We start from the raw sequence: 57,671 nt of genomic DNA, 5'->3' as shown, positions 1-57,671 counted from the left end.
AGGTAAAAAAGTCCAGGTAGATGAATACGAGCAGGGAATGGCTCATATTGACGCAAGGAATCGTGCGGCTGTGATCGCGGTGGTTCCCGCTACTGCAAATATTATCGCAAAAATGGCGAACGGAATTGCAGACGATCTTGTAACTTCTACTTATCTTGCGGCGAAGTGTCCAGTGTTGGTTGCTCCTGCAATGAACCCGAATATGTTCACTCATCCAGCTACACAAAGAAATCTGGCACGTCTGAAAGAAGACGGTGTGATTATCATGGATCCTCAGGAAGGAGTTGTTGTCTGCGGTGACGAAGGTTATGGCAAACTTGCTGATGTTCCAGTAATGCAAAAGAAGATCCTGGAATTGTATCTGAAAACTTCTAAATAAGATGTTTGATCTTGGCTAAATATTCAAAAATTATAATCAGTTCAGGACCCACCAGGGAGTGGATCGATCCAGTACGTTTTATTTCAAATGCCTCTTCGGGAAAAATGGGATATTGTTTGGCCGAAGAAGCGGCTCATTTGGTTAAGGAAGTCGTTTATATCCGAGGATTGACTGAACCAAAATATTCAGAACCGAAAGGCGCAAGAGTTGTTAAGGTAGAAACCACTCTGGAAATGAAAGACGCGATTCTGAATGAAGTTACGTCTTCTTCCATTCTTATTATGGCCGCTGCTCCAGCGGACTTTCGTCCTAAAAATGCAAATGAATCTAAGATCAAAAAAGAAGAAGGGAGCGATACCTTGGCCCTGGAGCTGATTAAAAATCCGGATATTCTTGTTTCAGTTCAAGAAAAAATCCAGGCTCAAGACCTGAAGAATATACTAAGGATCGGCTTTTCCGCAGAAACGGATCTTCTAGACCAAAACGCTTTAGGCAAACTTAGCAAGAAAAACCTGGATTTTATAGTGGGAAATTACGTTGGCAAGGATTCCAAAGGTTTTGGGGACTTGGATACAAGTGTGATTATTTTCGGAAAAGAAGGTTCTAAAAAAGAAATCGGTCCCGCTTCAAAAGAGACCATTGCCAAAGGTATTTTAGAATATTTGGATATTCTTTCTAAACAAGAAAGTGTTAGATAAGAGCCAGTCCCCAAAGGTCCAGGCTCTTTAAGTCCGCAACTTGGTATTGACCGAAAGTCTATATCTTGGGACGGACTATATGATTATTTAAAGACCGCTTTAGCCTCGTCCAGAGTATGATAGATCGCTACCTTTTTAGGTAATTCCATCAATCGGATCACATTCTCTAAGAAGTGATTTAATCCTCCGATCACGATCTTGCCGTTATGCTGGTCTACAGTTTTGATCAGAGTTAAAAGGGTTGCAACCCCAACACTATTGATATATTCCAAAGAAGAAAGGTCTAAGATGATCTCGTAGATCCCTTCGTCGAAAACGAAATTGATCTTTCTGGAAATTTCGAAAGCATTCGAGTTCGTCACTTTTCCATTCATAATGACGACTAAAACTTCTTTGTCTCCGACAGAGTCTCTTTTAGTTTCTATGTAAAGGCCTTCGAATTCCGTTTTTGCCATTTTGTCCCGATCCGCGTTAAAGCATCAATGTTCCATCTTTGATGGTGGCTGTCAATTCCGTCCATCCGGAGACTTCTTCCGGTTTGGAATCCGTTTTGGCGGATCCACGGTAAAGTATCCTAAGTCGTCCTTTCTCTTCGATTTCGCCTTCTAAGTCCAGATAGATCCTTCTGTGATCATTCTTTCTCTGAAAAGTTATTTTCGATCCACTTTGGAGCAATTCCCAAAAAGAAGCGACTGTTCCGAAGGTGATTAGACGAGAAATTCCGTCAATATCCAAAAATAAATCCAAATGTGAATCCCCGAATCCTTCATGTAAGGATAATGTGCAGGGAAATTCGTTCATACTTTTACAATTTGTCTTCTAAGCGGATTGCTACCGAGGGTTCTAATACCACTTCGGAGGCATCTATCCTTCCTAAAGACGCAGAAATCGAAGCTTCCACACATGGATGTGTGACCACGACTACTTCTGCAGGTTCCTTTTCAGATTCGTTTTGGCGAACAGAAGAAATAGATACTCCGTTTGTTCCCAAATCTTTTGCAATTTCCGCTAAGACCCCTGGTTGGTCCAAGGTATTAAATCTAAGATAATATCTAGCTTCTGTTTGGTTCGCTTCTGATATGGAGGCTTTTGGGAATCTGTTTTTCTCCATCGGAAGATTTTTGCCCCGTCTTGAGCTGTAATAAATCAAGTCTGAAATCACTGCGGAAGCGGTAGGCAAAGCACCAGCTCCTTTTCCTACGATCAATCCTGGGCCTGCAAATGCAGTCTTGTAATATACTGCGTTTGTCTCATTCATCACACTTGCGAACGCGTGATGTTTAGGGATCATTACTGGTTGGACCCTGGCTTCTACCTTGCCGTCCAATTTTCTTACAAGGCCGAGTAACTTGATCCTATAACCGAGGTCAGAAGCGAATGCTATGTCTAGTCGCGTAATCTTTGTTATACCTTCGACCACGATATTTTGTAATGGTATCTTCTCCCCAAAAGCCAGGGAGCCTAATATACTGATTTTGTGCGCGGTATCTATACCTTCTACATCGAAGCTTGGATCCGCTTCTGCAAATCCCTTTTCCTGAGCGAGTTTTAGAGCTTCTTTATAATCTAAACCTTCTGTTTCCATTTTGGAAAGAATGAAGTTAGTGGTTCCGTTTAAGATCCCGTAAAGTCCAAGTATCTTATCTCCTGCCAAACAATTTCGTATTGCTCGGATGATAGGAATAGAACCACCGACAGAAGCTTCGAATCCAATTTCTGTTTGGTTCTCTTCTGCAGTTCTATAAATAATCTCTCCTTTTTCAGAAAGAAGAGCCTTATTAGCTGTGATTACAGTTTGTTTGGATTGTAAGGCACCAAGTACGATCTCTTCGGAGATTGTTGTACCTCCTACAAGTTCGATGATCAAATCGATTTCGGGGTTACCCACCACTTGTTTGTAATCGTCTGTTATTTTTACTTTGGAAAATAATTTCGAAATAGGGGCGATTTTAGAGGGAGTTCGGGTACAAATCGTATGTACATTAAGGGAGATACCGTATTCTTTTTCAAATCTTGCGGATTCTTCCGAAAGAATTTTAAGAACTCCTGAGCCGACTGTTCCTGCGCCAATTAATCCGATTCGAATCGTCTGCATTCTGGGACAATCCTTTCGGCTATACTGGAAACATTCGACCTTTTTTAAGTATGGATAGAGGCTTTCCTTTCGGCCTGGCGGTTTTTTCTTTACTAAATGAGCTAGTCTTGGTAGAGATTCTTTTACGGACGATTTTAAAATTCGTTTAGGACCTTTTAGAATAAATTGGTCCAAATCCATCGACTGAAAGGATAATCCACTTTATGGCGAACCGTCGTAAGCCTCCTCGCAAAACCTCCGGGAATAAAAAACAAGAATCTTCCCACAAACATCCAGGCGGAGGAAACCGCGGCCATCAGCAGAAAAAAAGACCGGAACATAGTCGTCCGAATCGCCAGCAACAACATACTGTAGCTACTAAAATTTCAGAAACGATGAAAGAACTTCCGATGAAGGCTCCTCAAGCTGGGGGAAATTCAGGCACTCTTGTAAAAGTAATAGGATTTCTTGCTGTTGCATTGATCGTTTTTTTCGGATATTTTATCGTTCAGGAATATTTGGATAAAACTCCTGTTTATGGAAAACATGGTTGGGATGAAGAAGCGGGATCTCCTGTCGCCTGGGAAGACGCCGTTCGTTATTGTTCGTCCAGAAGAAAGAGACTTCCTGACAAAGAAGAGCTTAAGACATTCTCCAAACGAGCTGATAAAAAGATTAAAACGATCGGATTGTTTTGGTCTACAAGTGCCGCTGGAGACAAAGGGGATTATATGACCGTAAACTTAAGCAGCGGAGATTTTTCTCCTAGTTCCAGCACAAACAAATTCGCAGTTATCTGTGTGAAATGATGCTTTGACCTATCATGGCTGTTTTAACTTTTTCCAGCGTCAGTTATCTTACTGGATTTCTTCTTTCCGGGCTCTGCGCTTTTTTTCTTCTAATTAGAAAGGAAAAATATGAAACAACCTTACATTTAGGCTGGGTATTCTTATACTGCTCGTTACTCGAGCTTTCCTTTTTGCTCGGGACATCTTTTTTCCATCCTCTTTCTTTTTTGCATAGATGGCTTTCTTTGCCCTCAGCGTTTTTACTTTGCGCCCATCTATGTTTATACTTTTTTCTGCTGAACTCTCAGGCATCCGAAAAGACTGGAAGGATTTTATTGGGCGCTGGATATTTTCTGGCTCTAAGTATATTGGTCCTTCATATTGTAGGAACTATATTTGCAAAACCGGTTTATGATTTTGGTGGAGGAGTTTACGATGTAATTCATAGAGCCGACGAAAGAGTGATCTTTTGGTTTGGCATCCTTTATGTTTGTGTAATATTATTATTCGGAGTTTGGAGAGGTTTCCAGGCTCATAGATCCGATGTTCAGCTAATGGCTCTTTCTCTTTGGGTGCCTTTTCTGCTTCTTCTTGGAACAACAATACTTTTCCATCTAAAGGAGATCGCTTATCCAATAGACAGAGCCATCGGACTTTCCTTTTGGAATCCTATTTTTCTAACTGCGTTATTTCTTGCATGGCTAATCCATCTAAGAGCCTCTGGAGAAGCTTTCAGTCTTAGATCTCCCATTCTGCTCGGGATCATATTATTAATATTATTCGTTTTTCAAGGAAGTAGTTGGTTATTCTTGCAGCCTGGATTGGAATCTTTTAACGAAACAGTTAAGGAAAAATTGAAGGCTCAGGATCTTTCTCCTGATTCTTATTTACTTTCCGTGCAAGACAATGAAGGATTTGTTCTAACGACATCCGGAGGATTAGAGACTTCCTTTTTTGCAGAATCTAAAAGAGATTTGATCCTTTCTTTTATTTGGAATAATCCTTCTGCTTTGAACAAGGAATTTCCTTCTTATGCAAAGGTCGCAGAGTCATTAAAAGGTACTGAAAAGTATTCTGAAAATCTAATAAACTTCTCTAAGGGATTGGAAAAAATACGTAAAAAGATACGCAATCTTCCACCTAAGGACATGCGAGAAGGTATTTTAGAGCAGATCTCTCCTGAAGTTAAAGACGAAAAACTCTCCTTATTCTTAAAGATACTTTCCGGTTCTGTAAAAAACTCTTCTGCAGAAGGGGAAGCATTACGAGGTTTTACTTTGGATCAAATGAGGGAACTTGTTCCTGAAGGAGAGCCTCATTTCAGAAGGATTCCTGGGCTTGCGATGGGAGAATATTATTATTCTATAATCCAAAAATCTCCGGGTAAAACCCAGATGAAGGAGATAGGAATCCCTTATCAGGAATTTTTAGCATTTGAGACAGGACTTTTAAAAAAACCTGTGCTTGCGTTTTTAGTTTGTATTCTTCTTTTTTCAATAGCGATTAATTCATTTTTCTCCTTCTTCGTAATTCATCCTTTGGATAGGTTATACTCTGCATTGGAGCTTGCGACCGAGGGAGATCTACAGAGAGAATTACATCCGGAAGCTTGGGATGAGATCGGAAGTTTAGCGGATCAATTTAATAGAATGATCCAATCTGTCCGAACGGAAGAAGGTTCAGAATATTCTCCTTTTAGTCGGACGGGTGTTGCTTCCGGATCGAGTGAAGGAATTTCTTCTTGGAAAGAAATTTCAGATCGAATTAAAGGGACTAGTTCAGTTTCAGAATTAAGAAAATTTCTTTCTGATCTACAGGGAAGCCAGGATTCCCATCCAGTTCGTTCTAAGTTGATTTTAAAACTTGGGCTGAAGATCAAAGATTATCAGACTGCGTATATGGCTGCTCAAGAATTAAGGAAAATGGGGATTGTAAAAGATCCTGAAATGCTTTTTATCCTCTCTTATTGCGCTAAAAAAACGGGAGATATCAAAGAGGCTATCCGTTTGTCTGAAGAGCTTAGATCTATTTCTGAGGGTCATACCCAAAACAATTTACATCTTGCGGATATGTATTATCACACAAATCGTTTAGATGAGGCCAGAGATCTTGCTATCCAAATTCGTAAGGAGCAGGGACCTTCTGCTGCAGTTACAAAACTTTTGAATGCGATAGAAAAAAAAGGCGCCTGAGATAAACTGGGCGAATGGCTCCTCAAATCCGAAAAATTTCGGGAAAATTCCAAAACTCCAAAGGTTCTTTTATAGGCACAGTGGAGTTGGATCCGAAAACAGGCCTCATACTCTCCATCCAGAAAGATAAAGTATTACAATCTTCTAATGCAGAAGAATTGGCATTTGATCCTGAAAAGATTGTGATCTTTTCAGGATTCGGTGATATTCATGTTCACGCAAGAGAAGACGAATCCGGAAAACATAAATACAAAGAAGATTTTTTATCCGCTGGAAATGCAGCGATCAATGGAGGAGTCATCCATATCGCGGACATGCCCAATAATCCGATCCCGCCTACTGACGATATTACTTATTCTAAAAAGAGGGAACTCGCAGATCATTCGCCTGTTCGGATCACTTTATATGCGGGTATTGGTCCTCATACAAAACCTCTAAAGGCTCATGTCCCATATAAAGCCTTCATGGGTCCTTCTATCGGGGAATTATTCTTTTATTCTAATGAGCAGTTAGAAGAGACAATTCGGCATTATAAAGGGTGTAACGTTAGCTTTCATTGTGAAGACCCTGAAATTTTAGAAAAGAGCCAAAACGAAACATATCATGAGGATAGAAGGCCCGCTATTGCTGAAACTTTGGCTACCGACTTTGCTTTGTATTTGATCGAAAAATATGAACTAGTCGGAAAGTTATGCCATTATTCTACGGAAGAAGGCCTTAAGAAAATCATTGATGCTCGAAAGAGGGGAGTCAAAGTGAAATGTGAAGTAACTCCTACTCATTTATATTTTGATAGAACTATGCTTACGGATGAGAACCGTCATTGGTTTCAAATGAATCCTCCTTTAAGAGGACCAGAAGATAAACATGCTTTGCTCCAAGGTGTCAAAGAAGGTTGGATTGACTACTTAGCGACTGATCATGCTCCTCATTCGATAGAAGAAAAGCTCAAAGGTACATCAGGTATTTCTCAACTGGATACTTATTCTTTATTTGTAACCTGGTTGTATAAGACAGCGGGAATCTCTTTGGAAAAAATTGCAGAGATCTGTGCTGAGAATCCTGGAGATTTTGTAGCAGAGTTTTTGCCCAAGGAATACGGAAAAGGATTCGGAAAGATAGAAGAAGGATACTGCGGCAGTTTTACGGTTATAGATTTTGAAACTCCAACTACATTCAAAAAAGAAGATATAAAAAGTAAGAGTGGCTGGTCTCCTTTCGAAGGTGTGACTTTTCCTGGAAGTATTACTTCTGTCATTCACCTCGGAAAAAAGGTAAAGTAGGGGAATCAGAAAATTTTTGCTCTAACTCCAACAGGAATTTTTTTCTCCAAAGACCACCACCATATCCTGTGAGATCTCCGCTTTTGCCTACGATTCTATGGCATGGGATCAGGATTGCGATTCGATTTTCTCCATTTGCTTTTGCTACTGCTCGGACTGCGTTTTTATCTCCAATCCGGATCGCCTGAGCCTCGTAAGAATTTGTCTTTCCATACAGGACTGAATGTAGAGCTTCCCAAGCTTTCTTTTGGAAGTCAGTGCCTAAGATTACTAGAGGAACATCGAAGTTCTTTCTTTTGCCTTCGAAATATTCCTGAAGCTCTTCTTCTAACTGATGGAAAAACTTATTTTCTCCCGGTTGGATATCCTCGCCGAAAACTTTTTTGAGCCGAGTAAGTTGTAGCTCCAACCGCTCTTTTTCGGCGAATTCCAAAAGGCAGATACCTTCTTCTACGGCACCCGCGAGAAGTATTCCTAAAGGGGATTCGATTTCTTTACTGAGGATCATTTCTTGCCTAAGTATAAAAGATTTTTTGAATTTAGCACAACCCGAAAATTGCTGTAAAATATCTAACTCTAAATTCTAAGATTTAATTAGAAGCCGACCTAAGGTCAAGTCGTAGGCGAAAACCGTTTTTGCCTAGTCTCGCGTTAGATTCGTCTAAGTAATGGAAAACAATACATGGATACCCAACTCAAAGATAAAATCGCATTAGTTACAGGATCAACCGCAGGAATTGGACTCGCAATCGCTACAGGCCTTGCTGCAGAAGGGGCACAGGTCATTATAAACGGAAGGACCAAGGCCAGGGTAGATGAAGCAATCTCTACCATTCAGAAAAAAATACCCAACGCAAATCTTCTCGGCGTAGAAGCAGATTTTTCCAATAAAGAAGAAGTAAACAAAATTGCATCAAAGTTTCCTAATGTAGATATTCTTGTGAATAATGTTGGAATTTTCGAACCAAAAGATTTTATAGATATTCCAGATGAAGATTGGATCCGATTTTTCGAAGTGAATGTTCTGAGTGGGGTTAGACTTTCTAAAGCATATTTACCTTCTATGCTTAAAAAGAATTGGGGAAGGATCTTGTTTATTTCAAGCGAGTCGGGAATACAGATCCCGAATGAAATGATCCATTATGGAGTTACAAAAAGTGCTCAGATCTCTTTAGGCAGGGGAATTGCAGAACTCACAAAAGGAACTAATGTGACTGTAAATTCTATTCTACCCGGACCCACTCGTTCAGAAGGTGTAGAAGGATTTTTAGAAGATCTTGCAAAACAACAAAACGTGTCCACAACAACTGTAGAAAAAGAATTTTTCAAAAATGCAAGACCAACTTCTCTTTTGCAAAGATTCGCAACGGTGGAAGAAGTCGCAAATCTTGCTGTTTATCTTTCTTCTCCACTTTCCTCTGCAACGAATGGTGCTGCACTTAGAGTGGATGGAGGAGTGGTTAAGTCCGCATTCTAGTATGATCCGATTAAGTGTTTTAGATCAGTCTCCAATTCGTAAAGGTGGGACCGCATCCCAAGCGGTCCAAGAGACGATCGAACTTGCGAAACTTACTGATAGGTTGGGTTATCACAGATATTGGGTTTCAGAACATCATAATATTTTGGGACTAGCTGGATCTTCTCCTGAGGTTTTGATCTCTCATCTTGCTGGCGAAACGAAAGGAATTCGTATGGGTTCCGGCGGCATCATGCTTCCGAATCATAGCTCTCTCAAGGTGGCCGAAAATTTCAGGATGCTTGAGACTTTGTTTCCTGGACGAATAGATCTTGGGCTTGGCAGGGCTCCAGGAGGGGATCGACTAACAGCTGCTATATTAAATCCTTCTAACAGTTTTGTCCAAAATGATTTTATCCAACAATTGATGGATTTAAGGGATTTTTTGACGGACAATGCAGAACCTGATTCCATTCAGGAAAAGGTAAAGGCGATTCCCGTTGCAGAGACTTGTCCTGAACTTTGGATCTTAACTTCCAGCGGGGAAAGTGCTTTGATAGCGGCTCATTTTGGAATGGCTCTATCTTTTGCTCAATTTATCAATCCTACCGGAGGATATGCAAGTATCCGGGCCTACAAAGAAAGATTCCAACCTTCAGAATCATTAAAAATTCCACATGCAAGCGTTGGCATATTCGTATTATGCGCGGATACAAAAGAGAAGGCGGAAGAACTACAGGCTGTAATGGATAGGCAACTTTTAAATATTGAAAAAGGAATTAGCGAGGGTATACTTTCATACGAAGAAATTAAACCGTATGTGTATTCGGATATGGAAAGAGTCAGGCTATTGCATAATCGAGGAAGAATGATTGCGGGAACTCCCGATACAGTTAAAAAAAGAATTTTAGATCTGACTGCCGAATATGGGATTGATGAAGTAGTGGTTTCTACGATCACTTTTGATTTTAAAGACAGAGTTCGTTCTTACGAACTTTTGGCAGAAGCTTTCGAATTGGAAAATAGATTATAAAAGCGTAAACTAGGGAAGTGAGAACTGGACTAGGTCCTGCAAACCAGCGGGACCTAGTCTTTTTTATTATGCTTCCGGGTTTTCCAGAATAATAGCGATCCCTTGACCACCACCGATACAAAGAGAAGCGACTCCGTATTTTGCCTTTCTTCTTCTAAGTTCGTAAGCTAAAGTGATGGTTACTCTTGCGCCACTTGCTCCGAGCGGATGTCCGATTGCAACTGCTCCACCATTTACATTTGTGATTTCAGGATTTAAGCCTAATTCTTTTTGAACTGCAAGATACTGAGCTGCAAACGCTTCGTTTACTTCTACAAGGCTCATGTCGGAAAGTTTTAGGCCCGCTTTTTTAAGAGCGATTGGGATTGCTAACGCAGGTCCAATTCCCATTTTTGCAGGATCACATCCTGCATGTCCATATCCTCTAATGATCGCTAAAGGTTTTTTACCAATCTTCTTAGCATAAGAAGAGGAAGTAATAATAGTAGCAGCAGCTCCGTCATTCAGACCAGATGCGTTTCCTGCGGTAACTGTTCCACCTTCTCTAAATGCAGGTCTTAGTCCTGAAAGTTTTTCGATAGAAGCGGCACCTTTGATAAATTCATCTTTTTCTAATGTAACCGGTTTTTTTCCGCCAACAGTTACAGGAAGGATCTCTTCTTTCAGTCTACCCTCTACCGTTGCTTTTTCCGCTCTGGTTTGAGAAATGCCGGCCCATTCGTCTTGCTCAGCTCTGCTGATCTTGTATTGGTCTGCAAGATTTTCTGCAGTGGCACCCATGATGAGCCCAACATATTGGTCAGTTAATCCTTGCTCTAATGAATCTTCGAATTCTGAGGAACCGTATTTAACTCCCCATCTTGCGTTACGCACAACATAAGGCGCATTGCTCATGGATTCGGATCCGCCTGCAAGAACCGCTTCTGATTCTCCCAAATAGATTTTTTTAGCTGCTTGGATGATTGCTTCCATTCCGGAGCCGCAAAGTCTGTTCAGGGTCAAAGCAGGAACTGTGATCGGTAAACCGGTTTTGAGTCCTATATGTCTGGCTAAATAGATAGCTTCTTTACCAGTAGGGACTACGTTTCCGAAAATAGACTCGCCTATATCGGATGGATTGACTCCTGTTCTTTCTAACAGGGATTTAGAAACTAATACTCCTAAATCAACTGCGCTTACATCTTTTAATGTTCCGCCGAAATTTCCGAAAGGGGTGCGGATCCCGTCCAACAATACTGCTTCTTCCATTTTTCCAGTCCTAAAAATATTTAGATTACGCAGCCTATTCGCTGCAAATTAATACGGTGTACTACCATTCCAATTTACGCCGTTTCCGAGTCATACTATTTTAATTCGAATTCGGGGCAATCAATGGAGTATGGGACTTCTTTCCCTTCTTTATTAATATAGAAGGAAGAATGTTTTAGCCTATATACTCCAGGTGCTTCATTCTTATCCGTTTCCCAAACCAATCGGATCTTATCATCGAACAAAGGTAAGAATGATTTTTTATAATAGAATTTAGTGGCCCAGCTGGAATCAGTATAGGTAGTAACCCACTTATCTCCTTCTTTCTTCTCTACATCAAAATAGGATTTTTGTTTTGGATAAGAGATGTTTGGATTTATGGAACTTACTTCACAAGAAACTGATTCTCCTTTTTTCGCAATATTCTCATTTGGAGTTTTGATTTTAGGTTCAAAAGAAGAGATCTTATCTCTATGAGGAATATCCGTGCCAATAACTGTAGAACTCAAGTCTTTTGGGAATGGCCCTTGAACACTCGTTTTGTTTTGTAAAAGATCATTTGCAAGCCTATCGTATTCTTGTCTAAAAAGATCTAAACTAAATGGACCATGAAGTGTATGGCCACCTTCATATTGTTGAGTAGAATACTCTTCTTTAGTAGTGATATATCCCGCGAAATCATTGGTCAGCCCTGAAAGCGCTATGTCTTTGATTTTAGATCCTAAAACTTTTTTGACTGTTTCTTTCATTCTTCTGCTAGACATCGTAGTGACTTCATTAGGCGATACGATTAATGCAAAATCGCCGATTGTAGCGAGTCCCAAAGGCAGAATTTGAGAAAGAGAAGGATCCGGTTTTGTTTCACCCATTGGAAATAGAATTGCTTTAGGCTTTTGACAAACTCTCAATTCGTCGCTTGGGGCTTGTAATAATCTTGCAGCTAACCAATCGATATAAAATTTCCGATCTTCATCCCTCATTCCCTCGTGGAAAAGCCAATGTCCTCCGCCTTCTTCCGTAGAGCCTGCAGCCAGAGCATATCCGTAAGCAGACAAACAAGTTCTTTCGTCTTTTCCAGTTTCTGAAAACTCCTTACGAACAATTGAGTTTGGCATATCTATAAATGACTGAGTATAATTGAGGCCGGAAGGTAATACTCTTAGATTGTCATCATTTAAGATCTTAGAACTTGCAAGATATTGTCTTTCGCCAATGATCTTGGTGCTTTCGAACATATCTTTTCCTGGTCCGGTATTATTCAGATTCAGGTTAGGAGTCACATCTCCTTCGTTTGCTTGTGCAAAGATCGCTATAAAATCTTTTTGTCCTCTTTTTGCAGCTTCCGATTCTGAAAGATAAGATGCGTATCCTTTATTATCAGTAGATACCAAATGATTGTCGAAGGTCATACTTGTAGTATGAACCCCGAACCAATTCACGATCCCGATCACACCTCTTCTGGTATTCACGGAAATTTGGATCATAGTTTTATCAGTATCTGAATTGTACTTATCTCTTTCTGCCTTAGGGTTTGCTTGGTAAGCTACTAAGGAGCGATTCACTCCTGCACCTTCTACAATAGCAGTTCCGATTAGCAGCTGAGCTATTTCTTTTTTGGAATAAGCTTCTTTGATCGCCTGATAAATACCGTTTGTGATTACCGAATAATATTCGGGAAAAAACTTAGTGGTATATATTGAATTTTGAATATAGTGGAAAAATCCTGCAGGAGCGCTATGAGTATGAGAAGCGTTTAAAAGAACGTTCGCTAAATTAAAATTAGGATCTACTTCCTTCTTCAATCTGGCCACTACATCTCTTTGCACCTCATGAGGAACTCCACCTAATTCCGCAGTTACATAAGCCAATACTTTCCCTGTTTTAGGATCTTTGATGACCAACGCTCTTGCGAATTGTCGGAGATGTATACCTTCTCCTTTTTGACCTTCTTGTGCATAACCCCAAAACATGATCCCTGTAGGAGGTCCTGTGATATCCACCTTGGACATTCCTGCCTCGAAATTAAAATCTTTAATCTGAGGTTTGGCAGTTCCAGAAAATACAGATCCGGAAAAAAACAAAAATAAGAAAGGAAGAATAATCGCTAAACGGAATTTCTTCATAGCAGGACTCCTTGCGGATTTTTATAAAGAGTATTTTATTAAATTCGAATATTCAGCTTATTCTACAAGTTCTGCAATAGGGAAGGTAAGATGAAAAGGAGAAGCTCCTATTCCGGTTTTCATTCCTCCACCTTTGATAAAGTCTGGGAAGATAGTTTCATCGGACCAAACAGATTCTATCCTTGCGAATTTTCCCTTACCTGTACCTATAAATGCAGTGCTTAGTTTTGATCCATCTTCTGCTTTTTGTAAAAGAACATAAGGAAGGATAGAAGTGTTAACTGGAAAATTAAAACCTAATGTACGAATCTTAATTTTGAAAAAAGTTTTTCCGTCTCTGGAAACTTCTACATTAGTTACCGAACCTTCTTTTTTCCAAGTAAAGTCTGCTCTCTCTTTTGGGATGGCCCAGTTACGAATTCCTTCGTCTACAGAAGTTTGGCTGGATACAAAAATACGAGTGATCCTTTTGTAATTTGTGTCTCTATATTCAAAATTTCCTGGAATATATAAAAGTTCGTAATAAGGTCCTACATCCGATCTTTCGTAATTCACTAACATCAAAGAACCGAGTCCTCCTTTAAAGGATTTACGATCTTCTTCATCCAAAAATGCCATTTCTGAATTGTAGGACTTCCTACCAAACAGTGGGAACAGGAATCCTTCTCCTGTTAATGACCAAGGAGCTGGGAAATGTCTCTTTGGCGATTGGGCCTTACCTTTCGTGTTTGTGGCTTTTTTAAGTGAATGTTGTGTAGTTTTTGAGGCTTTAGTCTTTGGTTTAACCTTGGAAGAGGCGGTTGCTTTCATTCTAGGGGTCCGTTTCTATCTTTTTTGTATCCTATACTAGGAAAATCCCCAAATTTGAAAAGGAAACTCTTGAACATCCTGCCTATTTTTGGGATAACTGGACAATGGGGACGATATTCGAGCGGTTCTCGGCTTTCGATCGTCCTGAAGGCAAAAATTATGACTGCAGTAGCTGCTCCGCGTCCTAGAAGACGCACTAGAAATAGTTTAAATAAAGAATCCATCGTCCAAGCGGCATTGGATATCTTGAACGAAGAAGGAATTGATGGGCTTTCCATGAGAAGGATCGCCGAGAAACTGGATTGCAGCGTTGCAAGTCCTTATTCTCACTTCAAAAGCCAGCAAGATATTATCAAAATTATCATTTCTCAGGGAGAAGCACAGTTAACCGAAACTTTAAGAGCTTCCAGACTCAATGGTAAAAACGCTTACGAAAAATTAACCCTCATCGCAAGGGCATATTACGATTTTTCGGGGAACAACCAAGAGCTTCATAAGGTAATGTTCAACACGGTTCATGGGCATATGCATCGAAAAGCGTTCCCTAAACTCCCAACCAGTTACCGAGTATTTTTGGAAACTATCCGAGCGGGCGTTAGATCGGGAGAGTTCAAGATTAAGGAAGAAGACTATCCTTCTCTCGCAAGAACAATGTATTCCTGGATGTATGGGATCATTGTTTTGGACATGACTGGAATGTTGAAAAAAAGAGGGATAGGCGATCCTCTAGACGAAGGCTTTCTATTTTTCCGTAAAATTCTTTTAGACAAAGAATGAAAAAGAAATATCTCCTCTCCATAGCGGTAATCGTACTCATCGTACTTACCGCGTTACCGTTTGTACGTTCGAACGAAAAAATCGAATTAAACGAATCAATCCATTCCGGAGTTTCCGGACAATTTGCGAAACTTCCTTTGGGTTGGACTCATTATGAATTGTCCGGACCTGAAAAGGGAAATCTTGTAGTTTTAGTTCATGGATTTTCCACTCCTTATTTTATTTGGGATCCTGTTCAAAAATCACTTACGGATGCAGGTTATAGAGTTTTACGTTTTGATCTTTATGGTAGAGGATACTCCGACAGACCGGATGCAGTCTATAATCTAGACCTGTTCACCACTCAGATTTTCGATCTATTAAACTTTCTGCATGTAAATGCATCTTTTGATATAATGGGACTTTCTATGGGAGGACCTATAGTTGCCCATTATGTTTCTAAACATCCGGATCAAATTAAGAAAGTTGTTTTAGTCGACCCGCTCACCGCAAAAACGAATACTTTCCCTCTTACTGTTCCTTTGATTGGAGAGTATTTAAACTCTGTGGTTTATATTCCTTCCTTACCTAAGGGGATCTCTGCTGACTTTGTGGATCCTTCTAAAGTTCCAAACGGTTGGGTGGAGAAATATGAGACTCAATTAAGCTTCATAGGTTTCGAAAGAGCCATTCTCTCCACGATCCGAAATATCATTTCTTTAGAACCTAAGTCTGAATTTGAAAAGTTAGCCTTAACTAAAAAGCAAGTATTGGTTTTTTGGGGAGATCAGGACCACACAACTCCTTTAGAAAAAGGAAAATATGTGAAAGAACTTCTGAACGCAGAATTTGTTTTGGTAAAAGATGCTGGGCATCTACCTCATATAGAAAAGCCGGATATAGTTCTTCCGGCTATCTCAAAGTTTTTATCTAAGTAGATGATAAATTTTTAATATTTAGCGAGAGAAGGATCCACTTCGTCTGAATACAAGAGGATCCCGCCATCTAAATTAAATACTTTGGAGAAACCTGTAGATTTCAAAACTCCGCAGGCATTCGCTGATCTTGCTCCCGAACGACAATATACTATAATTTCTTTTCCGGAAGATTTCCAAGAATCCAATTCTCCGATACGAGCAGGCAATTCTGAAACTGGGATCAAAAGGTCAGTTCCGTCAATAGTGCTGATCTCTTGTTCGTTAGGGTTACGCACATCCAGAAGGTAAAAATCATCGCTCCCCGATTTTCTGGCATCTAATCTGCTTTTTAATTCTTTCGGATTCATTCGGTCTCCTTTGATGGATAAATTCTTATACTACGGAAGAAAGTTCTTCCATTTCGATTTGCAGTTTTTCCCAGGTTTCGGTCAACTTTGAGATCTCTTTTTTAGTCTCGTTATAAGTGTCTAATTCCATTTGATAACTGCGCTTTTTGTAAAACTCAGGATCTGCGAGAAGTTCCTCAGAGTTGGATTTATTCTTTTCTAATAGAGCGATCTTAGCTTCGATTTGTTCTATTTCTTTTTGGATTTTTTTAACCCGATTTTTATCAGCGTTCTTCTGGGATCTGCTCTTGTTTTCGCTGCCAGCGTTTTCGGCGGGGGCTTTTACAGTAAAGCCGCCTTCCGCTTCCAGTTCTTCCGGCGGGAATTTAAGATAATCCGAAAAGCTGGTATTCAGATCCTTTACTTTCCCGTTAGAAACAGAAACGGTTCTTGTGCATAAGTCCTTTAAAAAATCAGGATCATGAGAGATTACTAAAACAGCTCCAGGATATTCTTGGAGTGCACGTTTTAAATTATCTCTTACTACTAAGTCTAAGTGATTGGTAGGTTCGTCCAAAAACAAAGTATTAGAAGAGAATCTTACTAGTAGTGCTAATCTTAATCTGCTCTGCTCTCCCCCAGAGAGAAGTCCCACTTTTTTGAAAACTCTATCGTCGCTAAAAGAAAAATAGCCCAATAGTTTTCGTGCTTCTACATCCGGAAGATCAGGATACACTGAAAGAATTGTTTCTAAAAGATTTTTTTCAGGGTCCAGGTGTTCATGGTGGTTTTGGGAGAAGTAGCCGATTTTTGTTTTAGGTCCGAATGTAACCGAACCCTCGGTTAATTTATGAATTCCTAAAATATTTCTTAAAAATGTGGATTTACCAGCACCGTTCGGGCCGATGATCGCGATCTTGTCTCCATTAGAAACATGAAGTTCTGCGTTTGAGAAAATATTCTTCCCACCTTTTTCGTAAGCAAAGGAAGCGTTCTCTATTCTAAAGGATAGATTCCCGCAAGGAGTATAGTTGAACCTATATTCTGTTTTGGAATTCCAGAAGGAATCTTCAGGTTCATCTACCTTATCCCTTTTTTCTAATTTTTTAATAACACTTTGGACTTGTTTTGCTTTTGTAGCCTTGGAACGAAAACGTTCTATCCACTCAGTCCTTTTCTTTAAATAAGCCTCTTCTTTTTTGAATTGAAGTCTTAACTTATCTAAAAGTTCGTTTTTGTGTTCGAAATAATCTTCTAATGTTCCTTTAAATTCAAGAACACCGGAAGGATTTAATTCAGCAATTGTATCAGTAGTTGCATTTAAAAACTCTGGATCGTGTGTAACCAGAACGAAAGAACGATTTGTATCCACTAAATATTCTGCAAGCCAAGCCTTAGAAGCGTGATCCAAATGGTTGGTAGGTTCATCCAAAAGAAGAAGGTTCCCAGGATTCAAAATTGCAATTGCGAGTCCAAGTCTATGTTGGTAGCCCGGAGAAAATTCTTTGACCTTCTTCTCCATTTGATCATTAGAAAAACCTAAACCACCGATGATTTTTTTAGCTTGGGCTTCTAATTCATGGACGCCGTAAGTAAATGCATATTCTTCCAAAGAGCTTTGTTCTTCTAATAAAGAAGTAAATTCTGGAGAATCATGATCCGTGCGATCCATTCTAGCATGAATGTTTTCGGCACGTTTTATATATTCATTATAATGTTTATGTTTAGAAAGTGCAGTATCGATCACCCTTGCTTCGAAATTAAAATCAGGGATCTGTTGGAATAAAGAGATCTCCGTATGTTTGGAGCGACTAACCAATCCTTCTTCAGGATTTAGTTCTCCTACGGCCATTTTGAATAGAGTGGATTTGCCAGAACCGTTTGGTCCTACTAAGGCAATCTTGGAGCCTGGTTTGATATGCCAGGAAAAGTTTTCGAAAAGGGTGGAGCTACCGAACCGGTGCTTGATATCGATGAATTGTAGCATGGTTCCTGGGAATCTTGAGGTCCCTCCGCACGAGTCCGCGGAGGGTTTTGTGGGTTTTGAAAGTAGTGCTTACTTCTTATTTGCGAGTTCTTCTTTTCTCGCTTTAAGATGTTGTACGTACTTGCTCGTTTCCCCGTTCATCTTCTCGACTGCGTTCTTTAGAGCTTGGTCAAGCTCCCCGGCGCTCATCTTGTTGATCTTTTTGTTCTTCTTTTCGGCTGTCTCTTCAGACATAGGTACCTTCCGATGCGTTCGTATTGCCAAAATTTATGGAAATACCCCTTTCGACAACCTATTTTGGGCCATAAGCAGGCTTCCGATCCCAGCACGAATAAATTAGAATGGAAATATGTCCGGATTTAGGTTCTATAGGATGCAGATTCGGCATGTTATATAATTTATTCCAAACGAAAGAAGGCCTAGGGCCTGTATTCCTAAGATTGGGTCTTGCTATTTGTATTTTTCCTCATGGAGCCCAAAAAGCATTGGGTTGGTTCGAAGGTGCGGGCTTTTACACTGCCATGGACTATTTTACGAATACACTCGGTGCTCCATATGTTTTAGGGATAATGGTGATAGGTTTTGAATTCATCGGAACGATCTGCTTTGTATTCGGATTTTTGACCAGATTCTGGGCCTTGGGACTTGCGATTACATTAACAGTCGCGGGCTTCACTCATAGAGATTACGGTTTCTTTATGAATTGGTTTGGGGATAAAGGCGGAGAAGGTTTCGAATATCATATACTGGCAGTTTCTGCAGCGATTTCCCTTTTGTACAGAGGAGCTGGGTCCTTCTCCTTTGATAAAAAATTAGGTGAATGGTCTGTATAAGGAATCTACCCTCAAGGTCCAGGCTAGACTATAGGTATAAAAAAACCCGGGAATCAATCCCGGGTCTCATTTAGAAGCTATCTATTAATTTTTCTTAATAGATAATCTTTTCAACCGAGTTCTCATCCAGGATATACGATCCTTTTAGAGTTTGAACGATCAGCTTTCCTTTCTTTTGAGAAACCACAACACCTCTGATATCGCGGCCGTCTTTCATGATAATATGTTCGATACTTTTATCATAAAGTTCTTCCAGCTCTTGCTCGGTCTTAGCAGTCTTTAAATTTTGAGTAGTTGCTAAAACTTCTTTGTCAAGACCGCTCAAGTTCTTACGCATGTCGCCGTATTCAGGGCCTTCTCCCTTAGCACGTTTTTGATCTTCGATCACTATAACTTTCTCGTTTGTGACTATGATCAATCCGCCGGTGATTAATGCTCTTTCGGATTTGTCGTGGATCAAAGGAGTTACTTCGACTGCACCTTCGACCACGAAGACAGAAGATTCTTTATCGGAAGCATTCACTTCAAAAGAAGTTCCTCGGACCGCAGCCACCACAGTAGGAGTATCTACGAAGTAGTTTGCGTTTTTCTTTTCTTTCTCGACTAGGTTCAGGATTTTACCTGACATTAGGGAAATCCTAATTTGAGAAGAGTCCGTTTGTCTTAAACTTTTAAGAATTAACTCAGAGTTTTCCTTTAAGCGGATTACACTTGAATCGGTCAGACCGATATCGATAGATCCACCTTTGCCAGTTACGATTTTATCGCCTTCGCTAAGTATATCACCTAAATGTAATGCGACAGGAGATTCTTTTACGTTCTTTGCATCGCCTTTAACGAAGACGACCGCTGCTTTAAGCAGAGCACCTTCTGCTACAGGTGCGGCTTCTTTTTTGAAAATAGTGAAATAAGTTCCGGCTCCAATTCCTACGAATAAGATTGCTGCCGCAGCTAAGAACCATACTTTATTTTTGGAGCCGCTCAGTTGAACTACATTGTCCTTAGTAGGAGATTGCATGATATTTGCCTCCACAGAGAAGCGAGGAGACATGCCGATCCATTTTGGATCGAAGTCCGGTGCCTTAGAATCCGGTAGAGACTTTTTGAGGAGCTCTGCGAATGTTTGGAATTCAGGGGTCATTCTTTCCATCCTCTTTACCGTTTCCTTAGTTCCGGGCCTTTTGACATTGTCCTGCCCGCTCAGTTGGATCAACAAACTGAAGGTTGGTACCTTGCTCATTTTTTTGAGTAGGGATGGCTTTTTTGACGAAATGAATCAATTGTTCGAAATACATATTTTGGCGAAAATCCTAAGATTTTAGAAAAGAAGAAGGTTGAATGCCTCTCTTCTTTCCTTCTTGTAAAAGCTGCTTTTCGGCTCTTTCTAAAAGCCTAGAGACCCCTGATACGGATAAATCCAATACGGAGGCTATCTCTTCCAATTTACAGCCCTGGGAATAACGTAACTCTATGGCGGTCTTTTGTTCTTCCGGTAAGGCGCTTAATAATTCGCTTATAATCTTTCCGAGGTTTTGGGCTTCCATTTCGTCCAGGACCTGGCTTTCAGGACCCTGACCTTTGGAGCCGAATAAAGAAGAAGTTTCCTCACCAACGAGAGCAACGTTCTTTTGATAATAGGACTTCCCATGGTTAATCATTAGATTCCTGGAGATCCTAAATAATATCATCCTGGAAACTTGCTCATCCGGTAATTCCTTGCCGGAATAATGTTTAAAGAAGTTCAAAAAGGTGTCTTGTAATAGGTCCAAGGCTGTGGATTCATCTTGGACAGAGCGCCGAATAAATGAAAACAAGTGATCCTTATTTTTATTGTATAGTTTTTCGAAAAACAAGGTTTCAGACACGGTAGAATAGAAATTTTTTTCTATCGGTCTTTTTTCAAGTAAATTCGGTTTTTTCTTGTAGAAAGCAATCAGTTTTAAAACGGTTATAGCCAGACAATTTTAGTGTCTGTAATCCTAAACAAAGGGATTTAAGATAAATTATGCCTTATCGTTGGCTTTTTGCAATTTCTTTCCTAATCGTTTCTCACTCCCTTTTTGGCTCTAGCCTAACCTTAAAAAACGGAAAGGTGCTACAAGGGAAAGTGGTAAACCAGACCCGCACGGAAGTTCAGATCGAAGTGGATGGAAAGGTTCTAACCATTCCAAAAACAGAGATTGCGGAATTGAACTTAAAAGATACCCCTAAGCAGGAAGTGAAAAAGGATCCTGTTAAGCCTAAAGATGAGCCCAAAAAAACCGAGGAAGAAGCGGCGGTCCAAAGATGGTACCAAAAGCCTCGCTGGGATTATTCTCTAAGATCTGCAGTTGTTCCGGGTTGGGGTATTTGGAAAGCTGATAAAAAATACAGGGCTTCTGCAACATTTGTAGCAGTTGTAGGGGCAGCTTATCTGGTAGTTAAGGCTCAAAACGATTTTAGTTCTGCTAAAAGCGCTTATGAGGAGAATGCAAGAAATTATTTCATATTTGCATTGAACGATCCAGTCCTTGCTTTACCTGCAAATACTACCCAACGTTTGATTGGAGCTTTCTTGGTGAACAAGGGTGCATTCAACCATTACCAAGGGCTTGCGGAAGAATCCAATAATTACCAATATTTGTTTGGGATTGCTTACGGATTACAGCTTTTCTATTCCTATTATTTAGGAGTAAAAGCAGAGCAAGGGATTGCAGAAGGACCGAGCTCTGGTTTCAGATTTAGCTTCGCGCCTTCTTACCAGCCAATGACCGTTGGAGGCAATGGTTTAGGTTGGAATGGGGAACTCAAATACGAGATCCGCTATTAAGGAAGGGTCTGCCGCTCTTTTATCTTAGAGCGGCATTAATTTATTGAATTACAGTAACCGGGGAATTAATCCCATTTGAATCAGTCGGATAAACGGTAGAAGTCCCACCGATATTACCGCCAAAATCTGGATCAAATAGATATATTGCGTCGCCGGATTCATCTCCTGTACTAATAAAACAAGCAGTAGTTCTGCAGGTGACTGAGGAGCCTAACGTATTCCCAGTTCCAATTTCACCAACGGAATAGTCTGTAGCAGCTCCGGCTGCTCCGGAAGATATTGTAACCGGAAGATCCGAAACCTCGTTATATACTCCCATATCCGCACAGAACAGATCATAAGAAACGAGTAAATTCGTAGAGTTTGCAATTGCAGCGGAAGGGATCATATACTGATCTCCACTACTATTTACAGGATCACATCCATAAGGATTGGTTTCGGTTCTCAGTGTGCTTGCGCTAGTGGCAAAATTTTTAGCACTTTTTAAAGTAGAAGAATTCACGTTTCCAGATCCGTCTGTATTTGTTTGGCTGAAAAATAGCCAGGTATTAGAACCTTGAGTCAGTAGAGAAGGGTAGTCTAAAGACAAAGAGTCTGACCCCGTTGATGCACTATAATTTTTCACAGAAGTAGCGGTTCCGTTTGTGAAGCTATAGGCTGCTAACGAGTTCAATCCGCCCGCATTTTGACGGAATGCTGTATAATATAGGCTGCCGTTCCAGCTTACATCTGCATTATAAAAGTTAGTTACAGTCGAAGAAACAATGGTAGTAGCACTTCCGATTAAAGCACCTGTAGAAGAATTGATCCTTTGGTATTTTGCAGCTCTCGTGGAAGCGGATTCCGTCCAAACCACTGCAAATTCTCCACTTGGATTATAAGCAGCAGAGACTTTTCCGATCATTACGCTTGCTCCAGTATAAATTGGAAACGTAGATCCTACCGCAGTAAGACTTATATTGTAATATTGTCCTTTGATGGCGGTGTCTGAAGACTTCCATACCAGTAGATAGTTAGTCCCGTTCCAAACAAGTTCCGGATCTACGGAGCTAGGTGCTCCTCCGATTGTAACTGAAAGATTTTTAGTTACAACATAAGGAGAAGCAGAATGATTTAACCCGAATAATTTTAACACGGGAACACCAGAATTATTTTTCCAGCCTGCAGCAATTGCTAATTGCCTTTCGCATACGATCGTAGCGGTTCCAGTAGTACCTGCTGTTCCACTTCCATTTGAAGAAATACTGCAAGACTGCCCTTGTGTATAAGAGTCTAATGAGATCGAATAGGAATCCCCGCTAGTAATCTCCGCAGAGAAAGAATAAGAACCGTCCGCAGTCAATGCTAATGTCTGGGTAGTGCTATCTGTCGAATCAGATAAAGTAAGGCTTAAATCATTGGCTGTAACATTTACGTAACCGCTTAAAGAAACGTTTATGGGAGAAGTAGCAGCAGGAGAAGTTCCTCCTGCATTCCCAAGATTACCGAAAACACCAAAGTCACCATCTGAGAGTAGGGCGCCTATTGCAGAAGAACTTGCATCTATACTGATTGCCTTGGCGCTATTGCAACCTTGTGCCTGTAAGAGTGAGAATAGAAAACATCCGTGAATTAAGAGGGAAAATCCATTTATTGCTTTGTTTGAATTCAGGAATCTTTTCATTTGTATTCTCCATTGCGAAGAGAGGAAAATTCAGGTAGTTTTCCCCATGACAAATGTAACAATCGATTTTAAACTCTTTGATTCATTTTCTTTCGAGTGAATAATTTTTTTACTAAAATATTTAGAAATTAGATATAAATCGCAGGTTTGTTCGAAAAAAAATCCCCCATTAATTTGGGGGATTTTCTGAATCTGTCAGATTGGCTTTATTCGTTTAATAAAAAAGGCTATTGTCCTACACAGACAATATTACGTCTTTGAGAGCATAGCGTTGGGATCACGACAGCTGGATCAGTATTTGTCATTTCCGCGATAGAATCCCCATCTACTGCGGTAAGGAGTCCTTGGGTTCCGGTTGCTGTAGCGGAATACCAAGAAGAGAAAGGTGCTCCTGAAGGAGCCAAGCCCGCGCACTGAGTTACTGTAGGTGTATCAGTGGTCCAATCAATGGAGCTGAAACCTGTCCATATTCTGCCGCCAGTCCCGAGAGAATTTGTCCACTGAGCAGCATTTGCAAATCCGATTGTAGTACCAGAACTGAAAGAGTATGCTAACTTCTTACCTCCCTGGCTATAATATTTACGGAAAGAACTAAATACCCAATCAGTAGAAGGGTTTCTAAGATTACCACTTGTGCTATAACTTACTGCAATCATAGCCTTATAACTAACGTCCTTGTTCACACCGTCTGGAATATTTGAGTTACAAATATTATCCGCAACTTCTACCGGCCCGGCAAAACTTGCATTATCAATGCCTTTCTTGGCAAAGTTTCCAGTATAACCAGATCCGTTATTCGTAGCGACAAAGATACATTTATCAGCATCGTTTACTTTTACTTTGAAAGTCTGGGATATGCCGGAGGAGACTTCTACTGCGACAAGATCATAATAGTTATTTAAACAGTTCTCATCTTCCTGCGAATTAATCTGAAAGCCGCTTTTATAATCGAAGTTTGAATTTTGAGGATCGGGTCCGAAATCCACGGTAAGATAATTCTGATATCCTCCTTGGTCCGGATTATAATCCGTTGCGAAGGTTATATTATCATTTTTATAAAATTTGAATTGGACAGTACTTCCGTCACTAGGAGGGTTTTGAATTGCAAACATAATATCCGCAGCATCATTTTCATCTACGGAAAGAGTAGTTTCTCCCTCGTTTAAAAGGGGTTCTATCGGATACGGAGGCAGGGTACCGAACAAATTCCAAAAGATGGAAGGATCCATAGTAATAGCACCGGCTAGACTGGGCTTACTTCCATCTAGGGCGGTGGATTCCGCGTTATTACACTTGGAAGTCCATAAAGTAAGACATAATAAAATGAAAGCTGTCCTTAACGATTTAGATCCTTTCATATTCGCACCCGCCCCGGTCTCAGAGGATTATACCCCTTAAAGTAAGAAAACAGTCGGGCAGGAAAAAAATTGAACGATTTTTTGGTTTAATCCGGGGAATAAACGCAAATAAACGGAAGGGCCAGAGCAGAATCGCAGCTGGAAAGTGTCATATAGGCTGCATCCCCCGCAACCACGCTCGAAGTTCCAAGTGTTCCGCTGGTGGAATTGTCCGAATTTGTCCAGCTTTCAGAGCCATTGAGACAGGTATTACTATCGAATCTTCCCCAACCTGAATGCATTCCGGTCCAGTATTGTCCAGAATCGACCAATGGATTATCAAAGTCGGAACTTGGAGGCCAAACTCCATTGATGGAAAAAACTTTTACCCAGGTCCCATCCCCTTTTTTACGAACATATCTTTTATTTGCACGGAAGAGGGATGTAGAAGACAAGGATTCTCCTGGATTTCTATCTCCACGACTCGCAGAAATAGCACCGACCATGGCTTTATAATCAGCGGAATTTCTCGGAAGACCTTTTGCGCCTGCTAAGTTTCTACAATGATTATCCATTGCACTTAGTCCGCCAAGTTGAGCCAAAGTTTTGGCAGAAGATTCAAAAATACAATAATCTCCGTCTTTTACAGATACATTATATACGAAAGCTTCTCCTGTAGAATCTTTAGAAATTTTGACACTGAACTTATTTGCAGCATTATCTAAACAGTTATCATCATCAGCTTCTAAAGAAAAACCGACTGAATATGAGCCTGTATTTGCAGGAAGAGTGAATGTATTGTATCCAATAAAATGAGGCTCATACACCATAGTATAACTTTCGATCGTCATAGTAAAGTTTTCGTCCACACTACTTGTTTTGGAAAAGTTTAGATCTATGAAGGTATCTCCAGCATCATACATTATATTCGAAGAAAGTTGTGGAAGACCTTCTGGAACTACCTCAGCTCCTATGATATTCGGTATAACAACATTCAAAAGAACTCCGGCAGCACTGCTGCTGCCGTCTAAATTGATCGGGTTTGCCTGATTGCAAAAAGAGAAAAAGGATAATAACGATACGATCGGGATAAGTCTGAAAGGGATCTTTGGATTCGAATTCATAGTTCCGGGTCGGGTAATTTTCTTCTTACAAATCACAAACCAAATTGCGAGTTTTTGCTCACTTTTTTTGGGAAAAGAGATTTTTTTAAGGTTTATCTACTTTCCTTAATTTATCAATTTCTTTACGGAAAGATTCATATGGATCGTCCGATTCTACCCTTCCTTTTTGAGGAGTTGTTTTATCCACAGAAGATTTGTGAGATGCAAACCATTCATCCACATGTTTAATCACTTTGGAGATCCTAATTCGGGTATCTTCCTCTTCGGCGGTTCTAACTTTATTTTGTAGGACCTCCATCCTTTCCGCTAGGATTCTATGTAATTCTCTGGCTTTGTTTCTGAAGGATTCGTTTGCGGGATAACAAAGGAGCTGGTCCATTTTTTCCTTTCCTTTTTCCCAAGGAATGAAAACGAAATTTTCTCGATCCAAGATTTGATAATATAGATCCGCAGCGAATTCTTCTACATTTCCTTGTATTTCGGAAGCGGTTGGTGGAATACTACGTTTAAAATAGAATTCATCCATAGCAGAAGAAATTTTGGATTTCTGCTCAGCAGAGCGGATTTTTTCTTCTTCTTTGATCTTTTCCTGGATCTTTGCTTGTTCTTCTTTTTTGGAATTTTCGTGATTTCTGGCTTTGAGCTGGTTTTGCTGACCTTTGATCTTTTCTTTTGCTTGGGCGAAGAATACGTCTTGGAATATTCTTCCTATTCCTAACAAATCCAGTATGGTGTAATACCAAGGGAAATAATCTAAATAACCTTTTCTTAATACTTTTCCATAAGCTTTAACTAGATCAGGTTCTCTGAATATGGATTTGATTTGAGGTTCGTTGGACTCGACAAGTTGTCTAATACAGAGAATTTTCCAAGTTTCTACGCTTGTAGCAGCACCTAAACTTAAAATAATCTGTCTGACACTATTTGCATTCTTATGAAAGAAAGCATGTATAGTGGTTGTCTTGGTTTCCCAGGTCGAATAACCGATCTCTAAATCGTCTATCAACATTCTCTTTAATTCTTCAGGATAAGATTTAAATTCTTTGTCAGGAACTAATAGGACCTTTTTCTCCCATGAACCTGATTCGGAGAGAAGATTTCTTTTGATATCATGGAACCTATTTCTATCTCTTTCCGCAGATTGTTTATGAAGCTCCTTTTCTGCGATTTCAGAAAGGCTGCGAATCAAAACAACACTTAACATTCCGGGAGTTCCCGGGCTTGGATTACCGGGTAAGGCTTTTGCGAAAGCTTCGGCCCTTTCAGTTTTAAATTTTGTAGTCTCAGGATTAGAAGTATTAGAATAATATAATTTCTCTTCCATGGCGATCTTTTGGAATTCGTCCATCAGAATGTGGCGTAATTGTTTTGTTCCTTTAGATTGGATAAAATCGTCCACATTATCCATGATCTGGACTGCTTCTTTGGAATTTTTGATTCCGAATAATCCATAACCAGGAACGTCTATTACTCTTCCTTTTTTATGAAGGTCGTCCTCTAATTCGAACAAAAAGTCCTTAACATATTCTGGATTTGCTGGAATTCTAAAATGTTCATTATGAAATGCTTGTCTTAAATATAAAAACAATTGAGGAAAGGGTGCTTCTTTCCTGGCCCCCCATTCTAGATCCGATTCCAAATTTTCCCAAAGTAGGGTTTTGCTTGTTTCTGCTTTTCTATCTAGATAATTTAAGAGGGAAGAAACGGAATAATCTAATAGTTCCAGATAGATTCTACTTAAATCTAAAGATTCTGGTTCCGGAAAAGCGGCGTAACAGGGAAGTGCTTCCGGTTGTTTTTCCGCACTATCACTTATCAAATATGCAAGTTGAGAAACGGTTCCGTCTTCCAGTAGGCGTTTTAAATGAAGATCAATATCTTTAGGACCTAACTCTCCCACTTCGGGGACTTTATGATGAGGTTCGAATAATTGTCTTTTTTTTACGTTCTTAAAAGATGTCGATGCCGAAATCGCTTTGTAGACGGAGTGAGTTATTTTATCGTTCATGTAGTAACTCACTACTTCATTTAACTTCTTAACTTTTAAGAAATTAGGAACGGCTACATTGCCAGTATTCGGGTCTAAGGGTTTGGGTCCTTTTGCGTTCATCTTTTTCTATACATAATTAAATATTAAAAATTTAGCATATAGTTGCGGAGAAGCAACAGCTTAAGGATATGAACATCCCTGCGGATATTCAAAACCATCATATAATGCATTCTAAACGCTTCCACCGAAAAACCTAAATCCTCCTTCTTTTTCTATAAAACCTGTAATAAACCGAAGGACGTATGCCGAAGGCCCTACATGAATCCTCTTGACGAAGCATGGGGAAGAGCTTTCCTGGAACAGAATGCAACTGAAGAAAAAAACTCCCTTCTCACCTAAAAAGCTATTATTCGTAATTTTAGACGGCGTAGGTTATACTCCTAAAGGACCCGAATTTGGGAACGCTATCGCAGGTGCCAATCTTCCATTTCTAAATAAACTTTGGAAAGAATCTCCTACAATACTATTGAAAGCACATGGAACCGCAGTTGGTATGCCTTCCGACGAGGATATGGGAAATTCAGAAGTTGGTCATAATGTTTTAGGCTGCGGGCGTATTTTTGATCAGGGTGCTAAACTGGTCAATAACTCTATCGCCGAAGGACTGTTATTCGAAGGAAAAGCTTGGAAAGAAATAGTAGAAAATACTAAAACCAAAAATTCCACACTTCATCTTATCGGTTTATTTTCTGACGGAAATGTTCATGCACATATCGATCATACAAAATCTTTAATACAAGCTGCGGTAGGGGAGAAGGTCCCAAGGATCAGATTGCATATTCTCCTAGACGGAAGGGACGTGCCAGAAAAGTCCGCTTTAGATTACTTAAATCCTTTCGAAGAATGGCTGACTTCGCTCCGATCGAAAGGTGCTGACGTAAAGATCGCATCCGGTGGAGGAAGAATGACGATCACTATGGACCGATATGAAGCTGATTGGTCCATGGTAGAAAGAGGATGGAAGATCCATGTTCATGGAGAAGGTAGAACCTTTCCTGATGCAAAAACTGCAATCGAAACATTTAGAAAAGAAGATCCTGCAGTAATCGATCAATATCTTCCCAGTTTTGTGGTAGAAGAATCAGGAAATCCGGTGGGAAAAATTCTAAACGGAGACTCAGTCGTATTTACGAATTTCAGAGGCGACAGAGCAATCGAGATCTCCCAAGCATTTACTCAGAAAAGTTTCGACAAATTCGATAGAGGAAATTTTCCGGATGTATGTTATGCAGGAATGATGCAATACGACGGTGATTTACAATTGCCTGAACGTTTTTTAGTAAGTCCGCCAGCAATTGATCGTACTTTGGGTGAATATATGGCTAAATCAGGGATTAACCAATATGCGTTATCCGAAACACAGAAATATGGGCATGTTACTTTTTTTTGGAATGGAAATCGTTCCGGTAAGTTTGATTCCAAGAGCGAAGAATATAAGGAAATTCCTTCGGATGTGATTCCATTCGATCAAACTCCTGAAATGAAAGCCCAAGCGATTACCGCCGAGTTGGAAAAAGTTTTAGGAGAGAATCATTCGGACTTCTATAGGATCAATTTTCCGAATGGAGATATGGTCGGTCATACTGGAAATTACCAGGCTACAGTCAAAGCTATGGAATTCTTGGATGGATGTATGGGCCGTCTCGCAGAAGCATGCAGAAAAAATAATGTGATTCTATTAGTGAGTGCAGATCACGGAAACGCGGATGAAATGTACCAACTGGATAAAAAAGGAAATGTGGAGAAGGATAAGGAAGGCAAACCCGTTCCAAAAACTTCTCATACTTTAAATCCTGTTCCTTTCAGTGTTTTAGATCCTGAAAATAAGATTCAATTAAGAACGGATCTGCAAAACCCTGGGCTTGCGAACGTAGCGGCTACAATCTTGGATATTATGGGATATGAAACTCCAGAAGGATATCATCCTAGTTTAGTGGCGAGATAAGATCAGTCACTTACGCAGTGTAGCGCATAACTTAAACTTTTATCGAACTGGTTTAAGATGCCATACGTGAATACTACGGTTCTTGCAAATCGATCCATTGGAGAACCTGTAATACCTCTGGATGCTGTCCAAGTTGCAGGAGAAACCGGATTCGGAAATGCGGTAGTATTTATGTATGGATCGGCGCTTCCTTCCACCAAAGAATATAATTCTTCAGCTCTAGGAAGTCTCCAGTTTTCACGATCTGCGTATCCTATTCCAGGACCATGAATATAATTTAAGTAAGCGCATCCGTCTAATGCGTCGGCCCAAGTAGTATTTGTGGGAGAGCCGGTAGCACATCCAGGTCCCATTCTTCCTTCCCAGCAAGTTTTCCAAACTAAACCTGTAGAAGTATCTGTAGTGGTAATATCTGCAGTATAGGTTCCGTGTGCTGTTGGTCCTGAATATACTTGGGCTCCCGTTATCGTAGCACCGGTTGTGGTGGTAAAGGTGGCTTGTTGCGAAACTCCATTTCCTGCTAAGTCTTGTAAAGAGCTTGAAGGGATGGTCCAACGAATTTGAGAATCTTCCGGAAAATAAGTCCAACTGATCGTAATGACTAAAGTTTGAGAATCCTGCCAATCGAATATCGTATTATTATTTGGAATCGTTACCCAAGAAGTTCCATCATAAATTTCTGTTGTCATAGACATTGCGGCCGTTGTATCCATCGGTTCCGCGAAATTTAAACTAATCGATCCGGGAGAAAGTGCCACTCCGGTAGCACCGTCGTTTGGATTAGTAGCCGAGATAGTAGGAGTCACAGTATCCACTGCGACATCTGCAGTATCAACTAATGATACATTCCCCGCTTTATCTCTTACGACATATTTAAAGGTAGTAGTAGAATTTGCTGGAACATTGATTGGAGTAGAATATTGAGTTCCTACATTTATAGTTCCTGTTACTCCGTCGATATCAGGAGTAGAAGTGTCAGTAACATAGGAGATCTTATCGCAGCCTGCTCCACCGGTATCCGAGCAAATAATAGAAACATTTTGAGAAGAATTGTAAGCCCCGGCTCCTGGATTGGTGCTTGCAGTAGGATATGTATCATCCCGAACGATCCTAAAAATTCCAGACCCGGTTGCATCTTCTACTGGATCAGTAACGCAGACTCTAATATAACTTGTTCCAAAAGGAAGGAGGCTCGCATTGATTGAAGCTAGATTGTCTGTGTTTGCGGTTGCAGTCCCTGTGATTAAACTTGACCCGCTTGTACAAGAACCGGCATCTATTCGAACATCATAAGGTCCGTCAGTATCTGATCTCCAAGTAAGATCAGAAAACGTGATTGCTCCTGAATTATTGCTTACGAATTTTGAGCTAAGGCTTCCGCTAATGGCAGGCCCAGGGAGACAAACATCTAATTCTCCCAAGATACAGCGAACAAAAGTGGTTTCCCACCAGGCGTCTGAAAATGGAATAGCTGGGTTATGCACTTCTATTGGTTTGCATAACATTCCGAATCCGACTAAAAATACTAGAAAGCGAGTCCGCATATTGCTATCTTGACAGGAGTTTTATAAAACAAAGGACGATTTTATCCTTCGATCTATTTCTGTCCCAAGTAAATAAGTTTTTAACACTTATTATCTATCTTATCTGAGATAAACCTCCGACAAAAAAACTTGCTCCATCGCTAGTTTCAGTCTTTTTTTGTATGTTTTTCTTTCCTCTTGGATATTGGAGATTGTCTGACCTTGGAAAACCCTTCCCATAACATTTCTGCAGATTGTTCCATAATAGAAGGGTCTATGTTATTTTCGTGAATCCGATGATATCGCAGAATCCCAGTAAAAGATCCCAGAATAAGAGAAGGATAGAGTAACCTAAGATTTTTATCATTCTGAGCAGGCGCAAAGTATTCAGAAATCTTTTGCTTTAAGGATAGTGCCTCTTTCGTACTTTTCTCATCCAATATATAGGAAGATAGATTTCTTTCAATCATGATCAACTGGTCGAATTTACCCTGGGAAAACAATCCTAGTCCTTTCCAAAAATCGAAAAACTGTTCTTTCGGAGATAAGTTCCTAGAAATGGATCTTTCTAAGAACTCTGAAAATTCTTGGACTGAGATCCGAAATGCTTCATTGAAAAGATGATCCTTGTTCCGAAAGTGGCGGTACATTGTTCCAACTCCAACTTTTGCATGAGCAGAAATTTCGGGGATTCTTGTTTCGAAAAATCCTCTTTCTGCAAATAGCTTAAGAGCAGAACGTATAATCCTTTCTTTCGATTCATCTTGTTTCTTATGTAGTTGAGGCTCCTTGTCTGTTTCGTATACGGGATCCTGATCAGGTGTGAGCTCTGGATCCGTGGAAATATCTAGGTTTTCAATCAGTGAACTATTTTCCATTCGGGTAACCATTTTCAAATTTTATTTTTTCTTAAATTTCTTTCTGTAAAGTAAGGCCGAAAGTTCCGACTAACAATCATTATTGTCAAGAATGAAAGATCAAATTAACATAATTTATAATCTATCAGATATATTTTCCTTCGATCAGTAAAAACAAAGTTAATTCGGTTAGACCTATTTGGGAGAACTTACTATCCATCAATACCGGAATCTGAATTCAGATTCCGTAAATAATTAGAATCTAATATATAAGCATATTAGGAAGAGATGTTATTTGAGAAATGATAAATTGGGATTTTACGAATATATAATTTGGAATATTGTTTCCGCTAACGATAAGGATATAGTTTGGAATGGTTCTTGTTGATTTGGAAATAAATTTTAGAATAAATTGGCTTTTATTTTGCTAATGCTTTCCAGAGGGTTAAACCGGAAGCATGTAAAGTTTCTGCAGAAAGTTGAATATAACCACCCTTAGCCATTTTCACCATTCCTACAAAACTTCCGTAACATAATGAAACTAGTTCCATGGAACCAAGGTCAGATTTGATATCTCCTTTTGCCCTTGCTTGTTCTAAAAATGTGCAAATGAACTCCATAGTTTCGGAGGTTGCCTTTTTACTGGCTTGGTCTAGGTAGGGGGAATGATAGTGTAGTTCTAAAAATTCGAACGCTTCCGGATAACGATGGTAGAAGGTTGCAAGTGCCTTCCACAAATGAACAAATAAGTCTTTGGATTTTGCTTTTTCAGGATAATTTTCTGCGAGAGTCTCTCTTAATTTATTTTTCCAAAAACGGAATAGTTCGTTTACCAGCTCTTCTTTATTCTTATAATACCTGTATATAGTTCCTGCGCCTATCCCTGCGTCTTTCGCGAGATCCGGTATAGGAGTTCCTTCAAAGCCCTTTTCGGTGAATAACCTTAAGGCAGAGGAGAGTATTCTTTCTTTTTTATCTTCAGGATCTCGAACTACTGGCATTTGGTTTTCCTGGAATTAGGGAATGGAACCGAAGTATTCCACTTCTCTTTCTAATCTTACACCGGTTTCTTTTTCCACTTTTTCTTGGACAGTATTTACAAGTCCATACACATCAGAGGCCTTTGCTCCTCCAGTGTTTACTATAAAATTACAATGTTCTGGAGAAATTTGAGCCCCACCAATTTGTAATCCCCTTAGACCTACCTTGTCTATAAATTGCCAAGCTTTGATCTCTTTTCCTTGTTCGTCGAATACCTTCGGGTTTTTGAACATGGAACCGGCACTTTTTTTATTCTGAGGTTGAGAAGAATTTCTCTTGTCCCTTTTCTCTTTGAGCGAGGCCTCGATTTCTTCTAAGTTTCCCGTTTTTAATTTAATTCGAATAGAGAGTATAATGGAATCTTTTCTCTTTAAGAACTCAGTAGATCTGTATCCATGCTCTATTTCAGAAGGTTTTCTTTTGAGAACTTCTCCATTTCTTAAAAATTCCACTTCTTGGATAAGATCAAAAAGTTCTCCTCCATAACATCCTGCATTTTGGATAACTGCACCACCTGTCCAACCAGGGATCGTGCTTAAAAATTCGGCCCCTGTATATCCTTTCTGGGAGATCTGGCGGAAGATTGGAGTGGTATTTGTAGCAGCACCGACTTGAAAAATACCCTCTCCCAAGTCTTGGTATTCCTTGAACCCTCCAGAAAGTTTTAAGATTACGAAATCATTCGGATGATCTGAGATTAAAATATTAGTGCCGCCTCCCAGAATCTTCCAAGGCAGATCCAGTTTTTTGAATACGGAAAGAGTTTCTAGGATTTGTTCCTGGGTTTCAGGCTCGGCCATGATGGGAGAAATTCCACCGATCTTAAAAGAACAATTGGTGCTCAAATCCTGATTTTCCCGGTAAGGTAGACCGGAATTTTCTAGGGAATTCTTTAGTTCTCGGATCTGAATTTCGGAAAGAATGGCCACTTTATTCAAGTTTCTCCGTTTGGATCTAGGAGCAAGAAAAAAGTCTAAGACCCAAAAAAGGCTTATGAGAAGAACAAGTCGGTCCGAACATTCTTTTAGGGGCCGAAAGAATATGTTTTATTTGCTCTTGCAATCCGTGTATCAAGATTATATCACCGGAAGATCGGACAGGGAAACTTATATTAATTCTGTGATCTGTTTGGCATTAGACCAAGAAAAATTAGCCGGCCTGGTTTAATTGACCTTCTGTAAAACTCCAAAACCTGCGTTACACGTAGGTTTTTTCAGTTTCCTCTTCCCATTCCTTGTCATCTTCCCAGAGTTTAGAACTAGAAAGTTTTGCTTCTGCTTGAGAGTAAATTCTCTCTTCTATCCGGTTCAATAAAGTTTGTAATCCAAAACCTTGAATGGCGGAGACATAGATTGTATCCAGATCCGCTTCTCTTAGAAGTTCGTTTCTTGCTTCTTCAGGTAATCCGTCAATTTTGTTGAAAACTAGGATCCTCGGTATATCAGATAGATTCAAATCTTCTAATATAGTTTCCACGGCTTCCATCTGTTGTCTAAATTCAGGATTGGAAACATCTACCACATGGACTAAAAGATCGGAATCTCCTAACTCTTCCAGTGTTGCTTTGAATGCATTAGATAGTTCAGGAGGAAGATCATGAATAAATCCTACAGTGTCGGAGATAATGATTTCTCTTTCTTCCGGGAAACGTATCCTTCTGGATGTAGGATCTAATGTTGCGAATAATTTGTCTTCGGATAATACTGTAGAATTTGTCATCGCATTGAGTAAGGTAGATTTTCCTGCGTTTGTATAACCCACGATTCCGCAGACAGGAATTTCGTTTTTCTTACGTCTTCTTCTTGCGATCTCTCTTCGTTTTTTCAAGGACTTAAGTTCTTGCTCTAACCTGGAAATTCTTTCTTCTACTCTACGTTTTCCAATTTCGAGTTTGGTCTCTCCGGGGCCTCTTCCTCCGATTCCCCCGGTGAGCCTGGACATATTATCATCCAACTCGGAAAGTCTTCCTTTCAGATATTTTAATTGGGCAAGTTCAACTTGCAGCTTACCATCTCTGCTTGTAGCATTTCTTGCAAAAATATCCAAAATTAATTGGGTTCTATCTAAAACTTTCAGATCTGCATAATCAGAGATCTTTTTTGCCTGAGAAGGTGTGAGTTCTAGATCGAATACTAATAGTTCAACTTGCTTCTGGATAGCTTTCAGCACGATCTCTTCTAGTTTACCTTTTCCTAATACTGTAGAAGGATCTAAACGGTTTTTTCTTTGGATGAATGAATCTACTACATGAACTCCGGCTGTCCGGCAGAGTTCTTTTAATTCTTCGATAGATTGTGCAGGAGGGCGTACTCTGTTATTCTCGGGATATACCCCAACTAAAAAGGCTCTGTTTTCTTTTTGAGCACCTTTTAGATTTTTGCGGTATCTGGTCATTCTTCCTTCGATGTCCAGAATTTCGTCAAGTATACCTTCTTCCAGTTGTCCCGGTACTTTTTTCGGAAGAACAGTCCAAGGTTCTCCTTCTTCATCTTCAGGATTTACATGCGCAGAGTAATAAGACTTTGGAAGGCCTTTGTCATCCATAGTGACCGCAGTTATATAATCTAAACGTAATAAAGCTAAGTCAGTCAGATCTTCTTGGTTGAGACTTTCTTCTTTGAGATGGCTATGAACTAGTCTTAAACCTCGTAACCTTGCTTCGGATGTTCTGATCCGATCTAACCAAGGAATATCAATGGAACTATCCGATCCCACGATCACGTGAGTAACGTATCCGTTCCGATCGATTAAGATCCCGATTTGTCTGCTGATTTCTAAGGAAAGTTCTGTGAGTGTTCGTGAAACTTCGGGCGTGACGATCACGTTTTCCCGAATTCTACGCTCGGAGAGTTTTTTGAGTCTTTGGATCTGATTGGACTTAAGTCCGGAAAGGTTTCCGCTGAGCTTACTGATAAATTTGCCTCTTCTCTAAGAATTAGACGGTACCATTTCCCAAAAGGAGAGTCAAGCAGTTCCGGTCACAAAAAACGTAAGAAGCACGAATTCTATAGATATAAAGGTATAGATGGCAAATCTGTATCCTGTTCTGGAAAGAAATTATTACTTTTATGGTTTCATTACTTGCAATCGAGGATTCTGCCTTAAAAAAAGGTAAACGCCCGATAACGGATGGTCGAAAAAAAGAATAGAGGCTGGCACAAGGAAATGTTTCTTGGACCAAAGCTTGCTTTTCGATTAAAAGAATGTTTGCCCCATTGAATTTCAGATTTTTATTTCCAGGCTTATTACTGATTGCCTCCTTTGGAGTCTGGTTTTCGCCAATTTTTGCTCAAACTCCCGAAGATACCAATAATACTTCCGACGTTGGAAATAATTCTTCGGAGACTGAAGATCCTTCTCCTTCTGATGAGCAAGAAACCAATAAGAAAAAACCGAAAAAGCAGGTGCTGGATCCTGAAACCAAACGTTATAATGATCTTTTAAAAACGGGTCTTCTAAAAGTTTTTGAAGGAGAAGCAACCCATAACTACTCCAGATTAAAACATTTCGGACTGACTCATCCTATTCCAAGAGTTAGAGCCGCCGCCGCTTTGGCTTTAGGAAGATTGAAAAATCCAATCGGCGTAAAAATTTTACATCAGATGATAGATCGTGATGGGGAATGGGTGCGTCAGGCGGCATATAAAGGCCTAGCGGACATAGGTTCCAGAAGTTCATTAGATTATTTTTATGTAGGCGCTAAGTCTTCCGACAGGGAGATTAGAGTAGCTTCTTTCCGAGGTATGGGGAAAACATTAGATCCTGGAGCAAGAGAAGTTCTATTAAAAAAGGGTCTTAAATCAGACGATAAAGAAATTGTAAAGGCAACTCTTTTAGGTCTGGGATATTATCAGGTTCCAGAAGATCTTCGTATATTTATTGATTATCTAAATTCCGAAGACGAGGAATACCAAAAGGCTGCAGTTGAAGCACTGGGCCGCCATAGGACCAGGACTTCCATGAAAATTTTGGAAGATTCTTTCAAAGACAAAACGAATCTCAGAAATCAAATCCTAGATACTTTAACAGAACAAAAAAATTCATTCGCGATCTTTGCATTATTAAGAATTCTGAATGCTAATGTCGGTTCCGAAAATATAGTAAATGAGATTAGCGCACGATTGTACAAGCTGAAAGCTGTCGGAAAATATATGACCATTATTTCCGACAACACTCCTCTATTAAGAGAGCCTTATGTTGGAGCTCCTAAAATCCGTGATTTAGAAGCAGGAGAAGTTGGAAAGGTCGTAAGCAAACATTCGGTAGCGTATATAATTCCTATCGAAGGCCAGCGAATAGAAGACTTTTATTATAAGGTTTTAGTAAACACCAAATATAAGGACGCGTTTACTGAAACTGTACAAGGTTGGGTGTTTGGAAAATATATCCAAATCAGAACCATTTCCATGCCTAAGGAAGAAAAAGAAAAGAAGAAGAGACCTAAAAAGCCTTCTATCTTGGATGATATGGAAACTTCCGAGCCCGCTTCTCCGAATCCTCAAACGGAAGATCAGAATCCACAATAAAGTTTGGTCTTTTAGTTAAGGCATGGACCTAAACCAACTAACACCTCTTCTCCAATACCTTTTGAGAGTAACTCCTGCATGGCCTATGGATTTGGGATCTGGATTATAGTCTCAGGATTTATATAAAAATCCTAATGTTCTATTCTTAATTCGATGACCGATCTTTCTAAAATTTTATCCGTTTTTAAATACGCATCCAAATCTGCTGGAACTGAGATCTTAAAATTATTCGGGAAGGAATCTACGTTCGATCTGAAAGATCCTATGCAGGTTTTGACACAAGCCGACTTAGATTCCCATCGTATATTGGAAGAGATTCTCAAAAAAGAATTTCCTGGAATCCCTTTGGTGATGGAAGAGCAGAATAATCCGGAACCACTTCCTTCTACTTTTATAGTATGTGATGAATTGGACGGGACCACTTTATTTTCTAGAGGGATCAAAGATTTCAGTGTGATACTCGCTTATGTGGAAAATGGATCTCCAAAAGTGGGGTGTATTTATTTTCCTGCTTTGGATATTTCCCTTACGTCTGAAAGAGGAATTGGAACTTTTATCAATGATAGAAAGATTCTTTTGAAAAAAGGAGGAAGTTTGGATCGTTCTGTACTTTCTCTTGAAATCAATAATACTTTCCAAGATGAGGACTATCGTTGGATCGCAAATGCAGTTAAAAACACTTTGGCCACTCGTGCCTTAGCCGCGACGGGAGCAGGATTTTTAGAATTATTAGAGGGAAAAACGGATTTATTCATGAACTTAAGCGGAGCCAAGATTTGGGACTTTGCTGCTGGAGTTCTTGCATTGGAAGAAGCAGGGGGGACTGCTTTGGACAAGGAAGGCAATCCTTTGAGATGGGATAAGATTCGCATGTCTGCTTTGTTAAGTAGAGATCCGGATTTTCTAAAAGAAGTTTACCGACTGAAACCTTAGATCATTCCTTGGATTATGCAGGAATTTCTAACCATTTTGGATTCTAAAACGATCGATACCATCACGGTAAGTATTCGGGTGGCTTTAATCATTCTCTTTGCTGGAGCAGTAGGCTGGAATAGAGAAGGCAAAAATCATGGGGCCGGTTTTAGGACCCATATTCTGATCGGCCTTGCCTCTACAGTTTTGATGTTATTATCTATTTTTATTCCGGAATTTTATTCAGTAGTGGGAGGAGATCCTTCTAGGATTGCGGCTCAAGTGGTTTCAGGGGTTGGATTTTTATGCGCGGGTGCGATCATGAAGTTCGGACTAACTGTGAAAGGATTAAATACTGCCGCTTCTATCTGGATTGTGTCTGCGATCGGTTTACTTGTTGGTGCCGGTTTATACTATGCAGCATTTTTGACTACTATTGCTACATTGATCATTCTCGTCCTATTCGATCTAGTCGAAGAAAGGTATTTTGGGAAATACGAATATAAGGTTTTGATCTTGGACCTAAAGCAGAAAAAATTCCACCGAAAAGGGTTTAAAGAGTTATTATTGAGAAATAAGTTAAGATTGGTTTCAGAATCGTTTATGCAGGATTATCAAGCGAAAAATGCTCAGATCAAACTGACGATTGCGATGCCTAGAGATTTTGATATTCTAAAAATTGTAGATGAATTTAGAAATCTTGCAGATGTTATTAAGATTAGTATTGAATCGACTTAAGGTCAGATAATTCGAAAGCGGATTGGTCTAAGAAATTAAGAAATCTCCAAATATCTTCCGATCATAAGCGCAGTTTCTTCTAGGATTTTATCATCCGGAGGGGCAGAGCCCAGTCCGAGCGAAGAGAGGAGTCGCCTAAAAACCTAATATTACAATTCTGAAATCCATTTTATGTCCTATATAACTTACGGGATTCTATTCGAATTTCGGAATTTGCTATGCTTTTTTGATAGCTTATAAAATGATTCTGACCTGGGAATATGGCCGAAAAAAGAACATCGATCCCTTCGGATCTCGCACAGGAACTTGTAAAAATCATCCGACTTCTTGCCATGTCCGGCAAAAAGAATTTTAAAAAATATCTATACGATCCTTTTATCTACGCGGGATGGGAAAAGGAAAAATCCCATTCTGCACTTGCGGCAAGCAAGATGATAGATAAAATCCAAGAGGATTCCAATAATCCTTCCTATTCACATACTATTCCTCACCAATGTAAACGTTTGATTTCTCAGGCGATTATAGAAAGTCTTTCCGCTTTAGGTGACTCTTGTATTTTCTTTTTGGAAAAGATCCAAGAGTCAGGGAGTATCTCTGTTTCTCCAGAAGCCTTAGAATTTATTGCTGTATTAGAAAAACCTTTAAAAGAATTCGAGAAAGTAACCAGCAGTAATAACGAAAAACTATTTGAAGACTCCATTAAGAATTTTTCGAAAGAAGAATTAAAATCCGCCTTTGAGCCAGTAAAATTGGATGGGACCAGGCAGAAGGTTTATTTGGATACAGAGGTCCATACTTTGTATCAGCAAATCCTTTCCGCCGCAAAGGTCAATAATCTAGTTCGTTGTAAAAAACTACTTTCCAGATATATAATTAACTACAGCGACTCGGAGACATATAGCGAACAAGAGGTGGAGAATCTTTTGGACGCATTAGGAAAACGTGAAGCCGGATTTAAAGAAACTTTAAGAGATTCTATGGCTATCGAACTTTACTTTTCCATAACAAAGGGTATATTAGAAGGAAATGCTAAGAAGGCAATCCAAGGTATTCGAAAATACGCTCATATTTTCGAAGGTGACCCCAATACAAAATATTACTATGAGATAGACTCCTTAGAAAGAAAATTATATGGAATCATCCAAGCGAAGGATTTAATGAAAGAATTAAGGAAGGGCGTATAAATGGCGAACCTCACATTTAATGAAAAAGTAGACGGAAGCAAATTGATCCTAACAGTCGCAGGTGAGATTGATGCTAAGACTGCTCCAGATTTGAAAATTAAATTGGAAGCAGCAGTAGGGAACGGGATCAAAACGATTATTTGCGATTGTTCCGCTCTTACTTACATTGCGTCTGCAGGGATAGGCGTATTGAACTCTATCCAAAAATTCCTGAAGGAAAAATCGGGAGAAATAGTTTTCTGCAGCCTTAAAAAAGAAGTAAAAGATACGATGGAATTAATGTATTTCACTAAAAAAGTGAGAGTATTTCCTTCTTTAAATGATGCGTTAGGCGGAGTCTAAATCCTTTCATGGATTTCTCTCCGGAAAAAATCCTATATTACTCCGTTGATCTGGACGAACTTTCTAAAATTCGTGGAGAGGTCCGCGAATTTCTAGGAGAGGAATGTTCAGATATAGTCAAAGGCAGGATAGTATTCTGCCTGGATGAAGCTATGACTAACGTAATAGAGCATGGATTTGCTGAACCGGATACTTCTAAAATTGAATTAAGAATGAAAAAAAATAAAGGAAGCTGGAAGTTTTCTATCCTGGACCAAGGCATTCCTTTCGATCCCACCAAAGAAAAAAGCGAAACCTGGAAGGAATTATACGATAGCGGGGCTGATGGAGGTTTTGGATTACGTTCCATTAAAAAGATAATGGTCGTACGTTACCAGCGCCTAAAGAACCCCCCACGCAACAAACTCACTCTGATCCATACGAGATAATAAGATGACTAAAAACAAATTCCTGAGAGCGGTTCTTCCCGGAATTCGGGCAAAACTATCCTTTTTCACAGCCGCATTGGTAATCTCCATACTAGGTTTCACTTCTATAATCCATTATTCACAACAGACAAAAGCTTTAGAAGAGAAACTTGAATCTGAATTAAAAGCTCCTTTGGAATACGTGAATTCAGTTGTTTTGGATCTGGAAAACTTAAGTAGAAGTATGATCTTGATCGAAGAGTTCAAAGTTCGTGTGAAGGAAAAGAAAAAACAGCTCAGCAAATTCAAAAGGACAGTTGTTCAGAAGGAAGGCGGATTTTTCGGAGCATTAAAATCATTTGGTCAATCTATCGGTCTTAACGTTAAAAGAGGAAATGTTTATAAATCTGTAGATACTTATTTTACAAAATATCTTTCCGAAAAAGAGATCCAAGAATTTGAATCAAAAGTTCGTAACGAATTAAGAAAAGAGAATGGAGCTCCAATTGACGCTCCAGTTTATGAAAGGATTAGATCTATCGCAGAGAAGACAGCACTTGCTCGTATCAGTGCAGAAACTTCTAAGATTAGAGTCGAAGAGATTACTGAAGAGCTTAAGTTTTTGGAGACTGAGTTAGCCAAACCTGATCTGGACGCTAAGAATAAAAAGACTTATCTCACAGATAAGGATAAATTGGAGAAAGAGCGAAAATCTGCTGAAAAAGCCATTCCGGATGGAGAGAAAAAGGCGGCATCTGGAGAGACATCGTTAACAAAGGCGCTTCAAAATTTCTTTAGAGGTTCCTTTAAGGATAGAATTTCATCTTTAGGACTTCTTCCTGATAAAATTAGAATTTTAGCATATGATAGAGTTGGAAAAGAAACCTTAGATACAGGTTTGCTCTTTTCACAAAGTTCGGAGACTGGGAAAAAATTATTAGCACAAGCAGACTTTATTGAAAGTCGAAAAGGCCTTTTTGGAGATACGGATGTTTTGGAAGTAATCCAAAATAAATCAGAACCTGAAAGTTACGAGGTGGGTGGAAGGCAATACGAAGTTGTATACCGTCCTGTTTTTAGAAACCCAAGTACTGCAGAAAGATCCAGGTCTATGGCTGAGGAGATCGTGGAGAATCCTAAAGATTGGGCAAAGTATCTGGAGGAAGATAGAAAAATTTCCGTGGAAATCGCAGAGATTTCACAAAGATTGAAAACTAGAATGTCGGAACTCCGTAAGGACGGAAAGGCCAAACCTTCTTCTGATAAAGAATTCAAAAATCTGGCTCTTGCTTATAGACAGATGCTCAAAAAAAGAGATACTAAGTTAGAGCAATTACAGCCTTACAGTTCTGTATTTGAGAAGAATGAAAAAAAATGGAATGATGATCATAAATCTTTAAAAGACAAGATTGCAAGCACTTCCAAAGAAATTTTGGAATGGGAGAAGATGTTAAAATTCCCTACGAAAGAAGGAGAGAATAAAACTTCTCCGGAAGAAATCCAGGAGAAGATCAGAGTCTTAGAATCTCAGGAAGAAGAATATAAGGATTCTTTAATTCGCTTGGAATCCACTAAAGGCGACTGGGGGAACTCCTACGAGCGTAAGGCAGAAGATGCATTTTTCGGTTTAAGAGAAGCTGCACTCGAAGACTTTACTTTTATCCCTTTTAAAACGGGGCCGGCTGGTATCAGAAGATATTATAAAGACGAAAATGAAAGAAAGTCTGTTAAGATCAAATGGAGACTTTTGAGAGAATGGATCCTTTCCGGAAATTCAGAAACGGAACTTCCTAAAACTCCTAAGGGAATCGCCTGGGATTCAGGGATTCTAGTTCGAAGCAGAAGCGAAGCGGAAGAGGTAATGTGGACTTTGGATTCTACTCCTCTTGTGGCTCCGGGAGAAGAGGAAGGAAAAGGATTGGTTTATGACCTTCTCCGGAAAGACTTATTGGGATATAATATTATTCTAATAGATAGGACAGAAGGTGTCCGCCAAATGAAATCCAACCGCGAAGAGATGATCCGATACACCGGGATTATTGGGACCATTGCTATTCTTTTGGCTTATGGTTTAGCTTGGTTTGTGGTTCGACGGATCAGAGTTATTAGTAAAAATGCTGAATCGATTGGGGAAGGTAACCTGAATGTGGAGTTTCCTCCTTCGGGCTACGATGAGATTGGAATCTTAAGTGAATCTCTAAATGACATGGTCCACGGATTAAAAGAAAGAGAAGAAATGAAAGGAGAACTTCTTGCAGCTGAAGAGATCCAGAAGCGCCTTCTTCCAGAAAAACTTCCTTCTAGTTTGAATGACTATGTGGAATTCGGTGCGTTCTACAAGGCGATGACAGGAGTAGGTGGGGACTATTACGATTTTATTGAATTAGGTGGAGGAAAGATTGCGATCTGTATCGGTGATGTTTCCAATCACGGTGTAGGTCCTGCGATTGTGATGGCTCTTTTTAGGGCTCAAATCCGCGCAATTCTTCGTAAAGGAGAAAGAGATCTGAAGAGGATTTTACTAGAAGCGAATGGTTATCTATATGAAGATACTCCGGATCATATTTTTATTACATTCTTCTTAGCGATCTTCGATTCTAATACTTCTAGATTGGAATATATTTCTGCGGGTCATATGAAACCTTTGTTCTTTGACGCTTCCGATGGAAAGATCAAAGAACTTCCTGCAGGCGGTTTGCCGATAGGTATGGATGAAAATTCGTTCTTTGAAACTACGATAGAAAAAAGAGCATTAACTTTGGATTCCGGAGATATTTTCTTCGAGTATACGGACGGTTTGGATGAGGCGAGAAGTCCTAACTCTGATATGTATACCAGAGAAAGACTCGCGAAACTTCTACACGCAAACGGAGAAAAACGTCCTGAAGAATTGATCAAGACTATCGTTACGGATGTGGAATCTCACACTCAGCAGGATTTGAGTGCGACAGGATTCTCTAAACTTTCTGACGATATTGCGATGATTGCGATTCGAAAGAGATAGAGATTCCCGTTAAGCTGAAGCTTTTAGTTGGCTCCGTTTGTAGGATTCACTACAAACGGAATTCTTTCAGTCTAAGGAAGGATCAAATCTTTCCAATCTTCTCCATTGGTAGAAAGATTTCGATATACTTCACCATTGGAGAATTTATTCCTATTTTTTTTCCAGCTGGAAAGTTTGAGATCTGCCTCTTCTAAACCTGTTTTGAGGACTTCTCTCAATTCTGAAAGAGATCCGAAGGTTCCGTCTAAAACTCCAGTGTTCTTTGCATCAAAATCAGCTCTGGACTTTTTAGTAAAAGATTCGAAAAATTCTTTTTGAATAGATTCAATTTCTTTGATATTTCCTTCTTTTCTGAGGGCAGAAACTTTTGCTCCTTGGAATAGATCGAATGCGGAATTTCCTCCCATTACAGCTAAGGTTGCTTCTGCTAAGGAATAATATGCGATCCCAGGTCTTAAAAATCCGCTGAACGCATGGATCTGTCTTCCTCCGTAATTCTGTCTTAATACAATAGAAACTACTGGAATATCAGAAAGAATATTTACATCCAACGATTCTCCACCGATTTGTTGTATCCTTGCTCTTTCTTGTTTTGTGCCTGGAACGAAACCTGGAGCATCAGAAATCATTAATAAAGGTAAGGAATGTTTATTTGCAAATTCAGTAAATACTCTGAATTTTTCAGTGCCTGGAGCATCGGGAGAGCCACCACCTTTAGGTTGATCTGCGATGATTGCAACTGTTCTTCCTTGTATTCTTCCAAGCCCAGTGATCAAACTTGAACCAGGGTCCCATTCTCCGAATTCTAAGAAAGTATCCTCATCCAAAATTTTCTGAACGATCTCTTCTTTCATATCGTAAGATACAGTGATTTCGATAGGAAGTTTAATTTCAGCTTTGTTTGGAGAGAAATTTTCGGTCCTTCTATGATTCAACAAATGAAAGAATTTTTTAATAATTTTATAAGCTTCAGATTCATTTTTTGCAGTGAACGTAGCCCATCTTTTTTTATTAGAAAATTCTTTATGGGTAGAAGCTTTACTTTTTTCATTCGGTTCTAAAAGCAGCCATACATCTGCACTTGAAGTGAGTTCTGAGACTCTAAGACCTTCCGGATTCTTTACAAAATGTAAGCAGGCACCTTTAAAGTTCTGTAATGATTTCTGGAAATCTCTTCTTGGTCTTAATGAATCATAATCATCTAAATGAGAGCTTCTGAACCATTTGCTTCCGTAGACCAGAAGTAAGCTTGCCCCTGTTTTTTCTGCGATCCGAACGGACTCTTTCGCTTTAATTATACACGGGAGAGAATGAAATCCATCGTTCGTTCTGGGCCCCATAGAAAGAACTGAGGATTGTCCCAATCGAATGAATCCTGAAACTAAAGATCCGGAACCTGAATAGTTTTCTTTGATTGGTAAGATAAATCCGCTTTCAGAATGGTGAATGAGCTCGTTCTCATCTAAAACATTCCAATTTTCTGATGAGAATCGTTGGCTCCTTTCTTTTGAAAGAAGTTTACATCCTAATAGAGAATCCTGGATCCTCCTGACGATCCAAATGAGTTGGATCTTATCGTTGGCTACAAAATCAACGGTACCCGTTGCCTGGCCCATAATTTTAGCACCGCCAATCTCGTAATTGGTGAACTTTTCACCAGTCACTGATTCGATTACTGATGAGCCTGTTAGAACTCGATAAGACTCATCTTCATTCAAAAGTACTTGTAAAGATGCTTGAGAAGAACCGTAAACATCCAATCCGGTAGAAGAGCCTGTGCCGACCGCGACAGTAAAACAACGATTGGGCTTGTCTTCTGCGTTGTATTTTCTGAATTCTGATCCGTATTTATTTTCGGTTTCTGAGCATACTTCTTTTAGGATAGGATCTGAATGTGATTCGATTGCTGCTCTAAATTCTGATGCTTGGGTGCCTGCACTTAAAAGCGAATTCATAAAAAACCCTTCTGCGGCTCTGTTTAATGAAACCATTCCTTCTTTAATATTCGCTCCGGCTCCGTCGTTCCAGACATACAAAGGAAGATCTTTACGATAAGCATAGTATGCGGCGGCTATATATTTTCTTCCTTCTATATCTCCTGTAGCTCCTCCCGCTACTCTGGAATCTTTAAAAAAACATAATGCAGGTTTTCCGCCGATCTTTCCTTCGAATATTTTTGCTCCAGGATTATAGACCTCATCTTTACCTGTTTTGGGATTTTTTCTAAGAAGACCGTCTATTCCCGGGACCGTGATCTCTTTTGCGGAAGCTGTATCAAATACTTCTGAAACCCAACATTCTAAAGGCCATTTTCCTTTTTGAAAAACTGATAGATCTTTTGGATCTGTTCCAGTGCAATATGGGAATCTCGGATCGTTAGGATGGGCAATGTCCATTCTTAACTTTCCATCCTTAAAGAAGAAGGAAAGAGTGACTGTCTTTTCCGTGTTTTCGGGAAGAAAGTCCATTGTGAATTGGCTATACAATCCATGTAAAAAGAATCGCAGAACCGATCCCGCAGATTCCATTATATTATTATAATTGAATACATCTTCTTGATTGGAGCCAGGATCGAATTTTACCTTAAATCCTGAAACAAGTACTTCTAACCTAAAAATATCTAGTTTTTTGAATATTTGTGAGCCTTGTAATATGCAAGCTCCAATTTTCGCGGTAGTCTCCAAATCGAACCTTGAGGTTTCACTTTCAGGTTTAGCACTTAGAGTGGAGAAGAGCACATATTGTTTTTCTTTTCCGGTGTCTAAGAAATACAAAAAATGCCCCGGGGTAGGAGAGAATAATCTTTTGATACTTCCTTGAGTTTGCCAATATTCCAGTTTCTTTCTTATTTGTGAAGTGAGAGACTCATCAAAGTTTTCTGGGAGCAACGGTAAGTCTTCTGAAAATGATCTTTTGAATTTTTCTTCCAAAATTTCAGATCTTTCTTCCGAGACAGAAGACCAAGGTGATTTCAAAAAGCGTACATAATCGAATACATGCGTTCTTGAAATTGTTGCATCCCCTCCTTTAAATTTTTGGGGACGATTTCCTCTGGAGTTTAATATTCGTCTGACTGTTTTTTCGAGAGAACTTTCCTTCTCTCTTTCTTCTAGATACAAGACCCCGTTCAATGCAAGATCTATGGAAGGAGTAGGAGGAGCGTAGATAGAAAGTACTTCCAAAAGTTTGGCAATAAGCTCTTTTCCTTCTCTAAGGTTTGCATAAGCTTTTACTAAAAATATAAATACATCTTTTTGACTCTTGGTTCTACGGAGAGAGTTCCAAGGTTTTATTCCATAATAATGAAATGCATTCGATAAAAGTTTTTTCGTGGTTTTAGGCGGGTTGTATCCTTCTGTATCCCATTCAGAAAGTGCTCTTTGAATTTCTCCATAATGAGAAAATTTTGTTCCAGGATCTGAGGAGAATATTCTTCGCACGAGTACGTGGAATTTCAAAATTTCTATATAGAAGTTTGCCCATTGACGATTTTCAGAATCCGAAAGTTTGGCGAACTCGAAATTAGAAAGTATTGAATCTATCTTTTCTATTGCATCTTGTTCTCTAAAAGTTCCTAATATCCAGGACTTCAATAGGGTTCTCAGATCGGACCCAAATGTTTTTTGATTGAGCGGAAGTTCCAATTCTGTATCCGTCTCGATAGAAGGCCAGATCTCCCAAATGGAGCCTCTTGACGCATTATGGTTTTCTAATTCTTTTTTTATTTCGGAGATTTGTTCTGTTTCTATCTTCGCTAGAATTTCTCCTTCACTTAAACCTTTCCCCAGAACCATTCCGGAAGCAGTCATTCCTCTAACTAATTTGCTCCTATCTCCGTGTTCTAATAGGTATCCCAATTTTCCGCCAACAGGTGCTGCAAGAACCGTCTCCATTTTCATTGCGGAAATGACTAATATTGGATCTCCTTCTTGGATGATTTCTCCTTCTTTCCATGTCTCATTTGTTTGAGGATTATTACAGATCTTTACGAATGTTCCTTGGAAAGGAGAACGTAATATACCTTCGTTGGATGTATTATTCTTTTTATCTTTGGATAGAATCGAAAATCGGACATATCTGAGTTTTCCTTGTTGATCAGGAAATCTTACTAAGTGAAAAGAAGGTCTACGATCCACTCTGACAGGAATTGTTCTTCCTTCAAATTCTATTAAATATTCTTCTCCTAATTCTCCTCGGACGGAAACTCCGATAGTTCCGAAATCTTTTCCATTTACCAAAATTCTGTAGTTAGAAATAGAAGTGCGGAATAGACGAGTCTTATAGGTTTTTGTTTCCGTTTTCAATTCAAATTCATAAAGAGAATATTCAGATTCTTGAGAATGAAGTAGCTTCGGAAGATCTCTATCCCTAAAAGATCTTTTCAGATCATTTTCTGTTATAAAAACTGATTCAGCGAGTGAGCAGATAATTGCCCCTTCTTCTTCCGATTCTTTTTCTACTTTTGTGAGATCTTCATTATTAGATAAAATTAAATTATCATATTCTCCTGAACGAAATAGATCGTGTCTTATGAGTTTGATCAATTGTTCAATATTTGTGGTGATACCTCTGATATACAGATCGGAAAGTGCTCTTTCCATTCTAAGTAGAGCTTCTTCTCTGGTTGTTCCTGTAGTGATCAGTTTTCCGATCATTGGATCGTAATCACCTAGAACTCTATCGCCTTTTCTGAATCCGAAATCGCAACGTACTCCGTTGAATGTAGGTAGCTCTAGATCTTTTATTTTTCCTGGAGAAGGAGAATAGTTTTGAAATGGATCTTCTGCGTAGATCCTGCATTGGATGGAATGATTTCTATCGGAGAATCTTCTTCTGATTACTGAGTCGTAAGGAATCTCTTGTTCTCTTCCGTCGAAGAACAAAATTTGCCATTTGGCCAAATCGATCCCGAGGGATTGATCAGTTACAGGATATTCTACCTGCAATCTGGTATTCATTTCTAAAAATCCAAAATTACCGGTTTCACAATCTAGTAGGAATTCCACAGTACCTGCGGCGCATCCTTCTGAGTACCCGGAGATATGAGCTATTTTTTCAGCAGAAGATAATAATTGTAATAAGGTTCTATCGTCTAAGAAAGTTTCTCCACTTTCTTCCACGACTTTTTGATTTCTTCTTTGTACTGCGCATTTTCGGATTCCAACTGCAGTGGAGTTGAAAATTTGAACTTCAAAGTGAGCAGGTCTTTCTACATATTTTTCAAAGAAGAAGGTCCCGTTTCCATAAGATTGAAGTCCGATCCGAACAGCACTTTCTATTGCCGGAAGAAGCTCTTTGGAATTTCGCACGATGACCATTCCTTTTCCGCCGCCACCGCTATCCAGCTTGATCATGATTGGATAGCCGATTCTCTCTGCTTCTTTAATTGCGATTTCTTCGCCACCTGTGATTGGTCCGCTTCCTAATAGAAGTGGGATCCCGTTTTCCAACGCTAATTTCCTCGCATCCAGCTTGTTCCCAACTTTTCTCATCACGGATGCTTTTGGCCCCATGAATATTATATTCTTATTATATATGAGGGAAGCTTCTTCTAAAGATTCTACGAATTTGAAGTCTTCTGACAAAAATCCATATCCAGGATATACTGCATTTGCGTCGGAAAGTAGGGCGGCTGCTATAATTGTCTGAGAATTTGTATATTTTTCAGAACTTCCTATATATATGATCTCGTCTGCGGATTCATACCAGGATTGTTCTCTGTCTGGGTCTGTTACTACTGCAACGGAACGGATACCTTCTTCTCTTAATGCTAAAAAGAATCTTTTCGCGATTTCTCCTCTATTCGCGATCAGTACTTTTTTTAAGATTCCTTTTCTTTCTGGTAAGCTTTCTTTCTTTTCGGAACGGCCTGGGTTTAAGGTTTTTAATTCTCTTATTACGGAATCTATTTCAGGAATACTTAATATTCCTTGGGTAAATGAATCTGGCTCTGGTTTTCTTGTGGGTATCATTCGCTTTCTCCTAAAATATCAGGAGGACTTCGGAAAATGCATAATCCCCCGTATGGCTGATGCTCAGTCTAATTGAGTTTGGCTTTAAGTTGTTTAGATATGTTTCAAAATTTCCGTAAAAACGAAAATAAGGGCGGCCATAATCGTCGTTACGTATTTCTATCTCTGAATAGTTTACGTTTAGATCAGGTTTTTGGAATAAACGATATCCATCCAATGCCTTTATGAGCGCTTCTTTTGCGGCATATCTTCCCGCGAAAAAACTCGCTCTTTGATTTTCAGGTTTTGTTTGTCCCTTCTTCCATTCCCAATCCGTAAAAGTGATTTTAAAAAAGAAGGTTGCCTTATCCTGCAGACTTTCCTTGAACTCCGGAATGAAAGTAAGATCCACTCCTACGGAAGCATAAGGATTTGTGACAGATTCGAAATTTGGAAGAGTTTGTGATTCTAATTTCATTTTTTCTCTTCTTGTTTAGATCTGTAGTTTGCGTTTAAGAGAATGCTAATTTCTTCTTCTTGGAAATAGGACTTAGTATGTCTTTCATACAAAGGTTTTCCTATGCCCATCCTGACTTCATGGTATCTGTTTCGATTAGTAATTTCCCTTTTTCTTCTTAATTTCAGATAAGTTTCTCTTTGCACTGGGGTTAGAGCAGCTAAGAAATAATCGGAATGAACGAAAAGACAAAGCGCTCCCACATGTCCGAAACCTAAGGTAGTTAACATTCCCGCCTTAATATTATGTTTACCGAATGGAATACTTTCATCTGTAAAAGTTATGAACTCATAATCGTTCATGTCTGGATCCACTTCTTCCAGGTTTCGGTTTCCGGTTATAATACCTTCTTCCAAAGTTTGTAAGATTCCGATGGTCTGCCAAGCAGCAGCTCCACCTTTGGAATGTCCCGTAAGAGATTTTTGAGAAACTACAGGCAATAGATTTCCTGGGGTCCGCCCTAACTTAGATAATAAATTATACAAAAGTTTGTTTTCATTCTTATCGTTTGCTTTTGTAGAAGTATCGTGCTTGTAAGCGACGCCAATATCGTCAGCTGTTAATCCGAAAGTGGATAATACCTTTCTTAAAGGAGATTTCTCTTTTTCGGATTCTGCACCTAAGGATAAAAGTCCGAGCCCAGGCGCAGGAATAGAAGCTTGGATTCCATCTGTTTTAGAACCAGCATACGCTAAAATTCCATAAACAGGAAGTCCCGCTTCAAGAGCCAAGTCGGCCCTTGCGAGTAGAACAACTCCTCCACCTTGTGCCTCTACGAATCCACCTCTTCGGATATCATTCGGACGGCACATTCCTTTCGGATCGATTCCTTGTTCCAACATTTCTACGCTGCTTGCAGTAGCTTGCATGTCTCCGAATCCAACCAAACTTTCCATAGCAAAATCGTCGAAGGCTCCGGCTAACATAAAGCCTGCTTTTCCTTCTTTGATTAAGCTCGCCGCCATCTCCAAAGATATTCCTGCTGTGGCGCAGGCTGCGACCGGAGTTTGAACGGGCCCATATCCTCCTACATAAGATGTGAGCGCCCATGCTGTCGTAACGTTGATCAATGACTCTTGCAATGCATCATGCTGCCTTTCCTTTCCAAGTAAGAAGTCATGGAACATTCTTTTAAGTTTGCCCATTCCTCCCATGCCTGAACCCACTGTAGAGCCTACAAGTCCTGGATGCAGGAATCTATACAATTCCATTGGTTCCATTCCAGAACGTAAGAATGCTTCGCATGTACAATATAGATTATAAACTGTGATAGGATCTACTTGAGCCGTTATATCTTTTGTTAATCCGTATTTCGCCGGATCCCAACCTTTCGGAATCAGACCTGCAACCTTTCTGTTAAAGTCAGATGCCTTTCTGGCCTTGATGGTGCTTCCTTTCTTTCTTCTTACGAACCATTTGTCTTTTTCGGAATCATGATAGATCTCTGTAGCTTCCGGCTCTGCGTTCTTAAATTCTTCCGCTTCTTTTGAGTTAGAAACAGGAATGAAGAAGTCCTCTTCCAAGACCACATCTACAAAGGAGAATAACGTAGATGGGTCGAAGCCAGCCGATTCCTTATCGATGATCCTGATTCCCGCATTTGCTAATATTCTTTCTTCGTATTTGGATTTGATTTCCCATTCTGCAACAGCTTCGCCGGTTTCAGAATCAGTCCAACTTCTGCCTTTATCTGCAGCTTGGTATTTGATAAAACCCATCATCCAAGCAAGTTCGAGTGCTGCTTCTAAAGAAAGTGTTCCTGATTTTTCCAATTCCCATCTGGTCATTGAGCTACCTGCGGGTCCGAGTTCTGCAAAACCAACCACACAAATAGTTTGAGTTAAATCTAATTCTTTTAAATGTCCAATTTCATCCAGTTTCGCTTGAGAAGGGATAGAAGGATATTTGTACACTTCCTTAGGTAAGTATTCTCTTGGGATAATTTCACGTTTTTCTAATAAAATAGTATTCTTAAGAGCGAAGGTTTCCTTTTTGATTTTTGCTTCTGAAAGAATGTTTGCACGAATCTTTCCTAATGTTTTTCCCAGATCAGTTTGGGAGTCCAAACCGCCAGTAAAATTCGCCTTAGTGATCTGTTCAGTAGAATGGAATACGCAATTGTGGATTAGATTCCCTAAAAGAAGTCCCATCTCTCTTCTGGAAAATGTGAGCACTCCTGAATTTTTTTCTAAACCTTCCGCAACAAGATCATTTGCTTCCATGAGGCCCGTTCCTCTTACCCAACCGATTACGCAGCCGTGGATCCTTGTATGTTTTCCCCAATCATCTTCTTCGGAGAATTTTTTACGGAACAAAGTCTCGAGACCTAATTTAGTTTCTGCATACATTCCATCTCTTCCAAAGATACCATGATTCGGCGAAAGCGGAAGAATTACATGGAGCGGAGAAGTTTCCGTCGGTGTATTCTTTACTCTTCCAAGAGTGCCTATTAACTTTTCCACACCAAGCAACATGACTCTCAAAGATGTTAAAGAAGAATCATCTAATTGTGATCCTGTATTTTCTTCTCCTACTGCGCCGAATGGAAGTAAAACATCCGGTTCCCAATCTTTTTGGACCAACCATTCAGATAAGGAACGTATGTCTTCGAATGATCCTTGAGAGAAAGGAACTAATGTAAGAGAAGAACCTTTTGCTCCGTATTTTTGAAATATCCTTTTATAGAACTTAACTTTTTCAGAAGAATAAGAAGTTGTTGTTAGAATAATATCAGCCCCACCAGAAAGCAGAACAAAAACTGTCTCTAATGCGATTGAGTTCGGGCCTCCACCTGTGACTAAAACTTTCAATCCGGAGAAAGAAATTCCTTCTTTAGAAGAGCATGAAATTGAACTTAGAATAGACTCAGTTTCTTTTAAGTCGTTATTCCAGCTTGATCCTTGGTCTTTACTCGTTCCGATTAAAATTTTGTTTCGGAAGAAATCCTCTAATTCAGTAGAATATTCAACTTCTTTAAAGTTTAAATTTCCCTCTTCCGAGATCTCTAATTTAGGACGCAATACTGAATTTGCCGCCTGGAAGATCGGTTTTCTATTTTGGTCCCATTTAGAAGAAAGCGATCTAAGATATTCTCTTTTGGAATCTATGCTTTTTCTTTCTTCTGGAAATTGGAGCTGGTCTTTCTCCAGAATTTGGTCCCAATATTTTAAAACCTGAGACAATAATGGACTAGCATGATTTGAAAGATACTTTTCTGCGTCCCGACTGAAACTACTTTCGTTTCCGACTCTAAGTTTCGTTAAACCTTGAAGAAGTTTTTTCTTAGCCCATTGTTCCGAATTGGAAAAACGAACAATCTTCTTCTCTTCAAATAAAGAAGAAGGAGCAGACTCTATTTGGCTTTTTTGCCTAGCTTCTTGGAGAGTAGTTAAGTCCTTTATTAATAATTCTGCAAATGGATCTTCCCCTAAAAGTTTGGATTGAAAGTTTTTGATTGCCTTTCCGAAAATCCCTTCTGTTCCAAAATACTTTCGTTCTAATTCTTCTAAGGCAGCCGCATCTACTTTTGCTCCACCAGTTGATCCGGCATTATTTGCGGAAAGTTTTCCGATCCGTATTCCTTTAGATTGAGCAAATAGATCGACTGCTTTATCTAACCATTTGGAGGCATCTTTAGAATTTCCGATCCGAGACCCTAATGCGATTGAGCTTAATGCTCCTTTACGTAAAGAATCTCCTTCTCTTACGTATACAGGAAGAAAAATGCTGACAGCAAAAATTCCGGAAGCGCTTAAACCTCTTTCCTCTTTTAAATGTTTGAAAACTTCTGTTCTACCAAAATCAGGCGGAAAAAATTTCTTCAAAGTTTCTTCGAAAGCAGTTCTGAGATATGGTCCCGGTTGTGTGTAAGCAGATTGTTCTTCTAAAGATTTTACTAAATCCTTTAAAGACTTTTCGTGAGCTCCATCTAAACTTGTGGTTTTGAACTCAGCACCGAGGTCTGCCATTACTTGATTTCGTTTAGATGAATTTCCTCCAAAAAGAGTATCTATGTTTTCATCTTCCGAAATTTCTTCAGGTCGAATCCCCGCTTTCAAGGAAAGTAATACGAATAATGCATCTTTCTTGGTGAGATTTACAGATGTTTCTTCTCCACCGAATTGTTGAGATTCTTGAACGATTTCCTGGATTTGCGTTGGTGCAGTTCTAATAACTGTTTTTTCGATTGAAGTTTCTACTACAATGGGTTCCGAGACTTCTCTTAGTTTGGAAAATTCTGCAGATTCGCAATCTTCTAATTCCGAAAATACTATATTCCGATTTTCTTCTATATGTAAAATTTCAAAGGAAGAAGGATCTGAAACGTCTCTCAGAGTTTGCCTTGCCATGCCTGCAAGATCCCCTCTGGCTCCTAGATCGATCAATCTTCGAACTTTTAGGTCTTGAAAGAATTGGTCCTGGGTCTTGATCCATTGGACAGGCATCGCAAATTGATAAGCAAGTAATTCAATTAGTAGAATTCTTCTGAGGTCCTTGTTAGAAAGTTTTTGATTTTCTTTTAGAACCTTTTCTAAGACTGGACTGCCTGAAGTTTCCCAAACGTATTTTATAAATTCTTTATCAATCGAGAATGGTTTTGCAACCAGATTTGGAATATACTTGCCATCTAATTCCTCGAAGCCGGAGATCTGAGGAACATTCGCCTCTAGAGTCTTTCTGAATTCTGCAACTCCGTTCACTAAAACTCTGGAATGAAAAGGTACATCTATTCCTTCTAGACGGATTGTGGTTTTTTTACCTCTTACAATCTCTTTAAAACGATTTTCCATTTCAGTGAGAGCTTTAAGGTCGCCGGTCACAGAATATTGTTTGTCTCGAATGTTTAAGTTGACCACTTCTAAAGGAAGACCTGTTTCTTCTTTTATTTGGTTTACAACTTTAAGAATTGTATCTTCATCTAAGCCAACATGACGATTTCCTAATACAACACTCATTCCGAAGGGACTTCTTCCTTCCTTGTCTCTTGGGACCAGGCTTTGCATAGTAAGCCCTCTTCCATACACAATACGGATGACATTTTCTAATCCTAAAAATCCTCTGGCAGAAAGAGCAGAGAATTCACCTAGAGAATGCCCTGCAAATGGAGCTTCGGAATCTAAGAAACCTCTTTCTTTCAAGATTTCCCAATCGGCCATGGACTTAGTAACCAAAGCAACTTGTGTAAATTGGGTGAGGTGAAGAACTCCTTTCGGATGATTCCAAACTTTCTTTCCCACTTTTAATGAAGTGGGATTCTCTTGTACAATTTTTAAAAGAGAAAAGCCTAGCTCGTCTCTTGTAGTGTTCTCCGCTCTTTGCCAAACATTTTTTGCTTCCGGAAATTCATCTCTAAGTTTCATTCCCATTCCTTGGGACTGAGAACCTTGGCCTGTAAATACATAGCCTGTTCTTTTCGGAGAGATGATCGCTTTAGCGCTTAATTTTCTCTCTCCATTTCTATTTTCTAAACTAACAGATAGGATCTGAGATCCTTTCTTTTGAGAAGTGTGGATTGCTTCTAATAGTAGCTCTTCTCCTAAATACACCGGAGCTTCGAAAGTTTCTTCGAAAGAGGTTAGTCTAGAAGGATCTCCTTGGCATACATCCATTACGATTTGTTTAATTATTCTAGAGGAAGTCCAAAGTCCGTGAACAATCCTGTCCTTCCAGCCAGCAAATTTTGCAAAATCAATATCAGTATGGATCGGGTTTGTATCCCCAGAAGCCGCGGAATATTCGCTCATATCAGAAGGAGCATGAAAAGTTTCTGATATGATCTTATAAGACTTAGTAAGTGGGATTTCCGAATCTGCTTCTGTCAGGTTGGAGAAGAATCGATCAAAAGATGTTTGAGTTCCAACAGCAGTTTTCTCTTCTAATTTGAATTTTCCCCATTCTTCAGAATGAGAGCCCGAAACTTTTTCGATCTTGCCTTCGATAGCATGAAGTTCTTGATTTGTTTCCAAAGAGAGAACAAGTCGATTTGTTGAGGTGAATTTTAATTTAAATCCGACAGAGTTCGTTCCTTGATCTTCCTTTTTGTAAATCCAAGGAATGGAATTTAGAAGATTAGATTCGGCTTCTGATTTGATTAATACAGTTTTTTCGAAAGGTAAAGAATCGAATTCTTGGAATTTAGAATTAACATCTTTGATTAAAAATCCAGTTTGGAAAGAGCAGACTTTCTTCCCGTCTTTTGAAATTTCTCCCAAGATCTGAATTTCTTGGCTTGAGCCAAGTTTTCTAACTTTAGCAAGTCTCGCTTTTGATTTTAGTTTGTCTCCTGGAACTAACTCATTTGCTTCCTTTTCCCATTGAAAATTTTGAGAGAAGTGCAAAAGTCTGAATAGATTCTTATTTTCTAATGTAAATAAAGGGGAGAGTAATACCTTCCAGGCGAATGCGGTACTCATTCCTAAAGGGGGATTTGGATCGGATTTTAGATCTGTTCTTCTTAATTCTCCGATTGCTTTTCTGAAATTTAGAATAGATTCCTTATCGATTATGATCTCCGATTCTAATTCTTCTGAAATATTCTTGGTAGAATTCAGAAGAATTTTTTGATCCATTCCCCATGTTTTTAAATATAGATCTAAACCAGATTGTTCTCTAAAGGAAAGGTCTTCTTCAATAAATGCTCCTAAGATTTTTCCAGCGCTAAATTTTCTCTGGAACGGGATAGCGTTTCCATCCTTAGGATCATAGAAGAATAGTTTGAGTTCTGCAGAATCTTTTTCTGAAAGTTTTAATTCTACTTTTAGTTTATTTTCTTCCAAAACTTGGATCAGTAACAATTCTTCCGAGCTGCTGGTTTCCC

The 57,671-nt window shown here is 39.4% G+C and carries 44 protein-coding genes (2 of these 44 cut by a window edge); 20 read left to right on the top strand and 24 right to left on the bottom strand.

What is annotated here, in order from left to right; translation table 11 throughout:
* Both B1C82_RS09310 and B1C82_RS09305 read left to right on the top strand, forming a co-directional pair.
* A protein-coding gene (locus tag B1C82_RS09310; protein ID WP_086447320.1) for a phosphopantothenoylcysteine decarboxylase crosses the window boundary here: on the top strand, positions 1–379 show its 3' portion. It extends 161 nt beyond the left edge of the window; the window shows 379 of its 540 coding nt (coding positions 162–540); its start codon lies off the left edge, out of view; it ends in the stop codon at positions 377–379.
* A gap of 11 nt (positions 380–390) precedes the next feature.
* A complete protein-coding gene (locus B1C82_RS09305; RefSeq protein WP_086448541.1) occupies positions 391–1,077 on the top strand; it encodes a phosphopantothenoylcysteine decarboxylase domain-containing protein in 687 nt (228 codons plus the stop codon).
* Positions 1,078–1,160: 83 nt separating this feature from the next.
* Here the strand turns inward: B1C82_RS09305 and B1C82_RS09300 are convergent, their stop codons facing one another.
* From B1C82_RS09300 to B1C82_RS09290, 3 genes are read right to left on the bottom strand one after another with little or no spacing between them, the layout of a single operon-like run.
* On the bottom strand, positions 1,161–1,532 hold the full coding sequence (locus B1C82_RS09300; RefSeq protein ID WP_086447319.1) for an STAS domain-containing protein: 372 nt from the start codon (positions 1,530–1,532) through the stop codon (positions 1,161–1,163).
* A 16-nt stretch (positions 1,533–1,548) separates the two neighbouring features.
* A complete protein-coding gene (locus tag B1C82_RS09295; protein WP_086447318.1) occupies positions 1,549–1,878 on the bottom strand; it encodes a hypothetical protein in 330 nt (109 codons plus the stop codon).
* 4 nt (positions 1,879–1,882) lie between these two features.
* On the bottom strand, positions 1,883–3,172 hold the full coding sequence (locus B1C82_RS09290; protein WP_086448540.1) for a homoserine dehydrogenase: 1,290 nt from the start codon (positions 3,170–3,172) through the stop codon (positions 1,883–1,885).
* A gap of 203 nt (positions 3,173–3,375) precedes the next feature.
* Here B1C82_RS09290 and B1C82_RS09285 point away from each other — a divergent pair, with 203 nt between their 5' ends.
* From B1C82_RS09285 to B1C82_RS09275, 3 genes are read left to right on the top strand one after another with little or no spacing between them, the layout of a single operon-like run.
* Positions 3,376–3,960 carry an LIC_10572 family protein gene (locus tag B1C82_RS09285; protein WP_086447317.1) on the top strand — a complete coding sequence of 195 codons (585 nt, stop codon included), beginning with the start codon at positions 3,376–3,378 and terminating at the stop codon, positions 3,958–3,960.
* 14 nt (positions 3,961–3,974) lie between these two features.
* Positions 3,975–6,131: a tetratricopeptide repeat protein gene (locus tag B1C82_RS09280; RefSeq protein WP_086447316.1), complete on the top strand. Its 2,157-nt coding sequence runs from the start codon at positions 3,975–3,977 to the stop codon at positions 6,129–6,131.
* Positions 6,132–6,145: 14 nt separating this feature from the next.
* The gene (locus tag B1C82_RS09275) at positions 6,146–7,414 is read left to right on the top strand and encodes an amidohydrolase family protein (protein WP_086447315.1); all 1,269 of its coding nucleotides are present in this window, start codon (positions 6,146–6,148) and stop codon (positions 7,412–7,414) included.
* On the opposite strand, the gene B1C82_RS09270 is transcribed toward B1C82_RS09275, so the two are convergent.
* Positions 7,386–7,922: a methylated-DNA--[protein]-cysteine S-methyltransferase gene (locus tag B1C82_RS09270; protein WP_086447314.1), complete on the bottom strand. Its 537-nt coding sequence runs from the start codon at positions 7,920–7,922 to the stop codon at positions 7,386–7,388. The two genes, B1C82_RS09275 and B1C82_RS09270, sit on opposite strands and share 29 nt — an antisense overlap.
* Positions 7,923–8,096: 174 nt before the next feature.
* Here B1C82_RS09270 and B1C82_RS09265 point away from each other — a divergent pair, with 174 nt between their 5' ends.
* Complete coding sequence (locus B1C82_RS09265; RefSeq protein ID WP_086447313.1) at positions 8,097–8,891, top strand: SDR family NAD(P)-dependent oxidoreductase; 795 nt, start codon at positions 8,097–8,099, stop codon at positions 8,889–8,891.
* A gap of 1 nt (position 8,892) precedes the next feature.
* Complete coding sequence (locus B1C82_RS09260; protein ID WP_086447312.1) at positions 8,893–9,903, top strand: LLM class flavin-dependent oxidoreductase; 1,011 nt, start codon at positions 8,893–8,895, stop codon at positions 9,901–9,903.
* 66 nt (positions 9,904–9,969) lie between these two features.
* Here the strand turns inward: B1C82_RS09260 and B1C82_RS09255 are convergent, their stop codons facing one another.
* From B1C82_RS09255 to B1C82_RS09245, 3 genes are all read right to left on the bottom strand, one after another.
* Positions 9,970–11,151: an acetyl-CoA C-acetyltransferase gene (locus B1C82_RS09255; RefSeq protein WP_086447311.1), complete on the bottom strand. Its 1,182-nt coding sequence runs from the start codon at positions 11,149–11,151 to the stop codon at positions 9,970–9,972.
* 95 nt (positions 11,152–11,246) lie between these two features.
* The gene (locus B1C82_RS09250; RefSeq protein WP_086447310.1) at positions 11,247–13,274 is read right to left on the bottom strand and encodes a neutral/alkaline non-lysosomal ceramidase N-terminal domain-containing protein; all 2,028 of its coding nucleotides are present in this window, start codon (positions 13,272–13,274) and stop codon (positions 11,247–11,249) included.
* 57 nt (positions 13,275–13,331) lie between these two features.
* Positions 13,332–14,084 carry an acetoacetate decarboxylase family protein gene (locus B1C82_RS09245; protein ID WP_086447309.1) on the bottom strand — a complete coding sequence of 251 codons (753 nt, stop codon included), beginning with the start codon at positions 14,082–14,084 and terminating at the stop codon, positions 13,332–13,334.
* A 159-nt stretch (positions 14,085–14,243) separates the two neighbouring features.
* On the opposite strand from B1C82_RS09245, the gene B1C82_RS09240 reads away from it, so the two are divergent.
* Both B1C82_RS09240 and B1C82_RS09235 read left to right on the top strand, forming a co-directional pair.
* Entirely contained in the window at positions 14,244–14,861 is a 618-nt protein-coding gene (locus tag B1C82_RS09240) for a TetR/AcrR family transcriptional regulator (protein ID WP_086448539.1), read from the top strand.
* Positions 14,858–15,778 (top strand): alpha/beta fold hydrolase, encoded by a 921-nt coding sequence (locus B1C82_RS09235; protein ID WP_086447308.1) that lies wholly within the window; start codon positions 14,858–14,860, stop codon positions 15,776–15,778. Before B1C82_RS09240 ends, B1C82_RS09235 begins: the two co-directional genes overlap by 4 nt.
* 11 nt (positions 15,779–15,789) lie before the next feature.
* Here B1C82_RS09235 and B1C82_RS09230 read toward each other — a convergent pair whose 3' ends face one another.
* The 3 genes from B1C82_RS09230 to B1C82_RS20670 form a co-directional block, all read right to left on the bottom strand.
* Entirely contained in the window at positions 15,790–16,125 is a 336-nt protein-coding gene (locus B1C82_RS09230; protein WP_086447307.1) for a rhodanese-like domain-containing protein, read from the bottom strand.
* Positions 16,126–16,150: 25 nt separating this feature from the next.
* Positions 16,151–18,091, bottom strand: a complete 1,941-nt coding sequence (locus B1C82_RS09225) for an ABC-F family ATP-binding cassette domain-containing protein (protein WP_086447306.1) — start codon at positions 18,089–18,091, stop codon at positions 16,151–16,153.
* Between the two features lie 69 nt (positions 18,092–18,160).
* Positions 18,161–18,325: a hypothetical protein gene (locus B1C82_RS20670; protein ID WP_020769532.1), complete on the bottom strand. Its 165-nt coding sequence runs from the start codon at positions 18,323–18,325 to the stop codon at positions 18,161–18,163.
* A 152-nt stretch (positions 18,326–18,477) separates the two neighbouring features.
* Between B1C82_RS20670 and B1C82_RS09220 the strand changes: the two genes are divergently transcribed.
* Entirely contained in the window at positions 18,478–18,924 is a 447-nt protein-coding gene (locus B1C82_RS09220) for a DoxX family protein (protein ID WP_086448538.1), read from the top strand.
* A 94-nt stretch (positions 18,925–19,018) separates the two neighbouring features.
* On the opposite strand, the gene B1C82_RS09215 is transcribed toward B1C82_RS09220, so the two are convergent.
* Both B1C82_RS09215 and B1C82_RS09210 read right to left on the bottom strand, forming a co-directional pair.
* On the bottom strand, positions 19,019–20,074 hold the full coding sequence (locus B1C82_RS09215; RefSeq protein WP_086447305.1) for a FecR family protein: 1,056 nt from the start codon (positions 20,072–20,074) through the stop codon (positions 19,019–19,021).
* A gap of 160 nt (positions 20,075–20,234) precedes the next feature.
* Positions 20,235–20,789 (bottom strand): RNA polymerase sigma factor, encoded by a 555-nt coding sequence (locus B1C82_RS09210; RefSeq protein ID WP_024863953.1) that lies wholly within the window; start codon positions 20,787–20,789, stop codon positions 20,235–20,237.
* A 140-nt stretch (positions 20,790–20,929) separates the two neighbouring features.
* On the opposite strand from B1C82_RS09210, the gene B1C82_RS09205 reads away from it, so the two are divergent.
* Positions 20,930–21,733: an LA_0442/LA_0875 N-terminal domain-containing protein gene (locus B1C82_RS09205; RefSeq protein WP_086447304.1), complete on the top strand. Its 804-nt coding sequence runs from the start codon at positions 20,930–20,932 to the stop codon at positions 21,731–21,733.
* Between the two features lie 40 nt (positions 21,734–21,773).
* Here the strand turns inward: B1C82_RS09205 and B1C82_RS09200 are convergent, their stop codons facing one another.
* The 4 genes from B1C82_RS09200 to B1C82_RS09185 all read right to left on the bottom strand — a co-directional run bounded on the left by B1C82_RS09200 (position 21,774) and on the right by B1C82_RS09185 (position 27,967).
* A complete protein-coding gene (locus B1C82_RS09200; protein WP_086447303.1) occupies positions 21,774–23,396 on the bottom strand; it encodes an autotransporter outer membrane beta-barrel domain-containing protein in 1,623 nt (540 codons plus the stop codon).
* A gap of 227 nt (positions 23,397–23,623) precedes the next feature.
* A complete protein-coding gene (locus tag B1C82_RS09195) occupies positions 23,624–24,625 on the bottom strand; it encodes a DUF1554 domain-containing protein (RefSeq protein ID WP_234008251.1) in 1,002 nt (333 codons plus the stop codon).
* Positions 24,626–24,840: 215 nt separating this feature from the next.
* Complete coding sequence (locus B1C82_RS09190; protein WP_086447301.1) at positions 24,841–25,857, bottom strand: DUF1554 domain-containing protein; 1,017 nt, start codon at positions 25,855–25,857, stop codon at positions 24,841–24,843.
* 85 nt (positions 25,858–25,942) lie between these two features.
* Complete coding sequence (locus tag B1C82_RS09185) at positions 25,943–27,967, bottom strand: hypothetical protein (protein ID WP_086447300.1); 2,025 nt, start codon at positions 27,965–27,967, stop codon at positions 25,943–25,945.
* Between the two features lie 244 nt (positions 27,968–28,211).
* Between B1C82_RS09185 and gpmI the strand changes: the two genes are divergently transcribed.
* Positions 28,212–29,852: a 2,3-bisphosphoglycerate-independent phosphoglycerate mutase gene (gene gpmI, locus B1C82_RS09180; protein WP_086447299.1), complete on the top strand. Its 1,641-nt coding sequence runs from the start codon at positions 28,212–28,214 to the stop codon at positions 29,850–29,852.
* A 2-nt stretch (positions 29,853–29,854) separates the two neighbouring features.
* Here the strand turns inward: gpmI and B1C82_RS09175 are convergent, their stop codons facing one another.
* From B1C82_RS09175 to murB, 4 genes are all read right to left on the bottom strand, one after another.
* On the bottom strand, positions 29,855–31,396 hold the full coding sequence (locus tag B1C82_RS09175) for an Lcl domain-containing protein (RefSeq protein ID WP_086447298.1): 1,542 nt from the start codon (positions 31,394–31,396) through the stop codon (positions 29,855–29,857).
* A gap of 146 nt (positions 31,397–31,542) precedes the next feature.
* Positions 31,543–32,253: a TetR/AcrR family transcriptional regulator gene (locus B1C82_RS09170; protein WP_234008250.1), complete on the bottom strand. Its 711-nt coding sequence runs from the start codon at positions 32,251–32,253 to the stop codon at positions 31,543–31,545.
* A gap of 398 nt (positions 32,254–32,651) precedes the next feature.
* Positions 32,652–33,233: a TetR/AcrR family transcriptional regulator gene (locus B1C82_RS09165; protein ID WP_086447296.1), complete on the bottom strand. Its 582-nt coding sequence runs from the start codon at positions 33,231–33,233 to the stop codon at positions 32,652–32,654.
* A gap of 15 nt (positions 33,234–33,248) precedes the next feature.
* On the bottom strand, positions 33,249–34,202 hold the full coding sequence (murB, locus tag B1C82_RS09160) for a UDP-N-acetylmuramate dehydrogenase (protein WP_086448537.1): 954 nt from the start codon (positions 34,200–34,202) through the stop codon (positions 33,249–33,251).
* Between murB and B1C82_RS09155 the strand changes: the two genes are divergently transcribed.
* Complete coding sequence (locus tag B1C82_RS09155; protein WP_086447295.1) at positions 34,195–34,440, top strand: hypothetical protein; 246 nt, start codon at positions 34,195–34,197, stop codon at positions 34,438–34,440. The genes murB and B1C82_RS09155 overlap by 8 nt on opposite strands.
* Positions 34,441–34,470: 30 nt before the next feature.
* Here the strand turns inward: B1C82_RS09155 and hflX are convergent, their stop codons facing one another.
* The gene (hflX, locus tag B1C82_RS09150) at positions 34,471–36,141 is read right to left on the bottom strand and encodes a GTPase HflX (RefSeq protein ID WP_324612495.1); all 1,671 of its coding nucleotides are present in this window, start codon (positions 36,139–36,141) and stop codon (positions 34,471–34,473) included.
* Between the two features lie 335 nt (positions 36,142–36,476).
* Between hflX and B1C82_RS09140 the strand changes: the two genes are divergently transcribed.
* From B1C82_RS09140 to B1C82_RS09110, 7 genes are all read left to right on the top strand, one after another.
* Complete coding sequence (locus tag B1C82_RS09140; protein WP_234008249.1) at positions 36,477–37,799, top strand: HEAT repeat domain-containing protein; 1,323 nt, start codon at positions 36,477–36,479, stop codon at positions 37,797–37,799.
* A gap of 153 nt (positions 37,800–37,952) precedes the next feature.
* Positions 37,953–38,732 carry an inositol monophosphatase family protein gene (locus B1C82_RS09135; protein ID WP_086447292.1) on the top strand — a complete coding sequence of 260 codons (780 nt, stop codon included), beginning with the start codon at positions 37,953–37,955 and terminating at the stop codon, positions 38,730–38,732.
* Positions 38,733–38,747: 15 nt separating this feature from the next.
* A complete protein-coding gene (locus tag B1C82_RS09130; protein ID WP_086447291.1) occupies positions 38,748–39,449 on the top strand; it encodes an MgtC/SapB family protein in 702 nt (233 codons plus the stop codon).
* 260 nt (positions 39,450–39,709) lie between these two features.
* On the top strand, positions 39,710–40,633 hold the full coding sequence (locus B1C82_RS09125) for a hypothetical protein (protein WP_086447290.1): 924 nt from the start codon (positions 39,710–39,712) through the stop codon (positions 40,631–40,633).
* Positions 40,634–40,975: an STAS domain-containing protein gene (locus tag B1C82_RS09120; protein ID WP_086447289.1), complete on the top strand. Its 342-nt coding sequence runs from the start codon at positions 40,634–40,636 to the stop codon at positions 40,973–40,975.
* An 8-nt stretch (positions 40,976–40,983) separates the two neighbouring features.
* Positions 40,984–41,403, top strand: coding sequence for an ATP-binding protein (locus B1C82_RS09115; RefSeq protein WP_086447288.1), 420 nt, complete (start codon positions 40,984–40,986; stop codon positions 41,401–41,403).
* Between the two features lie 4 nt (positions 41,404–41,407).
* Positions 41,408–44,386, top strand: a complete 2,979-nt coding sequence (locus B1C82_RS09110) for a PP2C family protein-serine/threonine phosphatase (protein ID WP_086447287.1) — start codon at positions 41,408–41,410, stop codon at positions 44,384–44,386.
* Positions 44,387–44,457: 71 nt separating this feature from the next.
* Here the strand turns inward: B1C82_RS09110 and B1C82_RS09105 are convergent, their stop codons facing one another.
* The 3 genes in view from B1C82_RS09105 to B1C82_RS09095 are tightly spaced (at most 10 nt apart) and all read right to left on the bottom strand, a layout consistent with a single transcriptional unit that may run on beyond the window.
* A complete protein-coding gene (locus B1C82_RS09105) occupies positions 44,458–50,358 on the bottom strand; it encodes a carboxyl transferase domain-containing protein (protein ID WP_086447286.1) in 5,901 nt (1,966 codons plus the stop codon).
* Between the two features lie 10 nt (positions 50,359–50,368).
* The gene (locus B1C82_RS09100) at positions 50,369–50,815 is read right to left on the bottom strand and encodes a holo-ACP synthase (RefSeq protein WP_086447285.1); all 447 of its coding nucleotides are present in this window, start codon (positions 50,813–50,815) and stop codon (positions 50,369–50,371) included.
* Positions 50,812–57,671, bottom strand: the 3' portion of a protein-coding gene (locus B1C82_RS09095; protein ID WP_086447284.1) for a type I polyketide synthase. It continues 3,049 nt past the right edge of the window; 6,860 of the gene's 9,909 nt are visible here — the last part of the coding sequence; the start codon falls outside the window, past its right edge; the stop codon is at positions 50,812–50,814. Before B1C82_RS09095 ends, B1C82_RS09100 begins: the two co-directional genes overlap by 4 nt.

The organism is Leptospira venezuelensis, assembly GCF_002150035.1.
GTDB lineage: Bacteria > Spirochaetota > Leptospiria > Leptospirales > Leptospiraceae > Leptospira_B > Leptospira_B venezuelensis.
The sequence above is the reverse complement of the archived record's forward strand: the minus strand, read 5'-3'. Positions and strand labels throughout refer to the sequence as shown.

Coding starts and splice junctions, on each gene's coding strand:
- B1C82_RS09300 (WP_086447319.1), bottom strand. CDS start 1,532: ATGGCAAAAACGGAATTCGAAGGCCTTTACATAGAAACTAAAAGAGAC.
- B1C82_RS09295 (WP_086447318.1), bottom strand. CDS start 1,878: ATGAACGAATTTCCCTGCACATTATCCTTACATGAAGGATTCGGGGAT.
- B1C82_RS09290 (WP_086448540.1), bottom strand. CDS start 3,172: ATGCAGACGATTCGAATCGGATTAATTGGCGCAGGAACAGTCGGCTCA.
- B1C82_RS09285 (WP_086447317.1), top strand. CDS start 3,376: ATGGCGAACCGTCGTAAGCCTCCTCGCAAAACCTCCGGGAATAAAAAA.
- B1C82_RS09280 (WP_086447316.1), top strand. CDS start 3,975: ATGGCTGTTTTAACTTTTTCCAGCGTCAGTTATCTTACTGGATTTCTT.
- B1C82_RS09275 (WP_086447315.1), top strand. CDS start 6,146: ATGGCTCCTCAAATCCGAAAAATTTCGGGAAAATTCCAAAACTCCAAA.
- B1C82_RS09270 (WP_086447314.1), bottom strand. CDS start 7,922: ATGATCCTCAGTAAAGAAATCGAATCCCCTTTAGGAATACTTCTCGCG.
- B1C82_RS09265 (WP_086447313.1), top strand. CDS start 8,097: ATGGATACCCAACTCAAAGATAAAATCGCATTAGTTACAGGATCAACC.
- B1C82_RS09260 (WP_086447312.1), top strand. CDS start 8,893: ATGATCCGATTAAGTGTTTTAGATCAGTCTCCAATTCGTAAAGGTGGG.
- B1C82_RS09255 (WP_086447311.1), bottom strand. CDS start 11,151: ATGGAAGAAGCAGTATTGTTGGACGGGATCCGCACCCCTTTCGGAAAT.
- B1C82_RS09250 (WP_086447310.1), bottom strand. CDS start 13,274: ATGAAGAAATTCCGTTTAGCGATTATTCTTCCTTTCTTATTTTTGTTT.
- B1C82_RS09245 (WP_086447309.1), bottom strand. CDS start 14,084: ATGAAAGCAACCGCCTCTTCCAAGGTTAAACCAAAGACTAAAGCCTCA.
- B1C82_RS09240 (WP_086448539.1), top strand. CDS start 14,244: ATGACTGCAGTAGCTGCTCCGCGTCCTAGAAGACGCACTAGAAATAGT.
- B1C82_RS09235 (WP_086447308.1), top strand. CDS start 14,858: ATGAAAAAGAAATATCTCCTCTCCATAGCGGTAATCGTACTCATCGTA.
- B1C82_RS09230 (WP_086447307.1), bottom strand. CDS start 16,125: ATGAATCCGAAAGAATTAAAAAGCAGATTAGATGCCAGAAAATCGGGG.
- B1C82_RS09225 (WP_086447306.1), bottom strand. CDS start 18,091: ATGCTACAATTCATCGATATCAAGCACCGGTTCGGTAGCTCCACCCTT.
- B1C82_RS20670 (WP_020769532.1), bottom strand. CDS start 18,325: ATGTCTGAAGAGACAGCCGAAAAGAAGAACAAAAAGATCAACAAGATG.
- B1C82_RS09220 (WP_086448538.1), top strand. CDS start 18,478: ATGTTATATAATTTATTCCAAACGAAAGAAGGCCTAGGGCCTGTATTC.
- B1C82_RS09215 (WP_086447305.1), bottom strand. CDS start 20,074: ATGGAAAGAATGACCCCTGAATTCCAAACATTCGCAGAGCTCCTCAAA.
- B1C82_RS09205 (WP_086447304.1), top strand. CDS start 20,930: ATGCCTTATCGTTGGCTTTTTGCAATTTCTTTCCTAATCGTTTCTCAC.
- B1C82_RS09200 (WP_086447303.1), bottom strand. CDS start 23,396: ATGAAAAGATTCCTGAATTCAAACAAAGCAATAAATGGATTTTCCCTC.
- B1C82_RS09195 (WP_234008251.1), bottom strand. CDS start 24,625: ATGGATCCTTCCATCTTTTGGAATTTGTTCGGTACCCTGCCTCCGTAT.
- B1C82_RS09190 (WP_086447301.1), bottom strand. CDS start 25,857: ATGAATTCGAATCCAAAGATCCCTTTCAGACTTATCCCGATCGTATCG.
- B1C82_RS09185 (WP_086447300.1), bottom strand. CDS start 27,967: ATGAACGCAAAAGGACCCAAACCCTTAGACCCGAATACTGGCAATGTA.
- gpmI (WP_086447299.1), top strand. CDS start 28,212: ATGCAACTGAAGAAAAAAACTCCCTTCTCACCTAAAAAGCTATTATTC.
- B1C82_RS09175 (WP_086447298.1), bottom strand. CDS start 31,396: ATGCGGACTCGCTTTCTAGTATTTTTAGTCGGATTCGGAATGTTATGC.
- B1C82_RS09170 (WP_234008250.1), bottom strand. CDS start 32,253: ATGGAAAATAGTTCACTGATTGAAAACCTAGATATTTCCACGGATCCA.
- B1C82_RS09165 (WP_086447296.1), bottom strand. CDS start 33,233: ATGCCAGTAGTTCGAGATCCTGAAGATAAAAAAGAAAGAATACTCTCC.
- B1C82_RS09155 (WP_086447295.1), top strand. CDS start 34,195: ATGGCCACTTTATTCAAGTTTCTCCGTTTGGATCTAGGAGCAAGAAAA.
- B1C82_RS09140 (WP_234008249.1), top strand. CDS start 36,477: ATGTTTGCCCCATTGAATTTCAGATTTTTATTTCCAGGCTTATTACTG.
- B1C82_RS09135 (WP_086447292.1), top strand. CDS start 37,953: ATGACCGATCTTTCTAAAATTTTATCCGTTTTTAAATACGCATCCAAA.
- B1C82_RS09130 (WP_086447291.1), top strand. CDS start 38,748: ATGCAGGAATTTCTAACCATTTTGGATTCTAAAACGATCGATACCATC.
- B1C82_RS09125 (WP_086447290.1), top strand. CDS start 39,710: ATGGCCGAAAAAAGAACATCGATCCCTTCGGATCTCGCACAGGAACTT.
- B1C82_RS09120 (WP_086447289.1), top strand. CDS start 40,634: ATGGCGAACCTCACATTTAATGAAAAAGTAGACGGAAGCAAATTGATC.
- B1C82_RS09115 (WP_086447288.1), top strand. CDS start 40,984: ATGGATTTCTCTCCGGAAAAAATCCTATATTACTCCGTTGATCTGGAC.
- B1C82_RS09110 (WP_086447287.1), top strand. CDS start 41,408: ATGACTAAAAACAAATTCCTGAGAGCGGTTCTTCCCGGAATTCGGGCA.
- B1C82_RS09105 (WP_086447286.1), bottom strand. CDS start 50,358: ATGATACCCACAAGAAAACCAGAGCCAGATTCATTTACCCAAGGAATA.
- B1C82_RS09100 (WP_086447285.1), bottom strand. CDS start 50,815: ATGAAATTAGAATCACAAACTCTTCCAAATTTCGAATCTGTCACAAAT.